This window comes from Hahella sp. HN01, from assembly GCF_018986435.1.
Lineage (GTDB): Bacteria > Pseudomonadota > Gammaproteobacteria > Pseudomonadales > Oleiphilaceae > Hahella.
The window spans coordinates 1-56717 of record NZ_JAHMIN010000015.1 but is presented as its reverse complement, the minus strand read 5'-3'; the positions used below and the strand labels follow the sequence as shown (position 1 = coordinate 56717).

The window sequence follows — 56717 nt, the reverse complement described above, 5'->3', positions numbered from 1 at the left end:
GCAGCATGGCTTCGTCATAAGAGGGGAGCGCGTAACCTTCTATGTCTGCGGCTTTCTGTATAGGAAGCAGGGCGTCAATCGCCTGTCGATACAACTGGTCTACCTGCAACGCCGGCGCGTCTGCGATGGCGTTTCCGAACAGGTGGTCGCCAAAATCCTCCAGCAATAGAAAGCCGTCTTTGAGGTTTTCCGCGTAAATCTCAGGAACCCGAATGCCTTTGGCGCGCCAGCTGCGGGAGATGGCGATGAATGGACGGCAGTCTTCCTGCGCCGGAGGGGCGTCCATTAAAACAAACACGCGTTGTTCGCGGGTAACGCGAAAGTAACGTCTGAAACTGGCGTCGCCGGATAAAAAGCTGACGTCGAACTGGTCGTCGCCGAAGTAGGTGGCGAGCCAGTGGCGGATTAGGTCAGGACGCTGGGTCATGGAATCTCTTGAAGTTCTAAAGGTGTACAACTGCTACCGGGCATGCAGGCCAAAGGCCCCAGATTATGCCGCTTTTCCGAGCGGCTGCAACTGGCGGCGCTTACTGACTGAAAAAATTTTCAATCTGCCGGGCATGGGCCTGGGCGTCCTGATAGCCGAGTTTAATCAGGTCCCGCATAAACGGGCCTTCAAACAGCAGGTAGCTGGCGAGGCTGGCGCCGCCCTCCTGATTAGGTTTGCCCTGACCCAGAAACTGACGCACTGCTTTTGGCAGCTCTCCCGCATGCCGGGCGGCTATTTCATCAATAGGCTGGCTGGGGGAAATCACCAGCATCTCCAGAGGACGCATGCTGATGCCGGCTTCGCGCAAGCTTTCCTCAGGAGCCAGTTTCAACAGCTGATTAATAATGAGGGCGCGGTCGATGTCATTCTCCATGGTGTCGATGAACGCGCCGTTCAGCATGTGCTCCATGATCTGCGCCAGGGACGGATATTTGCCGCTTGTGCGGCGCACGGGCGCGCAGACCCGGTTGGCGCTGACGCCGATGACCAGTATGCGGTCACACCCCAGATGCACTGCCGGGCTAAGCGGCGCCATATTGCGGACCACCCCGTCGCCGAAGTACTCCCGGTTGATTTTCACTGGAGGAAAAATAGTCGGGATCGCCGCAGACGCCAGCAGGTGGTCGACTCCCAGCTCACAGCGCACGCCAACCCGCTGCCCCAAGTGCCAGCCCTCGACATCTGGCGGCGCCTCAAAAAAACTGACGCTTTGGCCGCTGCGATAGCCGCAGGCGGTGAGACAGACGGCGCGAATACCTTCTGGACTGGAGAGGGCTTCCCGTAGACGGTTGAAGTCCGTGTGTGTGGTGAGGAAGTCGCGGAGAGGAGCGTTATCCAGCATGGAGGCGGGAATCTCTTTGTCATCGCCGCTTAGAAACGACTTTACAAAGTGCCCCATGCGTTTGGCCATGCCCCAGAAGTCGGAGCGATACACCTGTTCCGTGCGTAACTCGCCCCACAAATTCTCCAGGCGTTCTACGCTGTGCCGAAAAATATCGCCGCTGCTGGCGAGGCCTACCGCGTTGATGCCGCCGGCGGAGGTGCCGCAAATGACCGGAAACGGATAATGAAGATCCGGTAACTGATCGGAAATGGCTTTCAATACCCCTACCTGATAAGCTGCTCGCGCTCCACCGCCGGTTAACACCAAGCCTGCGGTTTGTGAGGTTTGAGACACAGCGCCCCCTAAACATATGGTTGTTTGTTTTTGTCCGTTGCTTAGAAATTAGCATAACACAATGCATCTGGATGCTATCTTTAAGGTTTTGTTGGACGCCGCGACACTCGCCGGCTTACCGAATATTGCGGCTGTACTGACGTTGCCTGCGCCGCTATCATGTCCGGTTCCAAATTACAGCTGCCGTCATCGGGGGATATCGTTGGACGGCGGGCATTTCCAAAAATGAATCAAGGGGTTTTATGAAGGAAGGGCGGAAGCGTCTGCGCGCCGGCTATTGTTACATGCTCGCCGGAGTGGTCGGTGTGGCTTCGACAGGGTCCTCGCGTGCGGATTCCGCACCGCAGTCCGCAGCCACGTTGGACTGGCGAATGCGTGAGTTCCTGACCCCACAGCAAATGACGACATTGGAGCCTCAATGCAGAGGAACCTATGTTGAGCCGGAATACGGCTTCGTCAATGCTCCTTCTACTGCCTCTACTTCTGATAACGAGGCGCTCAGGGCCCGCTCTGACTCTCTGGTCTCGCCCAGCGAATCCGCCATGCGTCTGCAAGGCAATGTCAAAGCGCAGCAAGGCGCTTGGTGGCTTGAAGCGGATCAGGTCGAGCTGGATCGCCAGACCAATGTGGTGGATTTACAGGGCCTGAAGGCCGCTCGGGCTCCCGGGCTGCTGCTGCACGGGGATACGGCCCGCTACAACCTGGACAGCAAAGATTTTACCCTGTCCGACGCCAGTTACCTGATACACCAGCGCCACGCCCGTGGCGACGCAGAGCGGATAAGCAGCGCCGACGCACAACTGGTGCGTATCGAAGACGGCAGCTATACCACCTGTGATCCAATGCATAACGACTGGTCTATCGCCGCCAGCGAGATCATTCTGGATCGTGAGCAAGGCGAAGGGACCGCAAAGCATATGACATTGCGGGTCAAAGATGTCCCGGTGATGTATTTCCCTTATCTTCGCTTTCCTATCGATGACCGCCGCAAGAGCGGCTTCCTGTATCCCACCATCGGTACGTCGAACACCGGGCGAGGCATGTCTTTCGGCATTCCTTACTATTTCAACTTGGCGCCTGACTATGACGCGACCTATTCGCCTTTATATATGCATGGTCGCGGTTTGCTGTCTGAGTTGGAAGGGCGTTGGCTGACAGAAGACACATACAGTGAACTGCGTCTTGGCTATATCGCCCATGATAGCGAGTTCAGCAAAGAGAACCCGGATGAAAGCGGCCGTCGTTGGGCGTTGGACTTCACCAACCGTTATGACGTGAGCGAGAACTGGCGCTCCACGATCGATTACAACGTGGTGAGTGACAAAGACTATCTCAACGACCTGAACCGCACCTTGGAGATTCAGCAGGAAACTCATATCAAGCGTTCCTGGGATGTCACTTATTTAGGCGGCGGATACAGTTTCAAGAGCCACTTACAGGGTTATCAGACAGTTGACGACGATATCGTGGATAACGACCGCCCTTATATGTTGCTGCCGCAGCTGTCTTTTGGCTGGGAGCGCGACTTCGATCCGGTGGCGTTTGGTCTGGAGTCAGAGTTCACCTATTTTTGGCGTGACGACGAAAATCTCGATCCGGCTAAGGATCAGCAAGTGGTGGGCGCCCGCTGGCGTACGCAACCCAGTCTCAAGCTGCCTCTGTCTACAACCTGGGGCTACCTGACGCCAAAACTGCGTCTTGATCACACTGACTATCAGCTGGAGCAGCGCGCTACCGGGCTGGATGAGTCCATCAGCCGTACCGTGCCTTTCTACAGCCTGGATGCGGGCATGTATTTCGATCGCACGCTGACGTTGTTCGGCGACGAGTACAATCAGAGCCTTGAACCGCGTTTGTTTTATGTCTACTCCCCGGAGCAGGACCAGGACGATATTCCTGACTTCGACACCTCCGTGGCGACATTCAGTTATTCCCAGCTTTACAAAGAAGACCGCTTCGTGGGCGGCGACCGTGTTGGCGACAACAATCGTCTAACTCTGGGCGTCACCTCCCGTTTCAACGACCGCGCCACCGGCGCCGAGCGTCTGCGCGCCAGCGTTGGTCAGATCTTCTACTATGAGGATCAACAGGTAGGGCTGGGGACGGAAGGTCTCAGTGATGAGAGCGAGTCGCCCTGGGCGGGAGAACTGGTCTGGCGTCCGAACGACAGATTTGACTTCAAAGTAGAAGGGCTGTGGGACTGGCAGGAGCGTCAAACTGAGAAAGGCGCCACCACGTTGGCGTTCCATGATCCGGAGTATCGCAAGCTGCTCAACCTGAGTCATAGATATACTCATAACGATCTGGAACAGTCGGACGTGTCCGTGCTTTTCCCAGTGACGGATTCCGTCAGCGTGCTGGGTCGCTGGTTTTTTGATCTGGTCAACCACCGTACCATCGGTACTATGGCCGGTGTAGAATACAACGATTGCTGCTGGCGCTTTCAGGTTATCGCCAGAAGCTTCCTGAAAGATGCGGACGATACCGAAAACAGTGAGATGGATCATGGCGTCTTTCTGCGCTTCCAATTGCGCGGCCTGGGCAACATAGGCAGCCGCTTCGAAGATGTGATGGCTAAGGAAATGCGCAATTTCAACGAGCGCGAAACTTACCGCACGGAGCGTTATCAATGGTAGGGCCGCATAGCGGTCCCATCTCCCGCCGTAGTGACGGACGGCGATGAACAAAGTTGATCAAAGTACAGTTTTATTCAGATATACAGGGTTTCATGAAAACGCTAAGACTTAATTTCAGATCCGCCGTACTCAACGCGCTGGGTGCGCTGTTACTGCTTCAGGGATGTTTGGTCCACGCTCAGGTGCAGGAGCTTGATCGCGTCGTGGCGGTGGTTAATGACGACATCGTGCTGTACTCCGAGTTGCAAGACCGCGCCAGTCGTATCAAAGACAAATTGCGTCAACAAAAGACCTCCTTACCGCCGGAGTCGGTATTGCAGGAGAAAGTGCTGGATCAGCTGGTGCTGGAAAGCATCCAGATGCAGATGGCGGACCGCGGAGGCATCCGGGTCAGCGACTCGCAACTGAACCAGACCATGCAGAATATCGCCAAGCAGAACGGCATGACCCTGGATCAGTTCCAGCAGGCGTTAAGTGAAGAAGGCGTGACCTATCAAAACGCCCGTGAGCAGATCCGCCGCGAAATGATCATCTCCCGCGTTCAACAACGCAGTGTGGACAGCCGTGTAAGGGTGACAGAGAAAGAGGTGAACGATTTTCTTAAGTCCGCTTCCGCCAAACAGCAGCGCGCGGAAGAATATCACCTGGCCCATATCCTGATCGCCTTGTCGGAAAACGCGTCTGAAGCTCAGCGTAAAGAGGCGGAGAGCAAGGTCGAGAAGATCCGCAGCCAGCTTGACCAAGGCGTGGATTTTAAACAACTGGCGGTTACTTATTCCGACGCGTCGACCGCCACAGAAGGGGGAGACCTGGGATGGCGCAAGCCGGATCAGGTGCCGTCCCTGTTTGCCGACGTCGCCCCCAAACTGGCTCCAGGCCAGACTTCTGAACCCATTCGCAACAGCAGCGGCGTGCACTTCGTCGCTATGCTGGAAAAGCGCGGCGGCGTCAGCAAAGTGGTTGAGCAGTCCAAGGTCAGGCATATCCTGGTGCAGCAAAATGAGTTGCGCGACGAGATCGCTGCGAAAAAACTGATTGAAGAAATCTATGACAAAGTGCAGGCAGGCGAAGATTTCGAAGAACTGGCCAAAGCCTATTCCGATGACGCTGTCAGCGCAGCCGCCGGCGGCAGCTTGGACTGGGTGAGCCCGGGCGATATGGTGCCTGAGTTTGATCAGATGATGCGTGAGACCCCAGTCGGCGCTGTCAGTAAACCGTTCCAGAGCACTTTCGGTTGGCACATCCTGCAGGTGCAGGATCGCCGTGAGGCGGATATCGGCGACCGGCTGATGGCCAGCCAGGCCAGACAGGTCCTGCATCGTCGTAAGTATGAAGAAGAGTTGCAGAACTGGTTGAACGAAATTCGCGACGAAGCATTCATTCAGCTCAAGCTTTAATACATGACCCTGCGCTTCCTCTCCCAGGGAGGCGCTACTGACGGCGACGGACAGGAGCCAGACGTTGAAAATAGCGATCACCCCGGGAGAACCGGCGGGCATCGGACCGGATATCTGCGTCGCTCTGGCGCAAAAGAGCTGGCCGGCCGATTTGGTGTTTGTGTGCGACCCGGAAGTGCTGCTCAAGCGGGCTGAAAGCCTGGGGCTGCCGCTGCAAGTGGCCATCTATTCGCCTGGGGATGATAGTCCGCCTCATGCTCGTCAGCCGGGATCTGCGCTGGTGGCGCCCGTCTCTTGCGGCGCGCCAGTGACTCAAGGCGAACTGAATCCCGCCAACTCCCAATATGTATTGAATACCTTGCGTCGGGCCATTACTGGCTGTCTGCAGCGGGAATTCGACGCCATGGTCACGGCGCCGGTGCACAAGGGTGTAATCAATGAAGCGGGCGTCGCCTTTTCTGGACACACCGAGTACTTGCAGCAGCTCAGCAATGTGTCGCAAGTAGTGATGATGCTGGCCTCGGATGCGATGAAAGTGGCGCTGGTCACAACCCATCTGCCATTGTCGCAGGTCGCCCGCAGCATTACGGACGAACGCCTGGAGCGGGTGATCACTGTCCTGCACAAAGATCTGCGATACAAGTTCGGCATTGCTGATCCGCGCATCATCGTGGCGGGCCTTAATCCCCATGCGGGCGAGGGCGGCCATATGGGGCGCGAGGAAATTGACATTATCCAGCCAGCGCTGGAGCGGTTACGCAGCCAGGGGATGAACCTCATTGGCCCGTTGCCGGCGGATACCCTGTTTACGCCGAAAGTCCTGGAGACGGGCGACGCCGTGCTGGCCATGTATCACGATCAGGGTTTACCGGTGTTGAAGTACCAGGGCTTCGGGCGCGCCGCGAACATTACACTGGGCCTGCCCTTTATCCGTACTTCCGTTGATCACGGCACTGCGCTGGATCTCGCCGGGACGGGTAAGGCGGACGGCGGCAGTCTGGAAACCGCTTTGGAATACGCAATTAATATGGTTGAACGCAGTCGGGGAAACATTCATGGGAAGGCATAACGAGAACATCGGGCATCAGGCGCGTAAGCGTTTTGGGCAGAACTTCCTGCATGATCGGGGTGTCATTGATCGCATCGTGCGGTCCATCAATCCCAAGCCGGATCAAAATCTGGTGGAAATCGGGCCGGGGCTGGGCGCCTTGACGGAAGAGCTGCTGAAAAGCGGCGGTTCCGTGACGGCGGTGGAGCTGGACCGGGACCTGACGCCCATTCTGCGTACAAAGTTTTTTAATTATCCGCAGTTCAATGTTATTGAGGCCGATGCGCTGAAATTCGACTTCACGCAACTTGCCACGCCGGAACGACCAATGCGCTTGGTCGGCAATCTGCCGTACAACATTTCCACGCCGCTGATTTTCCATCTGCTGACTTTTCGTGGGTTAGTGCAGGACATGTACTTCATGCTGCAGAAGGAAGTGGTGGATCGTCTGGCTGCGAAGCCTGGCGAGGACGCATACGGACGTCTGGGCGTCATGGCGCAGTATTACTGCAAAGTGGAGTCTTTATTTAACGTTGGTCCAGGCGCCTTTCAGCCTGCGCCCAAAGTCTGGTCGGCTATCGTCAGGTTGACGCCTTACACGGAGCCGCCCTTGGTCTGCAAGGATGTTGGGACGCTGACCTCGGTGGTGCGTCAGGCGTTCGCTATGCGCCGTAAGACCCTGCGCAATACGCTCAAGCAGTTGATTACCGTAGACGCGCTGCAATCGCTGGACATTGACCCACAACTCCGGCCGGAACGACTGGGTTTGCCTGAGTTTGTGAGAATCGCGGACTATGTATATGATCACCCGCTGGAAAACGAATCATAAGAATATCAGCGCCAGCGTGTATTCCGCTGAGCATAAGGGACCAGGCAGATGAGTGAGACGTCTTTGTACGATATTCGGGTAACTGTGCGCACGCAGTTTATCGCGTCACAATCCGACCCGGACAATAACCGCTTTGTGTTCGCCTACCACATCACTATCCTTAATGAAGGCGCGCGTGCGGCGCAGCTGTTGCGGCGGCGTTGGCTGATCATTGATGGCGACAATAAGGAGCAGGAAGTCACCGGTGACGGCGTGGTGGGACAGCAGCCGGTGATTCAACCGGGCGCGAGCTATGAATATTCCAGCGGCTGTGTACTGGATACGGAAGTTGGTGCGATGGAAGGGCATTACGAGATGCTGGCTGACGATGGTCATCTGTTCAACGCGGAGATTCCCCGCTTTATACTCGCCGCGCCCCGCGTTCTGCATTAGGCGCTCTTGCGCCGTTCAAAGGGCTTCCTTAAACAACGACACAGATGTGACTCCTGGTTATGGCGACTTATGCAATCGGAGACATACAGGGCTGTTTTGAGCCCTTACAACGCTTACTGGATAAATTGAGCTTTGATCCCGCAGTGGATTCGCTCTGGTTTGCCGGGGATCTGATCAACCGGGGGCCGCAGTCTCTGGAATGTCTGCGTTACATTAAAAGCCTGGGCGACAGCGCGCTTAGCGTGCTTGGCAATCACGACCTGCATGCTCTGGCGGTGTATTACGGCGGTGAAAAGGTAAAACGCAAAGATACCTTCCAAAGTATTCTGCAAGCGCCGGACTGCGAGGAGCTGATGCAATGGTTGTTACGTCATCCGCTCGCCTACTATGACTCCGACCGTAATATCTTCATGAGTCATGCCGGCTTGCCGCCGCAATGGGACGTCTCCCTGGCGTTAACCTTGGCGGAGGAATTGCAACAGGCGTTACGCGGACCTGACGCTAAATCCTACTTTCAAAATATGTACGGCAATGAACCGGCCTGCTGGCGGGATGACCTGACTGGGCTGGAGCGTTTGCGCTGTATTACCAACTATTTCACGCGCATGCGCTTTCTGGATGCAGACGGCGGTCTTGAGTTCAAGCACAAAGAGAAGATTGAAACCGCCCCGCCGGGGTATGCGCCCTGGTTCAGCTATCCAAGGCAAGACGACACGACGATCCTGTTTGGTCATTGGGCGGCGCTGCAAGGACATACCGGACGGGCCCGGTTTGTGGCTTTGGACACGGGGTGCGTATGGGGAGGAACCCTGCGCGCCGTCAATCTGGACACAATGGAAATGACCGAGGTGGCGCATGCGTGAGGAAGATAAACATGGCGGCTCGGGTATTCTGGCGGCCGGCCTGATTCTGATGGGGCTGTCAGTGGCCATGGGCGCAGTCGGCGCGCATTTGGTCGCGCATTTTCATCCAGAGGCGACAGGCAGTTTTGAAACGGCTGTGCGCTACCACTCGCTCCATGCGATGGGACTGATCATTCTGGCGCTGTCACGGGGATTTTGGTCGCGTAAGGCTTATGGTATTGTGGCGGCCTTTTTCGCCGCAGGGCTGGTTTTGTTCTGTGGCGGACTGTACGCCAAGACTTTATTGCAGTTCAGTTTCCCCAATGGATTCATACCCACCGGAGGCATGGCCTTTATTCTGGGATGGCTGATTTGGGGAGCTGAAGCGATACGCCTGAAATGGGGCAGGCGTGAGCGGGCGTTATAAGGGAACCAACGCACCGCGCTATCTAGATCCGTAGTTTGGTTGTGTTGTATTTGACCAAGGAGAACCTGGGAAAAATGAGTAAAGATCGGAACAATCGTAAAGAACAAATTCTGCAATGCCTCGCGCAAATGCTGCAGGACGAGCCGGGGGAGCGCATTACCACGGCCAAGCTGGCGAAGACCGTCGGCGTTTCGGAAGCCGCTTTGTATCGGCACTTCCCCAGTAAAGGGAGGATGTTCGAGGGATTGTTTGAGTTTATTGAAGAGAGCATTTTTTCCCGCATCAAGCTGATCCGTTCTGAGGAAATCAGCACCGCCCAGAAAATCAATAAATCCGTCTTGTTGTGCCTGACCTTCGCACAACGCAATCCCGGCATGTGCCGTCTGCTGCTCGGCGATGCGTTGCAAGGAGAGAAAGATAAATTGCGCGCTCGCGCAGCCTCTTTCTTCGAACGTTTGGAAACCGAGTTTCGCAGTATGCTGCGGGATGGGGACGTGCTGCATGGACAACGCACCCAGTTGACTCAACTAGACAGCGCACAACTCTTTCTGAGTCTGATCGAAGGGAACATGCACCGCTTTATCCGTTCCGGCTTCCGCATCGATCCACTGCAAGGCTGGGATGAGCACTGGGGTTTTATCTCCCAACACCTGTTCGTTTGAAAGCAGCTATTCTTTTAACTATGTTAAAGTGAGCCCGAAGCGCTCCTATTGTTCGTTTGTAGTACAAACGGGTTATGGATTACTTTGGGCTGGACTGAGACTATTGTACAAGAATGTAATGGGCTGCGTGGTACACTCTCCCGCCATAAGTACAACCAAATACAGGTTTTTGGAAATCGCCAGTGACGGGTTTTTATCGATTGCACGCTGCGCTATGCAGCGTGTTTGCTTTGTGGTTGGGATTCGCCGGACCGGCTATGGGTGCGGAAGCGCCTGCTGAAAAAGGTAAAACGGTTCGCATCGCCACCGGTGAATGGCTGCCTTACGTCAGTGAGACTCAGCCATACTGGGGCGCTTTGGGTCACATCATCACGACCGCTTTTAACCGCGCGGGTTATCAGGTGAAGTTTCAGAATTTTCCCTGGGCGAGGGGATACCAGCTGGTTAAGGATGGTGTTTGGGATGCGACCATGCCTTACTACTGCTCACCAGATCGCGAGCAGGAATTCTATTGCAGCAATCCTTTGGTTAGTGGCGAGCAGGTGTTCTTTCACCTGAAAGAGGTGCCTGTTCAGTGGGAGAGGCTCTCTGATCTGAAAGGATATTCAATCGGCGCCACACTCGGCTATTACTATGGAGAGGCTTTTGAAAAGGCGGAGAGTAGCGGCGAGCTGATGGTGAAACGTATCGCCAGTGACGAAAAAAACATGCAGTTGTTGCTGATGGGACGCATCAAGCTGTTTCCTCAAGATAAAGAAGTCGGTTACAGCACGGTTCGTCACATGTACCCGCATCAGAAAGAGTTACTGACCCACCACCCCAGACCAATTCATACTAAAACCCTGCACCTTATTTTTCCGCGGGATAACCCCACCAGTCCTGAGCTATTGAAAGTCTTCAACAAACAGTTGGGCGAGTTAAAGCGCGAGGGTATTTGGGATCAGTACATGCGCGCCATGCGTGACGGGGATTACGAGAAACCCGCTGGCGCGGTCGAGCCGCCAGCGGGCAAAGAACATTAAAGCGGACGGTTTACAGGGTTTTTAGCAGAATGTCCGCTAAAGGCTGATACAACGCCGGGCTGGCGATGAGCAAATCCTTGCTGTTTAACTCTTCTGGCATGCCCTCCGGCGCTACTGTCAAATTGCCGCAACTTGCGCCCGCTTCCTGGGCGATCAGGCGCGCTGCTGCGCAGTCCCAAGGGCTGACGGTTTCGTAGTAAGCGTCCAGACGTCCCATGGCCACCCAACAGATATCCAGCGCCGCCGAGCCGATACGGCGAATATCCTGGCACTCCATCATCACCGCCTGTAGTCGTTGAATCAGCTCCGGCAATCGACTTTTATCGTAAGGAAAGCCGGTTGCCACCAGCGCTTGCCGTAAATTGGTGGCGCCGCTGACCTGGATCGGCTTGTGATTGCGCAGCGAATACTGGCCGCGCATAGCGTGAAAGGTTTCTTTCTGAAGCGGACAGTGCACCACGCCGATTTGCGCTTCGCCTCTTTCAAAATAGGCGATGGATACCGCCACCTGATAATGGCCGTGGGCGAAATTGACGGTGCCGTCGATGGGGTCGATGACCCACAATGGGCCGTTGAGGTCGCCGACTTTGCTTATGTCGGACATATTCTCTTCCGACAAAATGGCGTGATCTGGATAGTTGGCGCGGATGCGTTTGTGTATCAGCTCATCGACTTTCAGGTCAACGGAAGTCACCAGCTCCTGGTGATTTTTGAAGCTGGTTTCATATTCTGCGTTGCGCTGCTCTTTTTCCATTAACTCGCCGGCCTGCAACGCCAGATCCACTGCAAACGTTGAAATGTCGTGTAGGGAATGTGTCATGAGTTCAGTCACCTTGATCAGAGTTACGGAAGGCCCGTCGCGCTGACTAGCGCCGGGCCGGGAGCGTTAGTCGTGAAAGCTGCGGCTGGCGCGCATGGGGTGAGCCCGGTATGTGCCCAGCATGCGAATATCTTCGGCAAAGAAAGTCAGCTCTTCCAAGGCCAGCTTCATGTTCGGCGAGTCGATGTGTCCCTCAATGTCCACATGGAACTGACTGGCGTTCAAGGTGCCGCCAGGCATGTAGCTCTCCAGTTTCACCAGATTGACGCCGTTGGTGGCGAACCCGCCCAGGGCCTTGTATAACGCCGCGGGAATATTGCGCACCCGGAAGAGCAGGGAGGTGATGTACTTCACTCCTGGCTCAAGGGGAGGGAGTCTGTTTTCGTGGGACAGGATAATAAAGCGAGTGGTATTGCCGGTTTTATCCTGAAAATTCTCTTTCAGAATCTCCAGCCCGTACAGCTCAGCCGCCAGGCTGGACGCGATGGCGGCTTTAGTTTTATCGCCGCTCTGGCTGACTTCCAGTGCTGCGCCAGCGGTATCCAACGTGGCGACTGGGTTCAGTCCCAGCTCGCGAACGTGATCGGCGCATTGCGCCAGCGCCTGGGGATGTGAGCCGACAACGCACAGATCTTCCAGACGAGCCCCAGGAAGCGCCATGAGGCAGTGGTTTACGGCTTCGAAGTGCTCTTCCTGAATATGCAGGCTCATTTGTGGAATCAAGCGGTAAATCTCCTCCACGCGTCCTGCGGTGGAGTTTTCCAGAGGGATCATCGCCAGTTCCGCTTTGCCTTGCTCCACTTCTTCCATGGCTGCGCGAAATGAGCCGCAGGCCCGCGCTTCGCGATCGGGAAATACTTGCTTACACGCCAGATGGGAGTAAGCGCCCTCATGACCTTGATAGACAATCACCTTGAACCTCGTAATTATGTGCCGGACGAAAAGCGCGACGCTGCGTGCTCAGACTGACTCTGACTGCACAGGCCTGGGGCGCCGCCGGGTGCGTTGGCGCTTGGAAATAGAAAAGCATGTACTCTAAGGACTTCCCGTCCAGTTTTCTAATAGTTTGTGGGTGAAGCGTCCGGGATAACATTAATTTTGCCGTTGGCGTCGCCGCTTAAGCGCTTAACCTGCAATACTTTTTAGTATATTTAACAGAGAATCGGTTTGCGGAGGCAATGAGATGAATAAAACGCCAGCGAGACCGAATGCGCCGCCAGCCAGCAAACAGGCGATCCAGCACTTTCTGCAAAAGGTCAAAACGACGCCCTTGGCGCACGCTCATGGGAGCGGCCGTCTTATATTCGCAGTCGACGCCACGATGAGTCGTCAACGGCTTTGGGATCAGGCGAGTCAACTGCAGGCGGAAATGTTTCTGAGCGCCGGAAACGCGACGGGTCTGCAGGTACAGTTTGTTTATTACCGAGGGCTTCGGGAGCTTAATTGCTCTGATTGGGTGACAGACGCAAATGCCTTGGTGCGGGCGATGACCTCTGTATATTGTATGGCGGGCCAAACACAGATTGGCCGAGTGCTGGCGCATGGAAAGTCCGAGTCTTTAAAACGCAAAGTTCAGGCATTGGTGTTTGTCGGCGATGCGTTAGAAGAAGATGCTTCCGGATTATTGAGACAAGCGGGGGAGCTTGGCATTATCGGCGCGCCGGTCTTTATGTTTCAGGAAGGATATGATGCGAGCGTGGAGGCAGTGTACAAAGATACCTCCAGACTCTCCGGCGGCGCTTGGTGTCGATTTGACGAAGGTAGCGCAGAGCAGCTAAAGGAGCTGCTCGGCGCTGTTGCCGAGTATGCGCGTGGCGGCCTGCCTGCATTGGAGGCCTACAGTCGTCGAGGCGGCCCTCGTTTGCTGGAATTGAGGCGACAACTCCCCGGGCCGAAAATAGATACCAAAACGCCCTGACATGGCGGCGATAATAAGGAAAGAGAAGTGCAACTGATATTGGGGTTCTTGCTGGCTTTAATTTTTTTCTGGCTGCTGCAGCATGTATTTCAGGCTCCGCCGGAAAAAAGAAAGAAAAATCTGACCTATCTCGCACTGGGTATTGGCGGAGTCGTTATTCTATTGCTGGTGGTGACCGGCCGGTTGAATTTTATCGCGGCTTTGTTTGCGGCGCTCCTGTTGCTGTTCAAACGTCTTCCATCCGTCTTGCAGTGGTTGCCCCTGCTGCGCAAACTTTTCAACGCCGGACGTGACTCTGTGGCGGGAGGCGATGGGCAATCCAGCATCGAAACCAGCCTGCTGCGCATGACGCTGGATCACCGCAGCGGCAAGATGGATGGAGACGTCCTGGCGGGCCGTTACTCCGGGCAGAACCTGCAAGCGATGGACGTAAGCAGCTTGGCGACTCTCTACCGCTCAGCAGTGAGAGATTATCAAGACTCCATTGAGATTCTGGAGACCTATTTTGAACGAGTCTATGGCGTGCATTGGCGGACCCAGTTCTCCGTGGACGATGTGGATAACGTACCAACTCATGATGAGGCCATGACGCTGGCTGACGCCAAAGACGTGCTTGGCCTGACGGATCATGATTTGAGTGAAGATGAGGTCGTGGAGGCGCATCGCCGATTGATGCAGAAGTTTCACCCTGATCGCGGCGGCAGTAATTATCTGGCGGCGAAAATCAATGAAGCCAAACGCATACTACTGGCCCATCTACGTAGCCAGGGATACCAATAATTTGAAATCAGTGGTCGATAACGGGTAAGGAGAGGGGAAATGAAAAAAGATCTGACATTGTATGAATCCCGTGTGGTCGGGGTGTTGCTGGAAAAAGAAATCACCACGCCGGACCAATATCCGTTGTCGTTGAATGCACTGGTGAACGCCTGTAATCAGAAAAGCAACCGCCATCCGGTGCTGGAACTGGACGAAGCGACTGTCCGCCAGAATCTGGAAGCGTTGCAGCGTAAGGACTTGGTGAAAGGCAGCAGCTACGGAAGTCGGGTGGAAAAGTACCATCATCGTTTCTGTAACACAGAGTTTGGCGAACTTAAGCTGGATGCGCAGCAAGTCGCGGTGGTATGTGAACTCCTGCTCCGGGGCGCGCAAACGCCGGGAGAGCTGCGTTCGCGCGCCAGCAGAATGGCGGAGTTCACCGATGTCCTGGCTGTAGAGGCGACGCTGAAACGGCTACTGGAACACAAGCAGGGACCACTGGTCGCGATGTTGCCCCGTGAGCCGGGCAAGAGAGAGTCGCGTTACATGCACATGTTCAGCAGCGACATAGAGCCGGTAGAAACGGCGACTCCTTCTGACTCTGGCAACATCTCCGCCTACAAGGCGAGGATTACGGATTTGGAGGCGCGTCTGGAGGCGCTGCAGGAGGAAAACGAGGCATTGAAGAAGAAGTTAAGGCAGTTGGGGCAGGTGGTGTAAGGCGTCGAAAGGGAGACGTTATTGACGCCTTCGAACTTTTTTCCCGTTTGCAGTTGCTTTTTGTTAAAACCGCAGGTTAGTATTTAGTCCATGAATACGCACAACACTCTCAACAATTTCAAATCTTTCTCCGGCAACGCAGCGGTTGCTGGCGTTCGTGCGTATTTTAGCGGTTGGCATTTTTGGTTTTATTTTTATAACCATCGTTAACGAGCCCCCGCATACTTAGGTTACAGGAAGGCGCGTTTAACGAAGCTGCCTTCCGGAAGAACTCTCAAAGAAGCTCCGAAGGCAAACGTCTCCGGGGCTTTTTTTATACCCTCGCGAGACTGGAAGCTGCGAATCAACAAGGTGTCGTTGGCAGTTGGATTGAAGCAAACAGGTAATCAACAGGGTAAGGTCATGACGGGTAATCAGTCGTATACTAAAGAGGACAGGGAACCGGCGCCGGCGCTTCAACATAGTGATGTGTGCGGTCGCTTTCTGCCTAGATGGTGGTGTCAGTCTCGATTTAGTTATTGATTTTAAAACTGAATCTTTAACTTACGAATCGAACGCAGACACAGAGTAATATCGGGAGAGAACCAATGAACCAGGCAGCGACAGTCAAAGAATCCGGCGTAAAGTCGATGGGAATCAAGGCAAGAGCAGTTATCGACGAGACATTGAAACATATGGAGCCACCAATACAGCCGATGGGCGATATCCTGCCCTCCGCCAATCAACTTCGGCACCGCTATCCCGTTAACGCGTACCTGGCCACACAGCTGGAGAATGCGCGGACAGCCATCAATAATATTGTGCACGGCGATGACCCGCGTCTGTTGGTCGTTGTCGGACCTTGCTCCGTACACGACACCGATGGCGTGCTGGAGTACGGTCGCCGCTTGGCTGAACTGAAGCCGCAATTGGACGACCGCATGCAGATCGTTATGCGCGCCTACGTAGAAAAGCCTCGCACTACCGTCGGCTGGAAGGGGCTGGTGTATGACCCTCTGCTGGACGGTTCTCACCATATGGCTTACGGCTTGGACAAAGCCAGAAGGCTGATGGTTGAACTGGCGCATCTCGGTCTGCCTTTGGCGACTGAGGCGTTGAGTCCGATTGTGTCGGACTACTTGCAGGATTTGGTGTCCTGGACAGCGATTGGCGCTCGCACCACAGAGAGTCAATTGCACAGAGAGATGGCCAGCGGCCTGACCTCCGCAGTCGGATTCAAGAACGGAACGGACGGCGGAGTGGAAGTGGCGATACAAGCCATGCAATCCAGCCGCTCTCCCCACTGTTACCCCACCTTGTCCACCTGCGGACGCCCCCAAATGCGCAAAACCCTCGGCAACCCCCACGTTCACTTAGTGCTGCGCGGCGGCAGAGGAAAACCTAACTACGATGAAGATAGCGTAAGAGAGTACAGCGAAGCGCTGGAAAAACATGGTCTTCCCGTGCGTTTGATGGTGGACTGCAGCCACGACAACAGCCGGAAAGATTTCCGTAACCAGTCCAAAGTGCTGAATGAAGTCGTGCGTCAGTTGAAAACAGGTAGCTCCACGGTTATGGGCGTCATGCTGGAAAGTTATCTGCAAGAAGGAACTCAGAAAGTACATCCTGACAGACCGCTGCAGTATGGCGTCTCAATCACGGATGGTTGCATTGGTTGGGATGAAACGGAGCGTTTGCTGACTGATCTGTATGGACAGTTGCCAGCCAAGTAAGAATCAGGAATTAAAAACTCTGTGTACGCCTTGGCGCTTAATAGTAGCGTCGAGGCCAGAGAGGCGAGATTTCCCGCTCGCCTCTCTGTGCTTCTTTTAGCGGAGTTTACGCAGTATTAATGCGCTCTTAGTCGCGAGACGCGGCGAACAGTCTGGCCGCGAGACCAAATAACACGACTCCCATCACTCGCTCAATCCAGTGTGAACAGCGCTGGAATACTCTGCGTACGCGCTCTCCAGAAAGGAAGAAACTGAAACCGCAGAACCACAGCGTAGTGGCCACGAACATCCAGCCGCCATAAATACCCTGAATCCACTTGGGCGTATCCGGGCTGATCACGACGGAAAACAAGGCGACAAAGAACAAAGTGGCTTTAGGGTTAAGTACGTTGGTTAAAAAGCCCAGCCGAAACGCCTGCCAGGCGGACTCACTAGGCAGTGTTTGTTGCAGCGGTTCGTCAGATGGCGCTTGAGGTTTGGCGCGCAAACACTGGAAGCCCACCCAGATTAAATAAGCGGCGCCAATCCACTTCAATACGTTGAATGCGACCACGGACTGAGAAATCAGCAGCCCAATACCCAATAATGAATAAGTGATATGTAGAAGTATGCCTGAGCCAATTCCCGTACTGGTCCACAACGCAGGTTTCAGTCCTCGACACAGGCTTTGGCGCATCACCACAGCGAAGTCCGGTCCGGGGCTGGCGACAGCCAATAGATGGGCGAGGGCGACGGTAAGAAACTCAGTCCAGTACTCATGCATGGGCATACTCCTTGGATATTGAATGCGCTGGCGATCAGAAAAGCATAATCGTACGCTGGAGCGGCGGATTCAAGCCTTTCTGAAGCCTGAGCATATTGAGCCTACTCCGGTTTGGGCGTTTCCTGTTCGTCTTCAGAAAAAAGAAACGCCGGCAAGCTGATATTGAAGTACACGCCGGCGAGTCGTGACGCCAGAGTGACCGCCATTCCTGACAACGCGGCGACATCCGAGTCTATGCTGAAGTAGCTCAAAGTCAGGTATAGAAATGAACCGGCGATGGCTGGCGTAGCGTAGATTTCGCGATGGAAAATCAGCGGGATTTCGTTACAGATAATATCGCGTAAAACACCGCCTGCAACGCCAGTCATGATGCCCATCAACAGGCAAATTTCGAAGCTGTGGCCCAGCGCTTGCGCTTTTTGCGTGCCGGCGATCGTGAAAAAAGCCAGTCCAATGGCGTCGCAGACTTCCAGCATATGAAGAGGGATGCGTTTGAGCCTGACCAGTACGAACGTGGCGAGGGCGGAAATAATGCCCACGCCAAGATAGGTTGTGTTGGCGATCCAGACGACAGGGTGAGCGTTCAACACGAGGTCGCGCAGAGTGCCGCCGCCGAGACAGGTTACCAGGGCGACCACAAGCACGCCGAAAACGTCCAGTTTCTTGTGTCCGGCGACAAGCGCGCCGGAAATGGCGAATACAGCGATACCAAAGAAATCCAGAAACACGTACATGGAAGCTCCGCAAAGGGCTGGTTTGACGAAAAGAGCGCGAATTATACAGATTATGGCCAAAAAGTGAGTAATGACTGTCCGCAACTGGAGACATGCGACACAAGTACAATCACAACTGGGCCGGCGATAAATTTGTGTTATGATCGCGCTCAGTTTACGAGGTTAAGTTTTAAGCAGCGATGACCCACAAAAACAAGCATATAGTCGTTGTGGACGACGATTTGGAAATTCGGCAATTGCTGAGCCAGTATCTTTCCAAAAACGGTTTTGACGTATCTCCGGCTGAGGATGGCGAGACGCTGTTCAAGCTGCTGGAGGGTGAGACGCCGGATCTGATTATTCTGGACATCATGCTGCCTGGCGACGATGGCTTTATTATCTGTCAGCGTCTGCGTAAGTCGTCCACCGTTCCCATCATCATGTTGACCGCTAATGCGGATGACACGGATCGTATCGTCGGTCTCGAAATGGGGGCAGACGACTATATTGCCAAACCTTTCAATCCTCGAGAGTTGCTGGCGCGGATGAAAGCGATCCTGCGTCGGGTGCAACCCAAACAGAGCGCGCCTTCCGGGCAACCCAAAATCTATCGTTTTGGCAATCTGGTGCTGGACACCACATCCCGCATGCTGGTGCAACCTAACGGCGACAAGAGCGCCATCAGCGGCGCCGACTACACTTTATTGTGTCTGTTTCTGGAAAAGGGCAATGAAGTGTTAAGCCGGGATGAAATTTCCGACGTATTGCACGGGCGCGAGTGTTCGCCATTGGATCGTAGCATCGACGTGCATATGAGCCGGTTACGGCAGCGACTGGGCGATGACGCCAAAAATCCCACCCTTATCAAGACCGTGCGCGGCTCCGGTTATGTTTTAGCGGTTCCGGTTGAGCGCGAATATGGGGATTAAAAGAGGCGCTCGCCGAGGATTGGCGGGCTTGGCTCCGCGTTCTTTATTGTCGCGAATGGTGATTGTTCTGGTCATCGCCGTACTGGCTGCGCAGGCGCTGTCCAGCTTGATTTGGGTGGCGCAGATTAAGACCCGTAATCAGGAAAATGTGCTGAGTATGTCCAATCACTTGGCGTTCAGCATCGCTTCTACTGTGCGCTTCTTCAAATCCCTACCAGTGGAATACCGCCATATCGTCCTCGATCAGTTGCGGCGCATGGGCGGTTCGCGCTTTTTCGTCACCTTCAACAGTGAGTTGATCAATATCAGCCCGACGCAGGACACGGACCTGAAGCGCTGGGTGTTAGAGGAAGTGGATTCTGTCCTGCAACGAGAGCTGGGCCGTCAGGTGGAGATTATATCCGAGTTCTCTTTCGCCGAGTCCCTGCATGTTTTTAACAATGATATTCGTCTGCTGGATCTGCCGCCGGGATGGGGGCATCACAGCCTGTTGTTGCATCCGCAAAAGACCCCGATTCTGGTGGTGCAGATAGGTTTGGAGAAAGACGAGTGGTTGTATCTGGCTACGCTGTTGCCCACGCCAGACGGCCTGATTGAAGGCGATTATCTGCCCGCTGAGCGCCTCTGGTTCATGGGGATCACGGTGATACTGGTGGTGCTGTCGCTGTTTGTCGTAGTGCGCTGGCTGACGCGACCATTGAAGTTGCTATCGCGGGCGGCGGACGAATTAGGCAAGGACATCGAACGGCCTCCGTTGCCGGAGGAGGGCAGCACGGAAGTTGTAGCGGCGGCGCGCACCTTTAACGCCATGCAAGAACGCATTCAGCGTTATATTCAGGATCGGGAGACGCTGTTCTCCGCCATCTCTCATGACCTTAAAACGCCGATCACCCGTCTGCGACTACGGGCGGAAATGCTGGACGACGATCAGCTGCGCGGCAAGTTCATTCAGGATCTGGAAGATCTGGATCACATGGTGCATGGCGCCTTGCAGTGCGTTAAAGACACCACTGTCCATGAAAATCCGGTGAATATCGATCTACACTATTTATTGCAGCAAATTTGCGAAGGCGCGGATCTGCAGCGCAAGAAAGTAGTGCTGACCGGTGTGCTGGAGCAGCCGTTCTGGGGCAAGCCGCTGGCGCTCAAGCGAGCATTCAGCAACATTATTGATAATGCGCTGTTCTACGGGCATCAGGCGGAAGTATTTCTGGAAGATGTGAATGAAGGCGTGCACGTAGCGGTGCGGGATTTTGGTCCGGGAGTTCCGGAAATGGAGCAGGATCGCATTTTCGAACCTTACGTAAGGTTAGAAAAGTCCCGCAATCGTAACACGGGCGGATCTGGTCTGGGATTGAGTATCGCCCGCAATATTATCCATGCTCACGGCGGCAGGCTGAAGGTCAGAAACCATGAGCAGGGCGGCTTTGTCGTGGAAGTCTGGCTGCCAAGGCAGTATCAGGAAGTCTGAATCTGGCCCATTGCCAGCCAATGGCCGCTTAATTGTGGCTGTTGGGAATCTGCAAGGTTTTTAAGGTTTTGTTACATTAGGTTGCTCTATCTTACCCCGTCCCCGTATTTCCACCCCTATACTGAGTAAACCTTTGAGCGTAATCAGAGGATTTCAGCCTTCCTAAAATATCCCATCAGGGATTGTTCAATCGGGAATGGCGAACCTTTTATTTAAACAACAATAAACAGTAGGTTTGGTCATGAAACGAATCAAAAAAGCTCTTGCTCCTATCGTTCTTTCTGGCATCGCAGCAGCAACTTCAGCACAGGCGGGCGAAGTTGAGGTGCTCCACTGGTGGACCTCCGGCGGTGAAGCGGCGTCTGTCGCCGTATTGAAAGGCTTGTTGGAGAAAGAAGGGCACACCTGGAAAGACTTTGCGGTTGCCGGGGGTGGCGGGGAAAGCGCCATGACCGTTCTGAAATCACGAGCCGTATCAGGAAACCCACCTGCAGCAGCCCAGATCAAAGGGCTGGATATCCAGGAGTGGGCGAACCTCGGTCTGTTGGCGAACCTGGACTCCGTCGCCAAAGCCGGGAACTGGGACAAACTGCTCCCAGATGTCGTTTCCAACGTCATGAAATACGAAAACCACTACGTTGCTGTTCCGGTTAACGTGCACCGGGTGAACTGGCTGTGGGCCAACCCAGACGTGTTCCGTAAAGCGGGCGTAGGCATCCCAACCACTTGGGAAGAATTCCCTGCAGCGGCTGACGCCATTCAGAAAGCGGGCTTCATTCCGCTGGCGCACGGTGGTCAGGCATGGCAGGACGCTACTCTGTTCGAAGCCATCGCTTTGGGCATGGGCGGCAGCGAGTTCTACAACAAAGCCTTTGTTAAGCACGACGCTGATACGCTGAAGAGCGAGAAGATGGTTAAGATCTTCGAAACCTTCAAGAGCATGCGTAAATACATCGACAAAGATGCAGCCGGTCGTGACTGGAATATCGCCACTTCCATGGTCATCAACGGTAAAGCCGCGATGCAGGTAATGGGCGACTGGGCCAAAGGCGAATTCACCGCAGCGGGTAAAAAGCCAGGCGTTGACTACATGTGTCTGCCTGCTCCCGGCACTTCCGGTCAGTTCACGTTTAACATCGACAGCTTCGCCATGTTCAAACTGAACAATGACGACAACGTGAAAGCACAGAACGCTATGGCGCGCTTGATCATGGAGCCGACTTTCCAGGAAACCTTTAACCTGAACAAAGGCTCTATCCCAGTACGTAGCGGCATGGCTCGCGACAAGTTCGACAGCTGCGCGGAAGCATCTATGGACGCTTTCAACGCCGCTGCTTCCACTGGCGATCTGGTGCCCAGTATGGCGCATGGCATGTCCACCACGTCCTATATCCAGGGCGCTATCTATGACGTTGTCACCAACTTCTTCAATGACGACAGTCAGTCCGCTAAAGAAGCGGTCAACAAGCTGGCGCAGGCTGTAAAAGCAGCAATGTAATCGGCTTAGCGCGCGCGAACAGATCAGTTCGCGCGCGCAACCCCCATCTCTATCCTAAACTTGCCTTTAACGAGGGGAACCATGAGGGCGATATCCATGGGCGCACACGATCGTCCCGAAGCAACTGCAAAAGCGAAAGGCGGTCTGGCCTGGTTGGAGCGCTGGCTGCCAAAAATGGTGCTGGCTCCGACGTTCGTCATGATGCTGGTCTTTATCTATGGCTACATCATCTGGACGGCGGTCCTGTCGATGACCAATTCGCGTTTTCTGCCGTCATATGACTTTGTCGGCCTGCTTCAATTCGAAAAGCTGTTTGAAAACGACCGTTGGCTGGTGGCTTGCACCAACCTGGGTATTTTTGGTGGACTGTTCATTCTGGTCTGCCTGGTTCTGGGGGTGACCCTGGCGATACTGCTGGACCAGAAGATTCGTCAGGAAGGCGCGATCCGTACGGTCTATCTGTATCCTATGGCGTTGTCCTTCATCGTTACTGGTACGGCCTGGAAGTGGATGCTGAATCCTGGACTGGGTCTGGAAAAAGTAGTGCGGGATCTAGGGTTTGAAAGCTTTAGCTTCGACTGGATTGTCGACCCGAATATGGCCATTTACACGCTGGTGATCGCCGCCGTATGGCAGTCATCCGGATTTGTGATGGCGATGTTCCTGGCGGGCCTGCGCGGTATCGATAATTCCATTATTCAAGCGGCGCAAATCGACGGCGCCACGCTGCCGAAAATCTATCGTCGCATTATTCTGCCGAGTCTGCGTCCGGTGTTTTTCAGCGCCTTTATCATTCTGTCTCACATTGCTATCAAGAGTTTCGACTTGGTGGCGGCGATGACAGGCGGCGGCCCTGGCTATTCTACTGACTTGCCGGCGACCTTTATGTACGCGCACTCATTCACCCGTAGCCAGATTGGCTTGGGCGCGGCGAGCGCGATGCTGATGTTAGGCGGCGTATTGGCCATCCTGATTCCCTATCTGTACTCAGAATTGAGAGGGTCGCGTAATGGTTAATCAGACTGCGCAATCATCCATGAACTGGAGTCGTATTAATCGCGGGCTTATCTACGCCGTGTTGCTGACCGCAGCGCTGTTTTACCTGCTGCCCTTGGTCGTTATGGTGTTGACCTCGTTCAAAACAATGGACGACATCCGTAGCGGCAACCTGATTTCCTGGCCGACCGAGTTTGTCTTTGACGCTTGGTCCAAAGCCTGGAGCACTGCTTGCACAGGCGTACGCTGTGAAGGGGTGGAAGGATACTTCTGGAACTCCGTGCAAATCGTTGTGCCGGCGGTTCTGATCTCCACATTCCTGGGCGCCCTGAACGGTTATGTGTTCACGAAGTGGAAATTCCGTGGAAGCGAGCTGTTGTTCGGCCTGCTGTTGTTCGGGTGCTTTATTCCGTTCCAGGTAGTGTTGCTGCCTATGGCGCAGACCCTGGGGCTGTTGGGCCTGGCCAATACTACTGCTGGCTTGGTGTTTGTGCACATTGTTTACGGTATGGCGTTTACGACCCTGTTTTTCCGTAACTTCTACATCAATATTCCGGGTGAGCTGGTTAAAGCGGCGCAGCTGGACGGGGCAGGTTTCTTCACTATTTTCTGGCGTATCCTGCTGCCGATTTCCGGCCCGATCATTGTGGTGACCATTATCTGGCAGACCACGCAGATCTGGAACGACTTCTTGTTCGGCGTGGTCTACGGCAGCGGCGATACTCAGCCGATTACCGTTGCACTGAACAACCTGGTGAACACCTCCACTGGCGTGAAGGAATATAACGTGCACATGGCGGCGGCGATTATCGCGGGTCTGCCCACACTATTGGTTTACGTACTGGCCGGCAAATACTTCGTCAGAGGACTGACCGCCGGGTCTGTGAAAGGCTAGGCGCGCCGCCGCCTTTCACACAAGAACAAAGACAGTTTCGAGGTTAATTTAAATGGCTGCATTAGAAATTCAAAACGTTCGTAAGACCTACGGCGGTAAAACGGAAGTCCTCAAAGGCATTAACATCAGCATCGAGAAGGGCGAGTTTTTGATCCTTGTCGGTCCGTCCGGCTGTGGCAAGTCCACGCTGATGAACAGCATCGCAGGACTGGAGGAGATCACCGACGGCGCTATTTTGATCGGTGGCGAAGACGTTTCCGGTCGTAGCCCGAAAGATCGCGACATCGCTATGGTGTTCCAAAGCTATGCGCTGTATCCAAGCATGAACGTACGCGACAACATCTCGTTCGGTCTGGAAATGCGCAAGGTGCCAAAAGACGAGCGCACGGCTGAAGTAGAGCGTGTGGCGAAAATGCTGCAAATTGAGCATTTGCTGGACCGCAAGCCTTCCCAGCTTTCCGGTGGTCAGCGTCAGCGTGTGGCCATGGGGCGGGCGTTGGCGCGTAAACCCAAGATTTATCTGTTCGACGAGCCGCTGAGTAACCTGGACGCCAAGTTGCGGGTGGAAATGCGGACGGAAATCAAAAAGCTGCACCAGAATCTGGGCACCACCATCGTCTACGTGACGCACGACCAGATCGAGGCGATGACCCTGGCGGACCGCATCGCGGTCATGAAAGACGGTATCGTGCAGCAATTCGGCACCCCGCAAGAGATCTATGATGAACCCGCCAACATCTTCGTTGCCGGTTTCATGGGCTCACCCGCGATGAACTTCATTCCGGTGCAGATCCAAAACGAAGGCGGCGGCCTGGTGGCGAAAGTCACTACCCGTGACGGTCGCACTTACAGTCTGCCTCTGGGCGAGCGCGGAGCCTGCCTGACTAACTACGTTGGCAAGCAGGTGACTCTGGGTCTGCGTCCTGAAAGGGTGACTCAGGTGAATCCGCATGAAGTGGAGAGAGCCGATGTTATGGTGCTGGAGGCTGAGATCGATATGGTTGAGCCTACCGGACCGGATACCGTTATGCACATTCATCTGAACGGCACGGAAGTGAGCTGTCGTGTAGCGCCTGACAGCGCGGGCAAGCTGGGTGAAAAGATGAACCTGATGCTCGATCTGTCCAAAGCCGTTTTCTTCGATATCGAGAGCCAGGCCCGTATCGGCTAGGTCTTTTAGCCCGGAGCCTCTGCTGCGAATCAGACCCGGGCGTTTTTGCGTTCACTAAAAAAATATTAAGCTCATGGCGCTCGCTGAGGCTTTGCCTCGGCGACTGCGCCCCGGGCATGCCTTTACCTGAATAAAAATAATTAGGGGGTGAAGCGATGATTGGTCAATCCTATGGCCGAGAAAGCCATCCGTACGGATTTGAGCTGGAAGGCGAACGCCACCAGCCGGAAGCTATGGCGGCTGCGCATCAGCACTGCCATCTGGAGATTCTTATTCTGACCCGCGGCAGTGTTGAGATGCTGTATGGTCAACAGACGATGAAACTGTTCGCCGGAGACCTTTTATGTTATTCCGCGTTGCACTTTCATCAGTTTGGCGCTGTGAGCGATGACGCCGTGGCGTACAGCTTTAGGCTCCCTCTTTTCGCCTTGTTCAATCTGCAACTTTCCTGTGGCGTGAAACAGCAACTGTTTCATGGCGTTCCCTGTCGCGCGCGGTGCGCTGGATTGGTGGACGATACTATGTTGGCGCGATGGGTGGCGGAACTGCGGTTACGTGACCCCGCCCTGGATGACCTCATTCTGGATGAAATAACGCTGTTGTTGCGGCGACTGTTCAAGGACGCCTGTTACACCCCGCCTGATCAACAGATCCCAGGCGTCTCGGGGCTCAAAGTCAGCCAGCATATTCCCGTGATGCTGCAGTTCATCAATGACAATTATCATGCGTCTATTAGCGTTTGCGATGTAGCGGACCATGTGGGGCTGCACAAGAACTTCGCCATGACGCTGTTCAAGAAAACCCTGGGAATGTCGATTCTAGAGTATCTGACCGCGCTGCGGGTGCATCATGCCCGCCGTATGTTGCAATACACTGGGGAGCAGGTGACTCAGATCGCCTACGCCAGCGGTTTTTCCTCCGTGACGCGGTTCTACGAAGTGTTTGCGAAATACTTTGGCGAGTCGCCGCAAAAGTATCGGAAAAGTTGCGCTTTGGTAGGAGACGACTGAGAGGAAGAGGTGTATAACCAGGGCATTTTCGGCGATAAATCTGTCGCCGACTTCGACTTATAATGTTTAGCCCCGGAATGAGTTAGCGGATTGGTAACTATGAGCACAGTCGTTTGTTTTGGTGAAGCCCTCATTGATTTTCTGAATATCGGACAGGATGAGGAAGCCCCTCTACGCCTGCGCAAATTCAAACAGTTTCCTGGCGGCGCACCGGCCAATGTGGCGGTAGCCATCGCCAAGCTGGGAGGCGACGCCAGGTTTGCGGGGCAGGTGGGAGAAGATGAATTCGGCCGTTTTCTGGCTCATGCGCTGCAAGCCTATGGCGTGGACACCAGCCAGCTGCTGTTTCATCCGACGGCGAAAACCGCCCTGGCGTTCGTGATGCTGGACGACTCGGGCGAGCGTACGTTTTCTTTTTATCGAGATGGCTCCGCGGATATGGTTTTGCAGGCGGAGCAGGTCGCTCCGGCTTGGTTTGCGGGCGCTTCCGTCTTTCATTATTGCTCTAACACCCTCACGACGCCCTCGATCGCCGCCGTCACTGAGAGCGCGCTGCAAAGAGCCAAAGACGCTGGCTGCGTCATCAGCTTTGACGTGAATCTGCGCCATAATCTGTGGGCGTCGGGACATGCGGATAAAGAAGTGATCATTCGTTTGGCGGCCTCTTCCCACTTATTAAAGCTGTCTCTGGATGAGCTGGAGTATCTCGCTGCAGGCGCTGATTCCGAGGCGCTTTGTCAGAGCTGGCTGCAACAGGGGGTGAAGTTGATCCTGGTGACGGACGGCGGTAAGCCTATTCGTTATGTCTCCCTCGCGTTTTCTGGAGAGGAGGCGACACCGCCAGTGAAGGCGGTGGACACCACGGCGGCGGGGGATTCGTTCATGGGCGCCATATTGTTTGGATTGTCGAAATGCGGCGACCAGGCGGCGCTGCTCAATTCACAATCACAGGTCGCCGCGCTGGTGCGTTTCGCTTCCCAGTGCGGCGCATTAACAGTAAGTCGGCAAGGGGCTTTTCCTGCGTTGCCTGACTGGTCTGAAGTCAGTCGTTTTTGGGAGCTGGGTGAATGAATTTCAGAAGCAGGGATTTTTTAACTGCGCATAGCCGCGAGATATTGGATTTTTATCTGCGCGCGGGCCGTGACGAGCGGGGCGGCTATTTTCAAAACTATTATGATGATGGCCGCGTGTTTGCGCATGGCGACAAGCATCTGGTCAGCAGTTGCCGGATGACGTTCAACTTTTATCAGGCGCACCAGTTTTTGGATGCGCGCAACGAGGAAGAGCGGGCGCAATGGCTGGCCTGGGCCGAACACGGACTGGCCTATCTGCGTGAGGCGCACAAGCGTGCGGATGCGCCCGGTTATGTGTGGACCTTCAAGGACTACCAACCCGCAGACCAGCGGCAGTACTGCTATGGCTACGCCTTTCTGATTCTGGCGTTCGCCTCGGCGGTCAGCGCCGGAGAAGAGTCGGCGCGCGAGGATTTATATGCAGCCTGGGAGCTGATGGAAAAACACTTCTGGCAGCCGCAACAAGGGCTCTATGCGGATGAAATCAGCGCTGATTGGAGTCAGGTGTCGGACTATCGCGGTCAGAACGCCAATATGCACGCCTGTGAAGCGATGATCGCCGCCTATGAAGCCACCTCGGACTCGCGTTTTCTGGCCCGCGCCATTGAGCTGGCGGAGAAGGTGGTGTTGGAACTTGGAGGCAAGTCTGACGGGTTAGTGTGGGAACACTTTACCCTGGGCCTGGATATCGATTGGGACTACAACAAAGACGATCCCAAGAACCTTTATAAGCCTTGGGGATTTCAGCCGGGCCATCAGACTGAATGGACCAAACTGCTATTGATGCTCGCCCGTCACAGCGATTTACCCTGGTTGACCGCTAAAGCGCGTGAGCTGTTTGATCGTGCTATGGAAGCCGCTTGGGATGATCGTCACGGCGGACTGTTTTACGGCTTTGCTCCAGACCAGAGTATTTGCGATGACGATAAATATTTCTGGGTGCAAGCGGAAAGCTTCGCGGCGGCGGCGTTGCTGGGCGAGGCGACAGGAAACGAAGGCTATTGGCGGTGGTATGAGCGTCTTTGGGAATATTCCTGGACGCATTTTGTCGACCATGATCATGGCGCCTGGTATCGAATTCTTAATGCGGATAACTCCAAAGTTACAGATAAGAAGAGTGAGGCTGGCGCGAAGTGTGACTATCACTCCTTGAATGCCTGTCTGGAGACATTGCGCGTGCTGCGCGCTTCGTCAATCTGACGGAATAGTCAGAAATATAGGTAATATTTATTTCTTTTTTTGAAATGTGAATGTCAAAAAGGCCGCTTTACCTGAGAAAGGGAAAAGCGGCTTTTTTATGCTTTTCATAAAGTATCAAACCAGTTGTTAGCTAAATACAGGATGCTTTGTTGTTTTTTTGTCCAAGCTGGCGTTAGAATGAAGCGCTGTAAAAATGAAGTAAAAAAACAACAAAAGCAAAAATGCCCCCAGCCGGAACGCAGTAAGCAAGAGATATTCAGGCAGATAGAATATTCGAGTCAGATTTCCTTGTGTGGAAAATTTATTCCAATTATTGGTTTTATGGAATATATTTGCTGTTCGTCTGACACTGCTGAGTAGTCTCGCTTATTCCTGAATAAAAATAACACGGGGAAAGCAATGAAAAGTCCTTCTATTCACGATAGGCATGACGCCAATACGCATACTGACGCCTCTGGACTGGTCAGTTTTCACTTTGGTGAGCCCGAGATCATGGGAGGCTCACATCAACACTGCCACCTTGAAATCAATATCCTTCTATCCGGCTCCATGAGGCTGAGTTACCTCGATCAGTTGTATGAGCTGGAAAGCGGCGACGTCATCTGTTTTTCCGCATTACACCGGCATCAGCTGGTTTCGGCGGACAAGAACGCCTTGCTGCTGCAGCTACGCCTGCCTTTGTTTCTACTCACGGATATGTGCGCGAATGAAATGTTCAAACATTTGCTGATTCGCGGGACGCCTTATCGCGCTAATGCAACGGGCTTGCTATCCCTTGATGCGGTAGGGCGTTGGGTGCAGGAGCTGCGGTGTCTGGATGGACCGCTGCAGGATTTGGTGCTGGACGAGATCACCCTGTTTCTACGCCGCATGATCATGCGTAATCCATGTAAATCCGGGCAAGGCGGCTGTGGTGAATATCGCAGCCGGCACTTGCACCATGCGCATTGCATGGTGGAGTTTATTAATGGCAACTATCGAACGCCCATCACGATCGCTGATGTGGCGGACGGAGTCGGACTGCACAAGAATTTCGCCATGAGCGTGTTCAAGAAAGCAGTGGGAATGTCCGTACTGGAGTATCTGACTGACTTACGAGTGAATCATGCCCGCCGATTGTTGCTGTACTCTCAGGACCAGGTGATTGAGATCGCTTTCGCCAGCGGCTTTTCCTCCGTCACTCGGTTCTATGAGGTCTTCGCCAAATACTTTAACGAATCGCCGCTCAAGTATCGCAAGCAACACGCAGACCCAGGCTGAAACTATCGTCCGACTTGGGTTACTCATGATATTGGGCGCCGGGATGGCTCGCGTCATCCATCTCGCGCTCCTCATGAGAATACTTTGCGGGAGGGCGCGTAGTTTTAGATTGGAATCAAATGGCGGATAGAATGACTTCAGGCTAGCACCTTCCTGAGCTGGAAGACTGTCGAGTCAAAGAAGAAATTAAAAGGAACGGCATACTGATTAATTGATTGGGACGCCTCAGACCAAGAATGGATAATGCGCCACCACAAGGTATGAAAGAGGTTTTACACCGTTGTGTGGGGCGACCATTTTAATAAGTCTTAGTATGTTTTTACCGCCTTTACCGTTTCATCCAAGTCCGCGGCGGATATAAAACCGATGTAGTTGAGATTCTTCGCCACCAGCTCTTTGATGTCCTGATTGCTGGCGGCGGTGATCATGGGAGCGGCTTTACCGGTGAAGATCAGCCGGGACCAGTAGGAGAGGAACTGGCGCGAGCCTTTGTTGACGACTTTGGCGCAAAACTCTTCGAACAGTGCAGAGGAGCTGTCGATGGAGACGATGGTGGCTTTTTCTCCGTTGGGCAAGAAAGCCTGCTTCGCCATGAACAGCTTCTGGATATCTTCATTGCTCAGATCAAGATTCGCTTTCGGATTAACGATGATAGCGACCTCGGCTTCCACGGCTTGCGCCTGCAGCAGCGGGTAGATGAGAGCAAACACGATAGTAATGAGTCTTAACATGTCGGCGCTCCTTAAAAAACGAAACTAATCGCAGTGCTGAATAACTGGGTGTCGATGCGGTTAGCTCCGTCCTTGTCGTAGTTTATTTTGCTGAAGTCGAACTTTAGTGAAGCGCTGTGATGGAAGTCATAACGTACGCCGATCGTGATGACTTTGTTGTCCTGATCCGTGCCTTCAATGATGCCTTCCAATGTCGAGTAAACAGGATCGGATTCAGACACCCCGTCGAGAATACTTCTTCTCGGGCTGGTGTCGAAAACCTCATAAGTGAGGTGGGGAGTGAACTTGCCCATGGTGTAGCCGACGGAGGCGTAATACCCCAGCGGATCAGGGAAGATACTGTCTTCAATTTCCGATCTGGTGACTTCCGCCACGGCGAAAAAGTTATCGTATTCCACTTTCAAAGAGATGCTGCCGAAGGCGCCGCGATCGTCATTGGCGCGAATGGCGTCGGCGACTTCCTCTGACACTGTCGGGCCGGAAGGTGCTGGAGCGCCTGGGTCTTCCGGAGGCAGGATACTATCCAGGCCAGGCGCGATGGCGGGTATGGAAAGCTTCGAGCGGAAGTAGGAGAAGCGCATGCTGATCCAGTCAACGCCGATGCGCCAGGAGCCGCCATAGACGAACTTCAGGTCCACCTGACCGATAGGGATGTCCTCTTGCACCGAGCCATAGAAGAAGTTCAGGGTAGAGTCGAACTGACGCATTTGCGAGGCGTAGGTAATGTTCAAACCGTCCAGGTTTTTAAACAGGGGCACGTAAACAAATTTGGGTGGCCTGACCCAGTGGTAAGCGTAGCCGACATCAATGGTGTCGCTGTATTCGAAAAAAGGCGTTCGGAAACGACCCGCCTTAACGGTCCAGTTATTGTCGATGGCGTAGGTGACATAGGCCCACTCGAACTCGGCGTCGTGATCTTCCGAGCCGCGAGCGATGATCTGCGCCGTGGCGGAGAGGTTTTCTCCCATGTCGCCACGCACCTGCAGGCCGAACAGGGACTCGTTCTTGAAGTTAAAGTCGTCGTCGTAGGAAAAATAAGGTTTTTCATCGTCAAAGGTAGTGGCGGCGACGATAGTGCCGAATCCGTTGAAGTGAATTCTGTCGTTGTCGGCGTGGGCCGGGCTCACGATACACAGCGTTGAGAGACCAAGACTTATACAAGACTCTTTTATTCTCATTGTTGGAACCCTGCTTTCCTTGAGGCGTCAGTTTTTCTTATGAACTTTGCCGTATAAAGACAGTCCGGAGTCCAGCTGTGCCCCCAGTTATTACTATCACCACTTCCGCCTGGTTGTTTGCATGGGCGCTCGCAATGTTATCGTTGATAGCGAAGCGCTCTCGGTTGCGCGCGGACCGGCTTCTGGCGGCCTTGACCGCCTTTTCCTAAGGGTAGTTGCGGCGTAAAAAATATCCAGCGTGCAGCAAGGGGCAAATTAGTCTGGAGAGCCGACTCGCCGTTGGACAAGCCCGGGGCGGCTTACTAATCTTCTTTATAAACACGGTCAATCGAATGCGGGCTGGCAGGGACGAGTCCGGCGTCATGTCATTGCAACGCGGTATACACATGTCCTTGATGAAGCTGGCGAGCTTGGCGCTGCTGATCCTGGCGGGGGTGTCTCTGCAGGACAGTCGCGCCGAAAATCTACGTCTGGCCTTAGCCGTCGCGGAGGAAGTCGAGCCCTATGTCTATCACTTGGAGGACGGTAAAGCGACAGGGATCGATTATGAGATTGTCGATGAGGCGTTAACTAGGGCGGGGGTGGATTTCGAGCTGAAAAGCTATCCTCGACCTCGCATAACGCTGATGCTGGGCCAGGGGCACTTGGATGGTCTGCTTACTACAACTGGTTATAACGACAAGGACGCCCTCAACGCCATGTGGCTTTCCGCTCCGTTATATACGTCAACGGTATCCGCATTTGTGCTCAAAAAGAAAGCGGAGGAGGAAGGCGCTGATCATAGCGGGGCCTTGAAAAACTGTCATCAGGCGGGCGTATTGCGAGGCTTCAACTATCGCTTTCCCAATCTGGATATGACCCGTTTCAATAGCGTGGTGGAGGTGAACAGCGCCGAGCAGTTGGTCAAACTGACCCTGTACGGCCGTGTAGACTGCGCGATAACGGAAGACATTACCTTTATGTATCAGGCGCGCAGGCTGGGCTACTTCAACGATGTTGAGATTGTCGATGAAGTCGTCAATCGCCCCGTGGTGATCGCTCTGTCCAGAAAAGTGATCGAAGACAACAAAGGGCTGGATGAACGCATCAATCTAGCAATCGATGATCTGAAATCCCATGACGTCATCGACAATATCATTATCAAATATCTGAGCCTGGGCGCGTTCTGAGAGGCCTCTCCTGGCGGGAAGCGTCAAGGATTGTGAAACCTGTCGCCGGTCGCTGGTTATGCTTTTACTTCTCCCTTTAACATGGCGCATTTGTCGTCGGTAATAAGGTATTGAGTTTTATGGCGCGTAGGGTAATGGCTGACAACGAATCTGGTCTGCGCTGGAAACGAACAGCGCGGATGGGGGCGCTATGTTTTGCAGTTTTGTATTCAGGTCTGGGATACGGGCAGATATACAAATGTGTGAACGCCAAAGGGAAAGTCGCTTTTCAGGAAACGCCTTGTCCCGGCGCTTCTGCGCAGACAGAGGTGGAAATCAGAGCCGCGCCGACGCCGGCGGCAGTGGAGGAGGCTCACCAGATCAATCGTCGCATGGAGCCCGACATTGAGTATGTTAATCCTGAGCAGTCTTCACCTATGGAAGAACAGGCGGTACAAGAATACAAAGCGGAGATGCAAAAGAAATGCGATAACCTCAAAGAGAAAATGCTTGAGGAAGAAAAGAAAATTGTCGCTGAGTGTAATAAACGTCGAGATGTCTACTGTGACTTACCACCTGAAAAAATTATTGAGACCTATGAAGATAAGCAGTTGAGCAAGCTGAATAATCAGCAGCAGTATTTGTATTTGCAAAATAAAAAGCCGCACCCTCTTTTCGCAATGAAAAAGTTTGCAACGCTGTGGGCCTGCGATCGATAGATATTCATCGAGACGAGGGATAAAAAAACCGCCTGGAGATCACTCCGAGGCGGTGAGGCAGATTCCTGCTGAGGGAGCCTCAGTTCGCGCTGGTTAGCGGGGTTGGTTGGTCAGAGTAAGTCGTTTCCCCGTGTTGGGTTAATTCAGTCAGGCTTTTCTTGGCGGTGCGCACGTAGCTCTCTATCAATCGATAGGACGCCTGTTGCTCTTCAAACTCATTGAGCAGGCGGCCGATGACGCCCATGATCTGTCGTTCTTTATCTCCATTTAATCCCATACTGAGAATGGCGTTCTGGATAGTCCACTTCAGGTCGGCGACGATCTGGACGGTGTAATCACTGCGCGTGTTTTCAATGGCCATGATGTCGTCCAGCAGATCGAGCGTGCGCTCGACATTCTGCTGGCTTCGGTTTTCTTCTTGCAGGTTGGCCAGTGTTTCTGTGCTGAGCTTCTCCATCAACATGCTGACCACGCTGGCCAGTCTCGATAGATTATCGATGTACTGGTCCCGCTGTTCTTCCGTCAGCGTGACGCACAGCGTGAAGTGCGGATAGATCACGGCCCAGTAGTGCTCGTGATGGATCATGCGAATGGTTTGCTGCGATAAATGGGAAATAATTTTTTCCTGAGCGAACGAGACGAAAGAGTCGCTGCTGAAAACATAGCTGTGGTGAGGTAGCGCAATTTTAAAGACATAGGAAATGTTACTGTGGGCCAGTGCGCGTTGCACCGAAGCAGCTATCTGTAACGGATCCTGAGTGTCCTGGTAATCCTCCAGCAAGTCGATGATTCGCCCCAGTTGGCTGTTTGAGCGCAGCAGGAACATACCCATATGATGGAGACTGCTTAAGGAGTTCTCCAGCTCGTTAATCTTGTATTTGTCGTAAATGGTATCGTTGAGTTTGACCACTTTTGAGAAGACCATGGCGCGACCCTAAAACGCTGTATGGTGAAAAGTATATCTTTCAGATTGGGTTTGACGGGATGCGCAGGGCTACTGAAATAAAACCATGAGTCTCCGTACTACTACGTAGACGACGATGATGGGCGCAGTAAAGGCGGTGGATTTGAAGGGCTTAAACGCTGGCGCAAAAAAGCGTGAAGCGGAGCCGCCTCCAACTTCACTCTAAAGATGCGTAAACGCAAAAAAGCGCCGCACGTGGAAGCGGCGCAATCAACACAGAAAGGAAGGAACGAGAGTGGCCTTTCTTCTTAGAAAGTGTAGTTAATACGAGTCCTTATTTTGTGGAGGTCGTCGTCGGTGTCGCCCGCCAGATGGTCTGCGCTGGAAGTAGAGCCGGCGAAGGTGATGGAGGCGTTGTCAATGTTGAATAAAGGCAGCGTATACGCGACATACAGCGTCGATACGGTTGGGTCGTCTTTAGCGCCAGTGTCGCTGATTGAGTGCACCGCGCCCAAACCAAATGCGCCGTAAGTAACGTTGGCGCCGAAGGAGGTGACGGTGATGTCTGATCCTGCGTCCTCGATATCTTCACGAGCGGCGTTCAAGTTGATGCTTGCACCGCTGAATCTGATGTTTCCGGTCAGACCAAAGCCGCTCTTATCGATTTCAGTTTTGGTAGTGACTCCGCCAGAAGTCGTCTCCTGATCGTATTTCAGTACTTCATATCCAGCAGTCAGACTGAACATCTCACCGGTGAACGTCACGCTGGGACGCAGACCGGAAAAGACTTCTTCGTTATTGCCGTTTTCATCGGAGTCGCCCCAGATTGAAGCTAACTCGAAGCTCAGAGCAGAGCTGGGACGGACATGCAGCGCAAACTGACCGCCGTTATCGCCTGCGCGACCGCGCACCAGATTGGCCTCATACACTCTTGCGCCTTTGCCGTCGCCAGCATGCGCGACAACCGTATCTTTACCCAGAGGGAACAGGTTGACGGCTTCGAAGCGGCCCGCCTGAACGTCCCAGGTTTCGTTACCGAATTTCACCCACATATCGTCGGTGGCGGTATCGCCATTTTTCTTCAACAGGCCTGATCCCTTGCCTTCCACAAAATAACCATTGAGTTCGGTTTTGCCGGTCACATTCACTTCGATACGGCCGCCTTGCTCGAATTTGGTGTCGCTGTCTTTAGCGTCAATGATGTCTGTATCGAGCTCGATGTTGGCGCCGATGCCAAATTCGGCGTGTGCTTGTGAGATACCCAGCGCAAGGGAGACTGCCAGAGGCAAAGTCTTCATGAAATACTTATTATTCATAAATGCCAGTTTCCTGTTGTTGTTTTCTCTTTTGAGATAAGCGCCTGCGGCGCGGCTTTCCGGATTAATTCGCTCTATCGGTAAATCTAACCGGCATTGCGGCCGAAAAACTTAAGGTAGCCTCATCCTAAAACGAGAAATTTCCCGCCGCTTACGCGAAAAATAAGAAATATTACGAAATAGTAAGATCCTGGTAGGCCATATGGCCGGTATTTGATGACGATAAATCGTAAATGTGCGTTGGTTTAGCAAAGCGAGTGGCGTAAGAGGCCCATGGGGGCGGCTTTGGCGATCATCTTTGATACGCGAACCGCTTATTTCGAAAGATTCTGACTTTTCTTCCTTTTTCGGCTGACGCCCAGGTCTGGGCGTATTGGCGTTGCAATGTAAGGATTCGTGGCGATAGGCGTCAATATGCGTCCGGTTGTAACTCCATGTATTAAAAATGCTTTTTTCTTTCCTGCGAAGCTATTGAAACGCGGTAGCCTGTGGTTTGCGCTTTTAACAAAAAGTTTCCATGACTCACTTCTCACTTTGGAAAAGTTGTGACTATATTTTAAGCAAGTTGAATGCTTCTGGAGGAAGTAGGAAAGGATAGGATGCTTTTTCGGCTTGTGAAGTTCTGGGAGATGCTTCAGGAGGACGCTTTGCGTCTGGGCTGCGGCGCCTCTCTGTTTCAGGCTGGTAGTCAAGGGTGTTGGATTATGAATGAAGTCGGCCGTCAAATTGTCCCTGATGTTTACTGCGCGCGTCTTCCTGCGAGCTTTGACGTAAGAGGTTTATTGCGCGACCTTGAAATGCTGTTGTTCGCTTTATGGGAAGGCAATTTCAGCGCCTGTAACTTCAACGACGGGTGGGATGCGCTGCCTGTAGACGGGTTAATGTCAGGGGGAAGCATAGCCTCTACGTGGCCGGGCGCAGAAGTGGCTGCTTCATTGCGTAAAGGAGAGATGCGGGACGTATTTGAGTACCTGCAATGTCCGCTGGTGTCCGCCAGAATCATGCGCCTGAATCCCGGAGTCACTATTGCTAATTACCTGTCCCTGAACCCGCTGGGAAGGGAAGATCTGGTGCGTTTGCAGGTTCCTATCTCCTTAAGCGAAGGACTGACCTTCCGTGTAAACGAAACGCCGGCGCAAATGGCGGAGGGCGAGGTCTGGTATTTCAATCCGGGGCTGTCGCAATGGGTGGAAAATGAAGGGGGCGAGGCCTCGGTTTATTTGGAAATAGACTGTGTTCTCAACGACTGGCTGTACACGGAAATTAATCGCGCTCGCATGCCCAAGCTGGAGCAGGTGGACGCGGACATGGGGGCTTACTACGGCTATCCGGCGTAATTTGACGCCGGCGGCTAAACAGTCTCTGCAAGGCGACAGTTAACTGCGTTTTCATTGAGGCGCGGTTAAGTGAGTACATGGCATTGTTTGCGCCAGGGCAAAGGATATTGGCGCGAATAATCAAAACATAAAGGACCTCAGGGAATGACTGATCCGCTTTCATTCGCCAGACTTGATATCAGCGTTGACCTTCCCGCCTTGAAGGCCGATCTGCAACGCATTCGCGAATTACCCTGGTTGAACCACGTCAATCAACGCGACTACAGCGGTGAATGGGATGTCATGCCGCTGCGTTGTCCCGCTCACTACCGCGAAGCCCATCCGATTCTGCAAGGCTTCGCCATAGAATGCTGCGACGACTGGGTGGATCTGCCGGTCCTGGAGCAGAGCCCAGGTCTGCAACGGCTGCTGGCGTCACTTCGCTGTCCACTTAAATCCGTGCGCTTGATGCGTTTGCGCCCCGGCGCGGAAATTAAGCCTCATCGTGATCATGGGGTTTCCCTTGAGCACGGCGAAGTCCGCCTGCATGTTCCCATTGAAAGTCATGAGCTGCTGGAATTCTGGGTGAATGATCATCTCGTTCCCATGCAGGAAGGAGAGTTGTGGTATTTGAATGTGGATCAAACGCATACCGTCATCAACCAGGGGGACTGTGACCGCATCAATCTGGTCATCGACTGCGTGGCGGACGAGTGGTTGCGGGAGAAAATTGAGACCAGTCAGTTAACCTGTCAAGGAAGGTATTTTAATGAGCTATGCCCATAGTGCAGGTTCTGGAACGCCGCCATCTGACTCGCCCTCTCATTCACAAACATACGAATCGCTGCCTCCTGCGGAAGAAGTGGGAGAACTGGGCGTGCACCGTCTCAAGCGGCTTTGGCATAAGACGCGTCTGAACAAATGCGGCAAGCTGGAAGAACGGCTTCGACAGGAGGAGTGGCGAACGGACGTGGCGCTGATGAATCTGTTGGGGCTGGGGCTTGATCAATGTCTGGGGTTTCTTTACGGCGGCCAGCCGAGCTTCAGCGAGTTTGAACACTGGGTCTTGCGACAGAACCCCAGTGGTTTCAGCAAAGCGCGTATCCGTGATATCAATCGAGTTCTGGGCGACTATCAGGCCGGGTCGTGCTCACAACCGCTGGACGCCAGGGAAATCCTGGAGGGACCGCTGTGTGGCGATGCGCCTAAGTTTCTGAGTGAGAGTCAGGTTGCGTTCTGGCGTGAGAACGGATACCTGGTGGTTGAAGACGTGCTGGATAAGGCGCAATGTCAGGCCTCAGTGGACGTGATCTATCGCTTTTTGCAGAAAAGCCCTGATCGACCGGAGACGTGGTGCCAAGCGCATCAGGGGCAGCAGAACATCATGGTGCAATTGTTTCGTGATCCTGTGCTGGACGCCAATCGTTCTTCCGAAAAAATGCGCCAGGCATTTGCAGATATTTGGGGAACGGAAAGCTTACAGTGTTCGATTGACCGGGCGGGGTTTAATCCGCCGGAAACGCCCCATTATCAGTTTTTTGGAACCCGGCTGCATTGGGACGTGGACTTCAGTCGTGCGCCGGAGTTGCGTACACAAGGCCTTATCTACCTCACTGACGTCGCCGAGAACCAGGGCGCTTTTCATTGCGCGCCCGGTTTTCATCGTCAAATGATTGACTGGATGGAGCAGTTGCCTCCGGGGGCAGACCCGAATCAACAAGATCTCTCCCACTTGAAGCTCAAGTATGTCGCCGCGCCTGCTGGATCACTGATCATCTGGCACCACTATCTTCCCCACGGCGCGAGCCCTAACAGGGCGGCGACGCCGCGTGTCGTGCAGTATCTGAACATGACGCCGCTGCCCTGTGCGGAGGCGACGCTGCGTAAATAGTTCATCACCAATAACGTATAAAAAGGAATGCGATGATGACTGATGCTGGAACCTCTAATCTCGTAAGCGCTGAAACCATTATTGATACAACGCAAAAGTTGCTAGGAGCGACCTCCGCTGGCGACGCCAGACCCCATTTGGATGCTTTAGTCAGCGCCCTCGCGACGGTGACGGGCATTGATCTCTATCCTTCCTGTTATAACGAAGACTTGTCTACCCAGACCGGGTTCGGCAAGGCGATTTCGCCTCTGGAGGCCGGCAGATGCGCCTGGGATATTGAGCGCACGCGAATATTCATGGCCGGCGTCTATCAGGCGATACAGGATGTGTTGCAGCGGCGGGAAAGGGTGGAGCTGCTGTATGCGGGAACCGGGCCATTCGGACTTCTACTGGCGCCGTTGGCTCCGTTGTTTCCCGCGGACAGGCTGAGGGTGACGCTGCTGGATATCCATGAGGCTTCCCTGGAGGCGCTGCAGAAGGTGATTTCTCTGCTGAAAGTCTCGGACCGGGTCGCTCATATCGTCTGCGCAGACGCTACTGTCTGGACGCCTCCTGCGGGCGAATCCTATGACATTCTGTTATCGGAGACGATGAAGCATATGTTGCAACAGGAGCCGCAAGTGAAGATCTTTTCTCACTTGCAGCAGTTTCTAAATCCGGATGGTATGTTGATTCCGGCCTCTGTGCAGCTGGATGCCTGGCTGCATTCTTCCGAAAGCGGCAAGAATATCCACCTGGGAGAGCTGCTTACGCTGGATCGTTCATTGGCGTCGGCGCTTCATGTTGGCGATGATTCCTGTCTCTCGGGCTCTCTGTTAATCCCTGAGTGCGAAGAGAATATGACGGATCTCAAGGTCACAACGTTCATACGAATTTATGGCGATCATTGTCTGCAGGAGAATCAGTCGCAGCTGACTTTGCCCAGATACAAGAAAAATATACGACCGGTTCCTGGCAGTACGCTTAATTTTCACTACCACTTGAATGATTACCCGGACTTTGAGTTCTTCTATCGCAGTCGTCCTGCGACAGCGGACCTTCCTTTGCCTGACAGTCTGGAAGTGGGAGAGCTGGGCGTTTATCACCTCAAACGGATATGGTCGAAAGCCGCGCACGCCAAGGTAGGTAAGCTGGATGAAGCGGTTCGGAGTCGAGAGTGGCTGCTGGATCAGTTAGTGTTTGAACTGCTGGGCGCGCCGATGGAAAAGGCTCTGGCGACGATATATCAGAGTCGACGCTTTCAGGATGTCGAGCAGTGGTTTAAAGAGGCTTCAGAGGACGATATCAGCGCTCACCGGGTGTCCGCCATCAACGCCAGAGTGGTGGATGAGCTGGAGGCTTTGCGTGGATAGTCGCGAGGTTTACTCGCGACTACTGGAATCAGAAGAGGCGTTAGCCCAGTGTGTGGCCTGCCGTCATTTTGATGATTTACTTGCCACACTAAAACGTTATTCCGACGTCGAAGAGCAAGGAGAATCCGACCCTTTATCGGCGCTTATCGCCTGTAACAATGAGGAGGTCGAGCCTGAACTGCCTTTGTTGTTGCGCCAGTGGACGCCAGTGCGCTACGTAGCGGCGCGCAAGCGGGTGATATGGGGCGTGGCGCCGACCGCGCGAGACTGGGCGCCTTTTTGGGATGAGCGCATCGCTACGCAAAGGGCGCGCTCGATTTTTGGAAGTATCATTAAACCCGCTACAGGTATCGAGTATCTGATCCGGCATTCCCATTTGTTCAATGAAGTACGCCCCGCTGGCTTTATTTTTCATCTGTCCCGTTGCGGCTCGACGCTGGCGTCAAACCTGTTGGCCGTCTCTCCCGCGCACTGCGTGATCTCAGAATCCAGCGTATTGACGGAACTATTGCTGGATAAGGAGCTGACGGAAAGTCAAAAAGCGGAAGCCCTGCGTTTTCTGCTGGCGGCCCAGGGGCTGGCGGGAGGCGGCGACGACCAGGAACTGATTGTGAAGTGGAACGCCTGGGATATTGGCTTCTGGCCGCTTCTGCGCCGGCTCTATCCCGACACGCCATCCGTGTTCGTAATCCGGCGGCCAGAAGAAATACTGGCGTCTCATCAAAGGCTTGCCGGAAGGCACATGGCGGCAACAGACTTGTCTGTGTTGTCTCATCTTGTGGCGAAAGTGGATGACGCCGCTTCGGACGTATTGCTGTCCTACCAGATGGAGGTATTGGGCGCGCTTATGAACAGCATGGCGCAGTCGCTGGATAGCTCTGTACTGGTTGTGGACTATACGGAGCTTCCAGATGCAGCGGAGAACCGCATCGCAGATCACTTTGGCGTGTCTTTCTCTGCGGATGACCTGCAGCGTCTGAAGACCAGAGCGGGACAATACTCAAAAGACCCAAGCCGCTCTTTTCAGGGGGACAGCGAGGACAAGCGCCGCGTATTCTCAGCACAAGACGCGAGCATGATTTCCCAAAAGCTGGACGGCCTCTACACTCGCTTACTTGAATCTAGGCATACCAGATAGTCTGGCTGTAACGCACCTTTCCCTTCGCGGATTTGGCGAAGGGCGCAACACTGTGGAGCAGGTTGGGCTTGAAGATAATGCAACGGTTAAAGAGGGCGGACAGGGTCAACGTTTCCCCTCGTAGCGTCTGAATATTGAGTCCGCCTTCATCCTCCTCCAGCCAGTCCGGCGACAGGTAAAACACGATGCACACATGCCTTGTTACGCCCGTTCCCTTGTCGGTATGAGGGCGCAGGTATTGTTGCTCCCGCAGCGCGGTCAACAGCATATCCTGGCACAGCATTTCCCTGGGCGGGTTGGGCGTCAGACTGGCGGCGTAGCGGGCGAACAGGCATTGCACCGGGCGCTGTTGAAATCTCATATACGTCAAGCTGGCGGGCGTCATCATGAACTCCGGTTTGGGGCCCTGATAGCGCGACATGTGAAAAAAACGTCGCTGATCGTCGAGCTCCGCCCATTCTTGCGCGGACACTTTTATATCATTTTGATACGCGCCGTACACTGGCGAATATGAGGCTTCATGGGCGACAAAGTGGGCCAGCTTGTCAGCGATTTCCCGCCGCAGGAAACCATCCAGATAAACCAGACCATCCTCGGCGAAGCGCTCAGCGTATTCATTAACTCGGGAAGCCGTTAAGTGTTCTTCTGCGACCCAATAGGCGAGTTCCAGTTGTTGCATGTCGCTCCGTTATGCCGTTTCCGCTTCCTGTTAATCCGGGCGCCTCTGCTGGCTCGACAGCTGGAAATTATCGTCCAGGAAGACTGTTTTCTAGCATAGGACGCTTTGTCGTGGAATCCAATGACGCAGCGAGCCTTGCATCACTCAGGCCCGAGCTATACTTGTTGCATGGATGAGAGCGCATCCCGGTTCATTTCGTGGGCCGGACCTAATAAAAAAGGGGTAAAGGAATTATGAAAGTGAAGGATGTGAAATTAGGGCAGGGCCTGGTTGTCCGCCCCTCTACCGCTTCCGATAAGGCGTTTCTGGAGCAGCTTCATAACAGTACACGAGAAGATTTGCGCCTGATCGACGGCGAGCGCGATTTTGTCGAGTCCATCATCGATATGCAATTCATGGCGCAGCAGCAAGGATACGGCGCGCAGTTTCCCAACGCTATGTACTTCATTATTGAAAAGCAGCACGAACGTATTGGTAAAGTCACTATCGATTTCGGCCATAACGAAGTGCATGTCATCGATATCGCCTTTATTCCGCAAGCGCGCGGCAAAGGCTTCGGAGAGGAAGTCATTCGCAGCCTGCAAGCCGCCGCCGCCCAAGTGTGCGCGCCGCTGACGCTCAGCGTGCTGATGCAGAACGTCCAAGCGAAAAAACTCTACTTGAAGCTGGGATTTGTCACCGAATCCATCTCTCCGCCTTATGAACGCATGATGTGGCGTCCCGAGATCGCGCAACGTGTGATGGTATGACCGCAGCTGCGTTAGAGCAGGTAAATATTAATGCGTCTTATCATTTATTGCGTACGTGTCTGGCTCACGACGAAGTTCCGTTGTCGACCCTTAAAGAGACCTGTTCACAACTTAAACACTGGGATTGGGAGTATTTTTTACAACAGTTAAGGTGGCACCGGGTAACGCCATTAGTGTGGCGAAAGTTAAACGCGGCTGGCGAGTTGGTTCCAGATGGAGTCCGTAAAAAAATCCGCCTGATGGTGCGGGAAGCGAGGCTGCGTAACCTCAAGCATTACGCTGAACTTGAAAGAATTGGCGGGCTCTTGCAAACCAACGGATTGCCTTTTATTTGCTTAAAAGGACCGGCTTTGTCAGAGAGACTATATCGGGACGCTTCGCTTAGAGAATGCCGTGATCTGGATATATTGGCGCCGCGTGAGCATGTTGCGTTGATAGGGCGTCTATTGACGGAGAGGGGGTATCGCCGGGTCACTCCAGCTGAGAGTGCTTCACCCCTTGTGGTGGAAGCTTACCTTAAGAGCAATAAAGATTTCATTTTTCACAATGACTCAAAAGGTATTTTCCTTGAGCTGCATATGCGTTTGGACGATAACGAATATGTACTTTCTGAACTGGGGGAGGGATTATTTGAGCTAGATTATCCTTGTCAAAAAAACGATCCCGGACATGTTTGCCTGGACGCTGAAGATGAGTTTATTTATTTGGCGATGCATGGGGCCAGATCATGTTGGGCCAGATTAAGCTGGCTGTCTGATATCGACGCCTACTTATCCCGGGGAGAGGTCGACCTCGACTTAGTCATGGATAAAGCTTGTCGATGGGGAGTTGAACAACCCGTTCTTGCTGCAATGATAATGGCTCAAAAGTTATTGTTTTCTGCGTTGCCTGCGGCGCAGGAAACACTCGCAAAGAATAGTCCGTTCGTGCGCTTGCTGTGCTCCAGGTGGGAGCGCGCGAATCGGCGTCAAGTTTATCTAAGCCCTGTCGAGCAGTATGTGCTGCTATGTTTCTTTTCATTCAGGCAAAAGTATTTGATGCGCCATCTGACTCAGTTTTTCCGCATCTCGGCTAATGATATCGCGCTTCTTGAGCTTCCCAGATGGATGTTTCCTTGCTACTACCTGCTGCGGCCATTTTTGTGGAGTTGGAGATACTTTTTTTCCAGGAAAAGAGTCTGGGTGGACTAGCATTCAAAGGGCTGAGGTTTGAAACAGGACATTAAAGAAACTCTTTTCTCATACGTTTTGATGTCGTGGCGTTACGACAAGCGCGGAATCGCTTTGCTCACGACGCTGCTTTTTGCTCTGGCTTTGGTTAAGGGGATTGGCCTGTTGGCGCTGATTCCGCTATTGACCCTGGCGGGAGTAGACGCCGGGTATGAGTTGGGGTCTCAATGGAGTTGGTTAGGTTCTAAGTTGGAACTGAACGAAGCATTGATTATCTTCATTGTGATTATTGCTATTCACTCTACGCTTAAATACTTCCAGCAGACTCTTGCTGCAAGACTGCAGACTGAGCTTACTGTCAGCCTCAGAGAGCGGCTGACAGCGAAAATATTGGCTTTTTCATGGCTGCGCTTCATTCAGTATCGAGCCTCTCATTTAGCTCAGCTATTAAATCATGAGGTGGATAGAGCTTCGCAAATATCTCTTTTGCTCATTCAGCTTGCTTCTTTGAGCTGCGTGCTAGGTGTGTACAGCATGGTGTCTTATCTTACGTCTCCCAGCCTGACCCTGGTGGCTTTAGCAAGTGGCGCCGGGATCTACGGGGGGGCACGCTGTTTGAATCGCTTGAGTCTTCGCAATGGAGATGAAGGGAAGGCGCTGCGCCAAGCTTATTTCTCTGCGGTAAGCGAATATATGCAAGGAATGAAAGTTGTAAAGGCGTTTAAGCAGGAAAGGCGCACTGGTGGCGACCTGGAAGAGAAAAGCCGGCGCTTGGGCGAAACATTATTGAGGTTCAAGAAAATCAGCGCATTAGTCGCCCTGTACTATGAAGTACTCATCGCCGTTTGTGTGGTTGGACTCTGTTACTTTTTTATTAGGTGGGTGAAGCTTCCAGCGGCTGAATTTATCGTGCTGCTTTTTCTTTTTTCCCGATTCGCGCCAATCTTGAAGGATATCTCTTATCGATATCAGCAGATTCTCAATATCTTGCCTTCGTATATTGAAGTGGTGGGTATATTAAACAGTGATGCAGACGAGTCCGTTTCGGATAAGAACTTAGCAGTGGAACCTATAGTGGCGATGCGAAGCGTTCGTCTTGAACGTGTGAGCTTTTCTTACCCGTCGACGCCAGGGAAATACGCGTTCTGTGACTTTTCAATTACTTTACCTGTTAACAGCATTACGGCCATGCTTGGGCCTTCCGGCTCTGGAAAAACCACCGCTGCGGATATTCTGTCAGGACTGGCTGCGCCGTCCAATGGACAGGTGCTCATTGATGGGAAAGAACTAACCGAGCAAGAGATTGCGCAATGGAGCCACTCGGTTAGCTATGTGACGCAGGAGAGTTTCTTGTTTAACAAGAGCGTGCGTGAGAATTTGCTTTGGGCTGCGCCCGAAACTGAGGAAGATGAACTTTGGGCGGCATTGCGAAGTGTGTCGGCGGAGCAGTTTGTCAGAGCGTTGCCTCAAGGCATAGATACTCTTATTGGTGAACGTGGCGACTTGTTATCTGGAGGTGAAAAGCAGCGTCTTGCAATGGCCAGAGCACTATTGAGGAAACCATCTTTACTTATTCTGGATGAAGTTAGCAGCGCTTTGGATGAGGAGAATGAAACTGTAATTATTGAGGCTATTTGCGAACTGAAAAAAATGACTACAGTGCTCATCATCACCCATCGAAAAGCGTTGCTGTCCTGTGCGGATTTTGTCGTACATATGGAAAGCGGCGAAGTTCAGAGTCGCAGAGTTTCATCTCATGAGCTGCAAAGCATCCAATAAGAGAACGCTTCGTACACTACAGTCGTTGAAACCAGCGTAGGAACACCAGGCACTGCACCCCGAAATCCACCACTTTTCGCGCCAAGTCGACGCCGTTGTAGGGGGCCCATGATGGGCGTTGATTGAGCTCTTTTATCGTGCGCTTGATTCTTTCAACATCAATATAGTCTCTCACCGGATCTGATGGAGAGACGTCCTGAACAATGCTCTCGTAGACAAGGGCGTCAGTCTGCATCAGCCTGTGATAATTTGGGGAGAAAGGTCTTTTATCTCTACGCCATTGAATTTCTGAAGGAAGCGTTTTTTCCATCGCGGCGCGAATAAAATAACGGCGCCAGCCTTTCTGTATGAACCATTCGTCCGACAGTCCCAGGCAAAACTTTAATACCCGTTCATCCAAATAAGGGAAGGTGTTGCGAACATGAAAGTGTGGCGAATACCATTCTTTAGGCGTGCGCCCTCCAAGTATGATATTTAGCCGTTTGCCCAGAGACGATTTGCTGAATGGGCGTGCCCCGGGTGGTGGAGCCGAATGCTGTTCATGGAGTCGGTTAGTCAGGGGAAGCCTGTTTTCCTCTACTGAGCACCCTCTCATTTGATGTCGTATATGGCGGAGGAGTCTGGGCTCTAATGGAGCTAGAACTTCGTTCCGGAATACCCTGTGAGGAGGTTGGGAATAGTTTTGAGACAAACTGAAGACAGCTTCTTTCAGTTTTTCCCAATGCAGTTGTTGAAGCAAATACGGCAAATAACCTTCCCCTGTCCAGCTGGGCCCCCACTCGCCGCCAACGCCATCCATCACAATGCGCGCGCCTTCACTCTGCGCTTTGGCGTAGAGCGTTGTATAGACATGTGGATTGAGGTTAACGGGAAGGCCAGTCATGTCGTGCACCTGATGCAGTAACGCGGCGGGACCGGACGTGGGCGATACGTAGTGAACTGGCAACTGCTTTTGCTGCGCAACGATATTAATAAATTTTCTTTCATCCTGCTCAGGATCTTGATCGGTCAGACAGGACGACAGCGCAAAAAGGGGATGGGATAAGTTATCTCGCAGGTCAGCGGCCATGCAACTGATAGCGGAAGAATCCAGGCCGCCGCTTAGTAGAGTTGCTACTGGAAAGGCGCTGCGCATTCGGCAGGTTAGCGCCAGTTTGAATTTCTCTCTAAACGCCTCAAACGTCTCCTCTGGACTCCTGAACTTCAATATTTCTGGCTCAAGGTTGTAGTAACTGCGCTTCTCAACCTTCCAATTTACCTGTGCAGGAGATGGAGGATAAACAGATAGGTACTCGCCGCCGGTAAGCCGGGTTAGGCCTTTAAAACAGGTACGCTCCGGCGCCTCCCGTTTACGACCTGATGCAAGCAGGGTGAATCCGAACTCATCCAGTTTTTTGTCTACTCCCGACACAGATAACAACGCTTTAGCTTCTGTTGCGAAAGCAAAAAGGGCGGAGGAATGAAAATAGAGCAGTGACCGGGTTCCCATCGGGTCCATCGCGATAAACAGACGACGTCTGCCTTTATCCCAAATAGCGAAGCAGAAGTCGCCCAGCAAATGCTCCAAACAGGCTAAGTCCCAATGACGGTAGGCTACTAGAATCAGTTGGCTATCACACAGCAGTGGCAGCTCATTTCGACTTATTCCCAATGCGGCGGCGAGCTCCTCCCGGTTGTCCAGGCGAGCGTCTGCGGTAATCACAATCTGCCGGTCGCTTGACTCCGCTGGTAAGGCTTCAAACAATGACTCTGGCGTCGTGTGCAACATATTGTGGCAGAAGCCAATGTGCGCCTGTCGCCAAATATTTTTCCCGTCGGGTCCCCTGTGGGACATCGCTTCTGACATGGCTTGTATGTCGGCGTCAGTAACCATTCTTTTGTCATGATATAAGCCCGCGATACCACTCACGAAGCGACTCCTTGCGTTGCCCCTGTGGTAATCTCCTGGGGACTGAGCGCTTCGCAAATATGGCCATTGATGGCGAATCTGCCATTCATAATGTCTCCGGATGGTTCAGAGACTTTAAGGACTTCGTGAAAAAAACCGCTTGGAAAAAGCACCAGGGTATTGAACCGGGGGGAGATGTCGTCCATACGGTTGCGTGAGAAGATATTGTGCCGTCTATCTGTGGCGTAAAGTCGTAACTCTCCTCCCGTAAAGCTTTGTGGATGGCGATGAAAATAGTAGGCGAAACTGATTCTGCGTCCGCAGGGAATGCGTTTGTCAGGATCATCACTATAAGCGGCCTGATCGTCGCGGTGAGTGTGAAAGTAAGCGCCATTGGGATAACAGCAAAACTTAAGCTCTATTTCACTGATCTCGAACAAGGCGACGGCCAGCTGCGAACAATACCTGGATAGCTCTCTGTGAAGGCGTGGAGAAAAATAGGCCTCCATTTTTTTATCTAGTTCAAGGTCCTTCAGCCGTAAGCTGTTTCTTACCTCTGGCGCTATCTCTGAGTAGCCGGAAACTCTACCTTTTTCGAATTTACAGAGGTGTATATGTGCAGCGCCCAAAAACTCATTAATAAGATCTGCAGGTAAGAAGTCAGGAATGATTACATGAGGACAAGAAATGACGCCGATGTCCTGCTCTCTACCCCTGGAAATAGATAATAGTAGATCATGTGCGTGTTGGCAGTTGGGGGTGGTGCGGAGATGCTGAGTGAGCGTGGATTTAGCTTTTTCCAATTCGTCATATGAAATATAGGTTCTGGCGAGTTGAATCAGATCCAGCATTTCCATAGGACTCACTCCCTGTTTGATTATTTATCCGCTGAACCAACCGGCGACCGAAGCCAGCTTGTGGTCTGGCGTATCTGCGGCTATACATTTTTATTATTGATGGCTCAACTACCTGTAGTAGCCATTGTTTTAAATTATAAGCGTAGTCTAAACCTCACCTTAATAAAGTGAGAATCAAGGGAATAAACTGCATGTACTACTACCAGGTATATGGGTTGCAAATGCAGACGGAGTTTGAGTTTCCATGGCTTGTACAAGGTGGAGATGGATCTGATTTAACGGTCGTTTTTGGAGAGGCCCCAACGCGACTGGATAAGGTGGCGAAGCAAGGAAAACGCTATCAGGCTAATGAAAGCGAAGTACTTATCTTTGACGATGAAGACGGTGGGCGTTTCTGGGTGCGCCCCTGGCGCATAGTCATTACACCTGGGGAGTCTTCTCAATCCTGGAGTATTTATGCTCATGTGCTTGGGTCGTGCTTAGGAGCGATATTGCAATGGCGTAAGTGTTTGGTGTTGCATGCTTCCGCTGTACGCTTGCCAAGTGGGCGCGCCTTGGTGTTTTGCGGTAACAAGACCGCCGGAAAATCCAGCATGGCGGGGCTTTTCTATCATCGGGGCCACGAGCTCTTGAGTGATGATATATGTCCATTAACGTTAGAGGGGTATAACGTTAGCTTATGCCCTGGCTTTCCGAGACTTAAACTGTCGCCCGAAATATTGCTGGCAATGGGGGAAACGCCTGAGAATCATCCCCGTTTACCCTTTAAAACCAGAGTTAAACATTGCTACCCGGCGCGTTGCAACTTCTCTTTAAAAAAAGCGTTCGTGCAAAGTGTCTACATCTTGACGGAAGGGAAGGAGCTATCACTGCAACGGCTCACGCCACAAGAGGCGATAGCCGGATTATTTGAACATTGCTTCAGAAAGGTGTTTCTGGTCTCGCTTGAGCAGCGGCGAACAATATTGAATGCATGCGCGGCTCTTGCTGGCGTCACGTCTGTTTATTCTTTGCAGCGCCCCAAATTGATGTCGGAAGCTATAAATATTGTGGACATGCTTGCAGCGCAGGAACTAGAGGCGTCTACAGCTTGAGTGACGCCTGGCCGGGGTTAGGAGCGTGAGTCTCCGCCAAACCCTCCATCAAGTCCGTCACCAGGTAGGTTCTCGGCCTGATTAGCGTCCATGACAGTGAAGTCAGGTGTTTCCCATTCTTCAGTAGCTTTAGTTTCTTCGTTTTCCTGATCCATAGTGTAAATACCCTTTATAAAAATTAAATCTGGCCATACCGCAGGCGAGACGTGAAGGTTGTTCTTTTAGAGTTTCATTTTTGCGCTTTGATGACGCCTTTTTCCCGCAGACGATTGAGCAGGTTTAGCACATCCTTTTCACAGCGCTCGAAGTCGACGTTATATCTTTCGCAAAGGCGATCACACAATGTCGACACTTTTGTAGGGGGGTCCAGTAGCCTCCAGACATCGGACGCGGAATGGTTCAAATCGTAGAACTCGCCAGCATTGACGTTCATAACGACAATGCCTTGATCGACAGAGCAGGAAACCTGTTTGTCGCTTTGCATGACCACATCGTCCCTTGTGATGGCTTCCATGTGTTTCCTCCATATTAGGTTAGCAGGAGATCCACTTACAGCATGTGGGCCGCTCGGAGAAGGTACAGCAGCTTCTTCAGCATAGACCTGAACCTTTTGATTTATCAAGTTAACAGGTTAGCAAGCAAGGAAGGCTCGCGGCGATGTATTAGTGGTGGAGATGTTGTCCCTAACGTGGATATTCATACCCGCCTCTATCAGTCGCTCGGCTGTTGTCTATACTCTATAGGAGCATGCAGGGTTAGATGCGTGTGTTTGGTGTAAAAAGCTTATGAACTCAGCAGGGAGATGCCGATGTTTACCCATGACCAGTTTCAGTCCAATCAAGATAAAACTTTCTACGCGACTTATGATTCCAGCCAACCGCCTTTGGAGTTAACCCTGGTGGAAGTGTCGGATAAAAAAGAACTGGGAGGCGGCTTTGAAAGCTTCTCGGTGATTTTTAAAGCGGGAAAAGATAAAGGCTTGATGCAGCAACAAACCTGCGCAGTTAAGAATGATAACTGCGGTGCGCACGATATCTTTATTGTACCCGTCGCGGAAAAAGACGACTGCTATCTGTATGAGTCAGTGTTCAGTTACAAAGTAGGTGGTTGAGCATACTTTGTCTTAACAATAGGGCGCGTAGAGCGCCCTTCTCAGATTAGAACAGCTAGTTTCTAGTTGGGAACACACCATCTAAAGCAATACAAAAGGGGAGCGCCAGAAAGGGCTGCATGTTAGGGTGGGGTTGGTTGTCTCCTGAATTATCAAGCATTTGATCGGACATCTCCGCCAGGCTGCCGAATGGCTCCTGCTTGTAGTCAGGTTGGAAGTCGCCCTGTTGGTAGGCGAAGAATCTATCTTGTGGTTCAGTATTGTCTCCGGGCGTTGTTGCGGCAAAGAGGGAATGAGTGTGAGAAGGGATTTGGCTTATCTCAAGCTCCACTTCAGGCGCGCCATACCTTTCGGCCAAAGGATAGAACCGCTGTCCGGGACCGGCGCTCGCTCCGCTATGCAGCGGCGTTCTTCCAAGCATGCCGGGAATGCCGACGGTTACACGGCCATCGCCGCCATAGAGGGTCCCTGTTACAGCAAATAACGCAGAATTTTGAGAAATAGGAAGGATCTGGCCTGCACAGTAGGCCCAGTTCCTTGGGGCATAGGTATAGGGAAGTAAGCGAATTTCAGCAATAAATGGTTCCGACATAGCCGCTCTCCCTTTGATCAGTTACGGGATGGGTAATAGCCTTTCAATGAAAGAATAAAGTTCAAAGCTAAATAGGGCATCATGTTGTAGTGAGCCGCTGTTTGGCCGTTGTCAAGGCCACCGGTATTTCCGATAGCGTCCGGCGCCAGGTTGGTCATGTTGCTGACCCCTGCGTAGAATGGGACTGCTGTGACGCCGGTAGCCTGACCTGTCGGATTGACATTGGCGGTGACGGCCTCATTTGAGGCTTGTAGAAGATGGGTATGTGGCGGCAGATTCGCTTCGGTTAACACGACCTCTGAACTTCCAAATGAACTGCCGAAAGCTCTGTCTGTGAGCCCGGGACCTTGTCCAAAGTTCAAAGGAATGCGGCCGCGCATATCGGGTAGTCCGAAGCTGGTGCGAGCGTCGCCCCCAAAAGTTACTCCAATTACGCTGAACAACGCTTCATTTTGTGCAATCGTTAATAGCTGGCCGTTACAAAATGTCCAATTGAACGGAGCGTAGTTTCCCGCGAATATCCTGATTTCTCCAATAAATGATTCAGACATGGCTGCTCTCCTTTATGCTCTAACTCGGAGGTTGTCTCCAATATATGTTGATGTATCTCTATGTATTTCCACTCTAATTACGTGTTGGGAAGACGCCATCCAAAGCTATGCAAAATCTCAGGGCTAAAAAAGGCTGTCTGTTTTCATGGGGAAGCCCTTTCCCTGCGCCAGTCAGCATGGAAGGCGCCATAGCGGTGAGGGGGAGGTAGGGGTCTTGCTTGTAATCTGGTTGAAAGTCTCCTGCTTGATAGGCGAAAAGCAGGTTGGCGGGTTCGGGACTTGTCCCGGCGGCGCCTGCGGCTACTAGTTGATGATTGTGTGACGGCATTTGGGTTGTGCTCAGAGATACGTACTCTTGGCCACCAGGATGCGAAAACGGGTAGTACTGTCCTGAGACTTGTCCCGCATGCAGTGGAGTCCTGCTGCGCAGATCAGGCAGGCCCATCGTAGTCCTCCCGTCGCCGCCGAAAGCTGTCGTGATCACTGCGAAAAGAGCTTGGTTTTGTGCAATGCTGGCGAGTTGTCCTTGACAGAACGCCCATCCAGCGGGGGTGAAAGAATACCCAAACATTCTGATTTCACCGAAAAAAGGATACGACATAGTGAACCCTCCTGGTTATTAGATTACTCAATTTAATGTGGTTGGAGCGCTTAGTTTCTCTGGGGATATTCTCCCTTGAGAGCGACACAAAAATTGATCGTCAGTGAGGGTTGCATATTCTGATGGGCTTGGCCGCCGCCTGTAGCGGAGATTGCGTTTGGCGACATTGATACCGGTAAGGTGAGGGGGCGATAGATATCTGGAGTCGCCGCCAGAATTCTATTATCTCTAGGACTTCCTTTATCGGCATCCAAGCTGGAGGCGTAAACCTGATGGCTGTGAATCGGCATTTGATCTTGAATCAGGGTGACTGTTTCAAACCCTCCTTGAGCGCCCATATTAATTCCATTTTGTGGGTCTATTTGTATGGGAGCTCGACCACGCAAATCAGGTAAAGCGAATGTGGTGTTTCCGTTACCGCCGAAAGCTGTTCCAAATAGAGAGTATAAAGCTGGGTTTTGCGAAATGGTTTGTAAGGCTCCATTGCAAAAAGCCCAGTCTTTAGGAGGGAAGTTAAAAGCCATCATGCTGATCTGACCGAGATAGGGTTCCATAAGCGGCTCCTTGTTTGATCCTTGTACGCGCATACCTGAAGCCTGGGAGCGCCGGTTAGGAAGGTATGCAGCTTGAATACTCAACAGCAAAACAGGTCCGCTTGTGGAGGCGGGCCGTATACAGAAGCCTAGTAGACCTTTTTTTGTACAGCAAGGCGGGCCCATCTTTAACAGTCGGACTGTCCCAAACTGTCACAAACCTGCTACACAGGCAGGTATTCTCCCGTCGCATTTTTTTCTACACTGAGCGAATTTCCCCTGATCCTGTTGGTTAAGGCGACGCTCTCCCATCATGACACCCGTATTTTCGAACTGCGCTCACAATCATCGCTTGCTGCTGGTGGAGGATGACCAGGAGCTGGCTTCCTTGATTCAGGATTACCTGACTAAGAATGGCTTCCAGGTGGCGATTGTCGCCAACGGGCTGGATGCGGTACGGGAAATTCAGACGCAGCGTCCGGCGCTGGTGATTCTGGACGTGATGCTGCCCGGGCTGTCGGGCATGGATGTGTGTCGGCAGGCGCGGCTGGACTATAACGGCTTTATTCTCATGCTGACGGCGCTGGATGAGGATATGGACCAAATGCTGGGATTGGAGCTTGGCGCGGACGACTATATCGTCAAGCCGGTGCAGCCGCGGTTACTGCTTAGCCGCATTCGCGCGCTGTTGCGACGGCTGGAGCACACGGGAAGCAACGAGGGCGTTGCAACGGCGACCCAGGATAAAAGCGTGATCAGCGCCGGCGCGTTGACCATCGATCTGCGCAACCGCGTTGTCAGGCTGGGCGATCGTTCGGTGGAGCTCACCACGGCGGAATTCGAACTGTTATTGTTGCTGGCGAGGTCGCTGGGCGAAGTGGTGGACCGCGACTTTATCATTCAGGAATTACGCGGCTTCGATTACGACGGTTTGGACCGCTCCATAGACCGACGCATCTCCCGTTTACGGAAGAAGCTGCAAGACGGCGGAGCAGGGCAGGACATCATCAAGACGATTCGGGGCAAAGGCTATCAGCTATGCACTGATCCAGACCTGGCTGGAGGCCGTTGAGGATGATGTTAAGAACCCTGTTGCGACTGGTGATCGTCATTGTCTTGCCGGTCGGGCTGCTGCTGACGGTGGAATCCTATAATCCTGTTCATTACATCAAAAACCGCATTCTCCTTAATTACTTCGTTAACACCTATAACGGCACATTTTTCCTGATTGACCGTGATTTGGCGGAGCGGCCGCAGAGCGCCTGGCAGGACAGAGTGGCGTCGCTGGATAACCATTTCGGCTATCGATTGCGGTTGACGCCCTTGGCGGAACTACTCACGCAAACGCAGTACGGCGATACCTTGCGAGAAGGCGGTTATGTCTATGCAGAGGCGGATACCGACGTGCTCTGGCGCAGGGTCGGCGACAGCGACTGGGTGGTTGAAATGGTGCTGGATGAGACGGATGACGAAGAGACGCTGCGCAGCGCCAAAGGTACTCTGTTTTTGTTGGGCGACATGTTTGCGAAAGCGCCGGAAGCGCAGTGGCCGCAATTACTGACGCAGTTGCAGGCGGAGTTTCGTTTTCCGCTGGAGATGCTGGCGCTGGCTGAGCTGGACATATCGGCGGAGAAACAAGAGGCGCTGATGCAAAAAGGCTACGCCTGGATCACCACCGACGACGATGAAACCCTGTTTTACTACCGTATTGGCGATAGCGACAAAGTCCTGTCGGCGGGGCCAACGCCTTCGCCCGGCGGGGTGGTTCTTTCTTATTTGGTGACGGTGTTCGCCGCGATATTGTTAGCCACTGCGTTGGGCTTATTATCCTGGCTGACGCCCTTGTGGCGGGACCTAAAACGGCTCGACCGCACGGCGTCGGAGTTTGGGCAGGGCCGGCTGGAGCATCGCGTGTCGCTGCGTAAAGGCTCTGTCGCCGCACGTCTGGGGCGATCATTCAACGCCATGGCGGACAGTATTCAGAAGCTGGTGCGCTCGCATCAACAGCTGACCAACGCCGTCGCTCATGATCTTCGCACCCCGTTGGCGCGGCTGCGCTTCGCGGTGGAAATTCTGGAGTCGGAGGATTGCACGGCGGAAGAGCAGGAGCGATATCGCAAAAGCATCCACGCCAGCATCGACTCATTGGATTACCTGATCAATCAACTACTCACCCACTCACGCTACAGTCGCGCCATCGACATCAATCACTTCAGCGAGATTGACCTGGCGGCCCTGGTGGAGGAAGAAGTGGATTTGCATCAGCCTGAACGCAGTGACCTGGCCTGCGAGTTTGTCTGTGACGAGACCCTGCGTGGCGCCCGCATATGGGCGGACTCACGCGCCATCGGTCGGGTGTTGCATAACCTGCTGGATAACGCCTCCCGCTATGCGCAGTCCCGCGTGCGGGTCAGCCTGCGTCGCGACGGCGCACTCTGTCGTTTAAAGGTGGAGGATGACGGTCTAGGCATTCCCCTGGCTGAACGGGAGACCATCCTGCAGCCCTTCGCGCAATTGGGCAACGCCGAACGCGCGTCATCCGGCGGACACGGCCTCGGACTGGCTATCGTCAGTCAGATCGCGCAATGGCACCAGGGCGACGTCACCGTCGGCGACTCCCCGCTGGGCGGCGCCGCAATTGAGGTTTCCTGGCCGGCACAACGTGTTTGCGGTAAATAAGTAGAAACGGGAGATATTGGTGATTTTAGGGTTGTAAATCTATTTACGATAATTTAATAAGTATTATCTTTCTTTATCAGGAATTACGCCGCTATATATTTCATTGATAGAGTAATCATTTAAATGTCTTTTGATTTCTAAAGCGTCACAAAGATTATAAAACTCTTTTATCCCTTCTGGTCCAAATTGACGGCGAGATCCTGCTTTGCTTTGGCATGATTCAAATGCAGATCCTATATTTCTCCACTCAACCATGGTTCCTTCTCTGTTTAAGGGTCTTCCAGAAATAAGATTTCTTAATTTGTCGATTAGTAAAGGCGATATGTCCAAGGTAAATGATTGATAGAGTATCTCCTCTCCAGTCATGAATACTAATGGTTTTATACTGTGCTCTTTCTCGCGAATTTGGTCCAGATGTTTAGGTAGGTCTACACGTCTAGGGGGGTAATCTATGTATTCCTTCCAGCTTGCACGATATATGCTATCGTCGATGTCTTTGAGAAGAAAGGAAGGCTCTCCGTGGAAGCTAATAACTAGCTGAGATTTGGCGCGAGTCAGAGAAACATAAATATGTGATAATTCTCTATAGTGCTCTTTTTCAGGAAGTCTTCTGTTTGGTATCACTCCATTGCATGTGTTTATGACAATAACAATGTCAAACTCAAACCCTTTTGTTTGTCCTAGATCCGAAAGAAAAATGCTGTTTTCCGATAAGCTTCTATCTCAGGCAAATCGCACTATGTGGCTACATAGTAGCCAGACCCGATAGCACTTTTTTTAAGTAACCATGGTCCCAGCCCGCTCGTAGCCTCTTAGTTTTTATACCTCCTTTGTCCGTCTTCTCATTCTTCAATAAATTCAACGCCATATGT

The 56717-nt window shown here is 52.9% G+C and carries 57 protein-coding genes and 2 pseudogenes (1 of these 59 running past the window's edge); 37 read left to right on the top strand and 22 right to left on the bottom strand.

Annotated features, from left to right (window positions below; translation table 11 throughout):
• Positions 1–427: the beginning of an aminoglycoside phosphotransferase family protein gene (locus KP814_RS15730; protein WP_216737656.1), read on the bottom strand. Its footprint begins 608 nt before the window's first position; 427 of the gene's 1035 nt are visible here — the first part of the coding sequence; its start codon is at positions 425–427; its stop codon lies off the left edge, out of view.
• 100 nt (positions 428–527) lie between these two features.
• Positions 528–1667, bottom strand: a complete 1140-nt coding sequence (locus tag KP814_RS15725; RefSeq protein WP_216737655.1) for a patatin-like phospholipase family protein — start codon at positions 1665–1667, stop codon at positions 528–530.
• Positions 1668–1909: 242 nt separating this feature from the next.
• On the opposite strand from KP814_RS15725, the gene KP814_RS15720 reads away from it, so the two are divergent.
• The 9 genes from KP814_RS15720 (at position 1910) to KP814_RS15680 (ending at position 10962) form a co-directional block, all read left to right on the top strand.
• The gene (locus KP814_RS15720) at positions 1910–4303 is read left to right on the top strand and encodes an LPS-assembly protein LptD (protein ID WP_216737654.1); all 2394 of its coding nucleotides are present in this window, start codon (positions 1910–1912) and stop codon (positions 4301–4303) included.
• A 92-nt stretch (positions 4304–4395) separates the two neighbouring features.
• Complete coding sequence (locus tag KP814_RS15715; protein ID WP_216737653.1) at positions 4396–5700, top strand: peptidylprolyl isomerase; 1305 nt, start codon at positions 4396–4398, stop codon at positions 5698–5700.
• A 64-nt stretch (positions 5701–5764) separates the two neighbouring features.
• Positions 5765–6769, top strand: coding sequence for a 4-hydroxythreonine-4-phosphate dehydrogenase PdxA (gene pdxA / locus KP814_RS15710; protein ID WP_216737652.1), 1005 nt, complete (start codon positions 5765–5767; stop codon positions 6767–6769).
• Positions 6756–7577 (top strand): 16S rRNA (adenine(1518)-N(6)/adenine(1519)-N(6))-dimethyltransferase RsmA, encoded by an 822-nt coding sequence (gene rsmA / locus KP814_RS15705; RefSeq protein WP_216737651.1) that lies wholly within the window; start codon positions 6756–6758, stop codon positions 7575–7577. The genes pdxA and rsmA overlap by 14 nt, the downstream gene beginning before the upstream one ends.
• Before the next feature lie 48 nt (positions 7578–7625).
• A complete protein-coding gene (apaG, locus tag KP814_RS15700) occupies positions 7626–8009 on the top strand; it encodes a Co2+/Mg2+ efflux protein ApaG (RefSeq protein ID WP_216737650.1) in 384 nt (127 codons plus the stop codon).
• Positions 8010–8068: 59 nt separating this feature from the next.
• Positions 8069–8872 (top strand): symmetrical bis(5'-nucleosyl)-tetraphosphatase, encoded by an 804-nt coding sequence (locus tag KP814_RS15695; RefSeq protein ID WP_216737649.1) that lies wholly within the window; start codon positions 8069–8071, stop codon positions 8870–8872.
• Positions 8865–9278: a DUF423 domain-containing protein gene (locus KP814_RS15690; protein ID WP_216737648.1), complete on the top strand. Its 414-nt coding sequence runs from the start codon at positions 8865–8867 to the stop codon at positions 9276–9278. The genes KP814_RS15695 and KP814_RS15690 overlap by 8 nt, the downstream gene beginning before the upstream one ends.
• A 74-nt stretch (positions 9279–9352) precedes the next feature.
• On the top strand, positions 9353–9940 hold the full coding sequence (gene slmA, locus KP814_RS15685) for a nucleoid occlusion factor SlmA (RefSeq protein ID WP_011399804.1): 588 nt from the start codon (positions 9353–9355) through the stop codon (positions 9938–9940).
• A 182-nt stretch (positions 9941–10122) separates the two neighbouring features.
• Positions 10123–10962, top strand: coding sequence for a substrate-binding periplasmic protein (locus KP814_RS15680; RefSeq protein ID WP_371824063.1), 840 nt, complete (start codon positions 10123–10125; stop codon positions 10960–10962).
• Between the two features lie 10 nt (positions 10963–10972).
• Here the strand turns inward: KP814_RS15680 and KP814_RS15675 are convergent, their stop codons facing one another.
• Positions 10973–11782 carry an inositol monophosphatase family protein gene (locus KP814_RS15675; protein ID WP_216737647.1) on the bottom strand — a complete coding sequence of 270 codons (810 nt, stop codon included), beginning with the start codon at positions 11780–11782 and terminating at the stop codon, positions 10973–10975.
• A 66-nt stretch (positions 11783–11848) separates the two neighbouring features.
• Positions 11849–12694 (bottom strand): prephenate dehydratase, encoded by an 846-nt coding sequence (locus KP814_RS15670; protein ID WP_216737646.1) that lies wholly within the window; start codon positions 12692–12694, stop codon positions 11849–11851.
• A gap of 271 nt (positions 12695–12965) precedes the next feature.
• Between KP814_RS15670 and KP814_RS15665 the strand changes: the two genes are divergently transcribed.
• The 4 genes from KP814_RS15665 (at position 12966) to KP814_RS15650 (ending at position 16891) form a co-directional block, all read left to right on the top strand.
• Positions 12966–13700 (top strand): VWA domain-containing protein, encoded by a 735-nt coding sequence (locus tag KP814_RS15665; protein ID WP_216737645.1) that lies wholly within the window; start codon positions 12966–12968, stop codon positions 13698–13700.
• 27 nt (positions 13701–13727) lie between these two features.
• Positions 13728–14480, top strand: coding sequence for a molecular chaperone DnaJ (locus tag KP814_RS15660; protein WP_216737644.1), 753 nt, complete (start codon positions 13728–13730; stop codon positions 14478–14480).
• A 39-nt stretch (positions 14481–14519) separates the two neighbouring features.
• On the top strand, positions 14520–15179 hold the full coding sequence (locus tag KP814_RS15655) for a YceH family protein (RefSeq protein WP_216737643.1): 660 nt from the start codon (positions 14520–14522) through the stop codon (positions 15177–15179).
• 587 nt (positions 15180–15766) lie between these two features.
• Complete coding sequence (locus KP814_RS15650) at positions 15767–16891, top strand: 3-deoxy-7-phosphoheptulonate synthase (protein ID WP_253938413.1); 1125 nt, start codon at positions 15767–15769, stop codon at positions 16889–16891.
• Between the two features lie 127 nt (positions 16892–17018).
• Here KP814_RS15650 and KP814_RS15645 read toward each other — a convergent pair whose 3' ends face one another.
• Both KP814_RS15645 and KP814_RS15640 read right to left on the bottom strand, forming a co-directional pair.
• The gene (locus tag KP814_RS15645) at positions 17019–17654 is read right to left on the bottom strand and encodes a LysE family translocator (RefSeq protein ID WP_216737642.1); all 636 of its coding nucleotides are present in this window, start codon (positions 17652–17654) and stop codon (positions 17019–17021) included.
• Positions 17655–17755: 101 nt separating this feature from the next.
• On the bottom strand, positions 17756–18388 hold the full coding sequence (locus KP814_RS15640; RefSeq protein WP_216737641.1) for a trimeric intracellular cation channel family protein: 633 nt from the start codon (positions 18386–18388) through the stop codon (positions 17756–17758).
• Between the two features lie 179 nt (positions 18389–18567).
• Here KP814_RS15640 and KP814_RS15635 point away from each other — a divergent pair, with 179 nt between their 5' ends.
• The 10 genes from KP814_RS15635 (at position 18568) to KP814_RS15590 (ending at position 29870) form a co-directional block, all read left to right on the top strand.
• The gene (locus tag KP814_RS15635) at positions 18568–19296 is read left to right on the top strand and encodes a response regulator (protein WP_216737640.1); all 729 of its coding nucleotides are present in this window, start codon (positions 18568–18570) and stop codon (positions 19294–19296) included.
• Entirely contained in the window at positions 19286–20767 is a 1482-nt protein-coding gene (locus tag KP814_RS15630; protein ID WP_216737639.1) for an ATP-binding protein, read from the top strand. Before KP814_RS15635 ends, KP814_RS15630 begins: the two co-directional genes overlap by 11 nt.
• 241 nt (positions 20768–21008) lie before the next feature.
• On the top strand, positions 21009–22265 hold the full coding sequence (locus KP814_RS15625) for an ABC transporter substrate-binding protein (protein WP_216737638.1): 1257 nt from the start codon (positions 21009–21011) through the stop codon (positions 22263–22265).
• Positions 22266–22361: 96 nt separating this feature from the next.
• On the top strand, positions 22362–23282 hold the full coding sequence (locus KP814_RS15620) for a carbohydrate ABC transporter permease (protein ID WP_253938412.1): 921 nt from the start codon (positions 22362–22364) through the stop codon (positions 23280–23282).
• Positions 23275–24156, top strand: a complete 882-nt coding sequence (locus KP814_RS15615) for a carbohydrate ABC transporter permease (RefSeq protein ID WP_216737636.1) — start codon at positions 23275–23277, stop codon at positions 24154–24156. The genes KP814_RS15620 and KP814_RS15615 overlap by 8 nt, the downstream gene beginning before the upstream one ends.
• Before the next feature lie 52 nt (positions 24157–24208).
• Positions 24209–25327, top strand: coding sequence for an ABC transporter ATP-binding protein (locus tag KP814_RS15610; protein ID WP_216737635.1), 1119 nt, complete (start codon positions 24209–24211; stop codon positions 25325–25327).
• A 155-nt stretch (positions 25328–25482) separates the two neighbouring features.
• On the top strand, positions 25483–26337 hold the full coding sequence (locus KP814_RS15605) for a helix-turn-helix domain-containing protein (protein ID WP_216737634.1): 855 nt from the start codon (positions 25483–25485) through the stop codon (positions 26335–26337).
• Positions 26338–26436: 99 nt separating this feature from the next.
• Positions 26437–27408, top strand: coding sequence for a carbohydrate kinase (locus KP814_RS15600; protein ID WP_216737633.1), 972 nt, complete (start codon positions 26437–26439; stop codon positions 27406–27408).
• The gene (locus tag KP814_RS15595; protein ID WP_216737632.1) at positions 27405–28610 is read left to right on the top strand and encodes an AGE family epimerase/isomerase; all 1206 of its coding nucleotides are present in this window, start codon (positions 27405–27407) and stop codon (positions 28608–28610) included. Before KP814_RS15600 ends, KP814_RS15595 begins: the two co-directional genes overlap by 4 nt.
• Positions 28611–29009: 399 nt before the next feature.
• Entirely contained in the window at positions 29010–29870 is an 861-nt protein-coding gene (locus tag KP814_RS15590) for a helix-turn-helix domain-containing protein (RefSeq protein WP_216737631.1), read from the top strand.
• Between the two features lie 308 nt (positions 29871–30178).
• Here the strand turns inward: KP814_RS15590 and KP814_RS15585 are convergent, their stop codons facing one another.
• The gene (locus KP814_RS15585; RefSeq protein WP_216737630.1) at positions 30179–30601 is read right to left on the bottom strand and encodes a hypothetical protein; all 423 of its coding nucleotides are present in this window, start codon (positions 30599–30601) and stop codon (positions 30179–30181) included.
• Positions 30602–30612: 11 nt separating this feature from the next.
• Positions 30613–31728, bottom strand: a complete 1116-nt coding sequence (locus KP814_RS15580; RefSeq protein WP_371824062.1) for a hypothetical protein — start codon at positions 31726–31728, stop codon at positions 30613–30615.
• Between the two features lie 437 nt (positions 31729–32165).
• On the opposite strand from KP814_RS15580, the gene KP814_RS15575 reads away from it, so the two are divergent.
• Positions 32166–32948, top strand: coding sequence for an ABC transporter substrate-binding protein (locus KP814_RS15575; RefSeq protein ID WP_253938411.1), 783 nt, complete (start codon positions 32166–32168; stop codon positions 32946–32948).
• 119 nt (positions 32949–33067) lie between these two features.
• Positions 33068–33646, top strand: coding sequence for a DUF4124 domain-containing protein (locus KP814_RS15570; protein ID WP_253938420.1), 579 nt, complete (start codon positions 33068–33070; stop codon positions 33644–33646).
• Positions 33647–33725: 79 nt separating this feature from the next.
• Here KP814_RS15570 and KP814_RS15565 read toward each other — a convergent pair whose 3' ends face one another.
• Together KP814_RS15565 and KP814_RS15560 are read right to left on the bottom strand one after the other, a co-directional pair.
• A complete protein-coding gene (locus KP814_RS15565) occupies positions 33726–34571 on the bottom strand; it encodes a hypothetical protein (RefSeq protein ID WP_216737626.1) in 846 nt (281 codons plus the stop codon).
• Positions 34572–34858: 287 nt separating this feature from the next.
• Positions 34859–35866, bottom strand: a complete 1008-nt coding sequence (locus KP814_RS15560; protein WP_216737625.1) for a carbohydrate porin — start codon at positions 35864–35866, stop codon at positions 34859–34861.
• A gap of 599 nt (positions 35867–36465) precedes the next feature.
• On the opposite strand from KP814_RS15560, the gene KP814_RS15555 reads away from it, so the two are divergent.
• The 5 genes from KP814_RS15555 (at position 36466) to KP814_RS15535 (ending at position 41563) form a co-directional block, all read left to right on the top strand.
• Entirely contained in the window at positions 36466–37203 is a 738-nt protein-coding gene (locus KP814_RS15555; RefSeq protein ID WP_216737624.1) for an aspartyl/asparaginyl beta-hydroxylase domain-containing protein, read from the top strand.
• A 144-nt stretch (positions 37204–37347) separates the two neighbouring features.
• Entirely contained in the window at positions 37348–37968 is a 621-nt protein-coding gene (locus tag KP814_RS15550) for an aspartyl/asparaginyl beta-hydroxylase domain-containing protein (protein WP_216737623.1), read from the top strand.
• Positions 37952–39073: a phytanoyl-CoA dioxygenase family protein gene (locus KP814_RS15545; protein ID WP_216737622.1), complete on the top strand. Its 1122-nt coding sequence runs from the start codon at positions 37952–37954 to the stop codon at positions 39071–39073. Before KP814_RS15550 ends, KP814_RS15545 begins: the two co-directional genes overlap by 17 nt.
• 35 nt (positions 39074–39108) lie before the next feature.
• Positions 39109–40425 (top strand): class I SAM-dependent methyltransferase, encoded by a 1317-nt coding sequence (locus tag KP814_RS15540; RefSeq protein WP_216737621.1) that lies wholly within the window; start codon positions 39109–39111, stop codon positions 40423–40425.
• Complete coding sequence (locus KP814_RS15535) at positions 40418–41563, top strand: hypothetical protein (protein ID WP_216737620.1); 1146 nt, start codon at positions 40418–40420, stop codon at positions 41561–41563. Before KP814_RS15540 ends, KP814_RS15535 begins: the two co-directional genes overlap by 8 nt.
• Here the strand turns inward: KP814_RS15535 and KP814_RS15530 are convergent.
• Positions 41547–42242, bottom strand: coding sequence for a 2OG-Fe(II) oxygenase (locus tag KP814_RS15530; protein WP_216737619.1), 696 nt, complete (start codon positions 42240–42242; stop codon positions 41547–41549). The two genes, KP814_RS15535 and KP814_RS15530, sit on opposite strands and share 17 nt — an antisense overlap.
• A gap of 233 nt (positions 42243–42475) precedes the next feature.
• On the opposite strand from KP814_RS15530, the gene KP814_RS15525 reads away from it, so the two are divergent.
• The 3 genes from KP814_RS15525 to KP814_RS15515 are packed head-to-tail and all read left to right on the top strand — an operon-like array spanning position 42476 to position 45939.
• Complete coding sequence (locus KP814_RS15525) at positions 42476–42991, top strand: GNAT family N-acetyltransferase (RefSeq protein ID WP_216737618.1); 516 nt, start codon at positions 42476–42478, stop codon at positions 42989–42991.
• The gene (locus KP814_RS15520) at positions 42988–44181 is read left to right on the top strand and encodes a nucleotidyltransferase family protein (protein WP_216737617.1); all 1194 of its coding nucleotides are present in this window, start codon (positions 42988–42990) and stop codon (positions 44179–44181) included. Before KP814_RS15525 ends, KP814_RS15520 begins: the two co-directional genes overlap by 4 nt.
• A gap of 18 nt (positions 44182–44199) precedes the next feature.
• A complete protein-coding gene (locus KP814_RS15515) occupies positions 44200–45939 on the top strand; it encodes an ABC transporter ATP-binding protein (RefSeq protein WP_216737616.1) in 1740 nt (579 codons plus the stop codon).
• 16 nt (positions 45940–45955) lie between these two features.
• On the opposite strand, the gene KP814_RS15510 is transcribed toward KP814_RS15515, so the two are convergent.
• Both KP814_RS15510 and KP814_RS15505 read right to left on the bottom strand, forming a co-directional pair.
• Positions 45956–47848, bottom strand: coding sequence for an asparagine synthase-related protein (locus KP814_RS15510; RefSeq protein ID WP_216737615.1), 1893 nt, complete (start codon positions 47846–47848; stop codon positions 45956–45958).
• Complete coding sequence (locus KP814_RS15505; protein ID WP_216737614.1) at positions 47845–48684, bottom strand: 2OG-Fe(II) oxygenase; 840 nt, start codon at positions 48682–48684, stop codon at positions 47845–47847. Before KP814_RS15505 ends, KP814_RS15510 begins: the two co-directional genes overlap by 4 nt.
• A gap of 191 nt (positions 48685–48875) precedes the next feature.
• On the opposite strand from KP814_RS15505, the gene KP814_RS15500 reads away from it, so the two are divergent.
• Positions 48876–49778, top strand: a complete 903-nt coding sequence (locus KP814_RS15500; RefSeq protein WP_216737613.1) for a hypothetical protein — start codon at positions 48876–48878, stop codon at positions 49776–49778.
• Between the two features lie 17 nt (positions 49779–49795).
• On the opposite strand, the gene KP814_RS15495 is transcribed toward KP814_RS15500, so the two are convergent.
• Complete coding sequence (locus tag KP814_RS15495; protein ID WP_216737612.1) at positions 49796–49933, bottom strand: hypothetical protein; 138 nt, start codon at positions 49931–49933, stop codon at positions 49796–49798.
• Positions 49934–50007: 74 nt separating this feature from the next.
• Positions 50008–50292, bottom strand: a complete 285-nt coding sequence (locus KP814_RS15490) for a PqqD family protein (RefSeq protein ID WP_216737611.1) — start codon at positions 50290–50292, stop codon at positions 50008–50010.
• Between the two features lie 294 nt (positions 50293–50586).
• Between KP814_RS15490 and KP814_RS15485 the strand changes: the two genes are divergently transcribed.
• Positions 50587–50889, top strand: a complete 303-nt coding sequence (locus tag KP814_RS15485) for a hypothetical protein (protein ID WP_216737610.1) — start codon at positions 50587–50589, stop codon at positions 50887–50889.
• A gap of 55 nt (positions 50890–50944) precedes the next feature.
• Here KP814_RS15485 and KP814_RS15480 read toward each other — a convergent pair whose 3' ends face one another.
• The 4 genes from KP814_RS15480 to KP814_RS15465 form a co-directional block, all read right to left on the bottom strand.
• Positions 50945–51481 carry a phage tail protein gene (locus KP814_RS15480; protein ID WP_216737609.1) on the bottom strand — a complete coding sequence of 179 codons (537 nt, stop codon included), beginning with the start codon at positions 51479–51481 and terminating at the stop codon, positions 50945–50947.
• A 17-nt stretch (positions 51482–51498) separates the two neighbouring features.
• Positions 51499–52032 carry a phage tail protein gene (locus KP814_RS15475; RefSeq protein ID WP_216737608.1) on the bottom strand — a complete coding sequence of 178 codons (534 nt, stop codon included), beginning with the start codon at positions 52030–52032 and terminating at the stop codon, positions 51499–51501.
• Positions 52033–52105: 73 nt separating this feature from the next.
• Positions 52106–52633: a phage tail protein gene (locus KP814_RS15470; RefSeq protein ID WP_216737607.1), complete on the bottom strand. Its 528-nt coding sequence runs from the start codon at positions 52631–52633 to the stop codon at positions 52106–52108.
• Positions 52634–52683: 50 nt separating this feature from the next.
• On the bottom strand, positions 52684–53187 hold the full coding sequence (locus KP814_RS15465; RefSeq protein ID WP_216737606.1) for a phage tail protein: 504 nt from the start codon (positions 53185–53187) through the stop codon (positions 52684–52686).
• 292 nt (positions 53188–53479) lie between these two features.
• Here KP814_RS15465 and KP814_RS15460 point away from each other — a divergent pair, with 292 nt between their 5' ends.
• Positions 53480–54238: a response regulator gene (locus KP814_RS15460; protein ID WP_216737605.1), complete on the top strand. Its 759-nt coding sequence runs from the start codon at positions 53480–53482 to the stop codon at positions 54236–54238.
• 2 nt (positions 54239–54240) lie between these two features.
• Positions 54241–55845, top strand: a complete 1605-nt coding sequence (locus KP814_RS15455) for an ATP-binding protein (RefSeq protein ID WP_216737604.1) — start codon at positions 54241–54243, stop codon at positions 55843–55845.
• A gap of 63 nt (positions 55846–55908) precedes the next feature.
• Here KP814_RS15455 and KP814_RS32820 read toward each other — a convergent pair whose 3' ends face one another.
• The 3 genes and pseudogenes from KP814_RS32820 to KP814_RS15445 form a co-directional block, all read right to left on the bottom strand.
• The gene (locus tag KP814_RS32820; RefSeq protein WP_253938410.1) at positions 55909–56100 is read right to left on the bottom strand and encodes a hypothetical protein; all 192 of its coding nucleotides are present in this window, start codon (positions 56098–56100) and stop codon (positions 55909–55911) included.
• Positions 56101–56376: 276 nt separating this feature from the next.
• Positions 56377–56547 (bottom strand): annotated as a pseudogene (locus KP814_RS33420) (3'-5' exonuclease); the annotation flags it as partial.
• Between the two features lie 43 nt (positions 56548–56590).
• A pseudogene (locus KP814_RS15445) lies at positions 56591–56717 on the bottom strand (ISAs1 family transposase); the annotation flags it as partial.

Coding starts and splice junctions, on each gene's coding strand:
- KP814_RS15490 (WP_216737611.1), bottom strand. CDS start 50,292: ATGGAAGCCATCACAAGGGACGATGTGGTCATGCAAAGCGACAAACAG.
- KP814_RS15565 (WP_216737626.1), bottom strand. CDS start 34,571: ATGGTCTTCTCAAAAGTGGTCAAACTCAACGATACCATTTACGACAAA.
- KP814_RS15455 (WP_216737604.1), top strand. CDS start 54,241: ATGATGTTAAGAACCCTGTTGCGACTGGTGATCGTCATTGTCTTGCCG.
- KP814_RS15610 (WP_216737635.1), top strand. CDS start 24,209: ATGGCTGCATTAGAAATTCAAAACGTTCGTAAGACCTACGGCGGTAAA.
- KP814_RS32820 (WP_253938410.1), bottom strand. CDS start 56,100: ATGGTTGAGTGGAGAAATATAGGATCTGCATTTGAATCATGCCAAAGC.
- apaG (WP_216737650.1), top strand. CDS start 7,626: ATGAGTGAGACGTCTTTGTACGATATTCGGGTAACTGTGCGCACGCAG.
- KP814_RS15675 (WP_216737647.1), bottom strand. CDS start 11,782: ATGACACATTCCCTACACGACATTTCAACGTTTGCAGTGGATCTGGCG.
- KP814_RS15560 (WP_216737625.1), bottom strand. CDS start 35,866: ATGAATAATAAGTATTTCATGAAGACTTTGCCTCTGGCAGTCTCCCTT.
- KP814_RS15635 (WP_216737640.1), top strand. CDS start 18,568: ATGACCCACAAAAACAAGCATATAGTCGTTGTGGACGACGATTTGGAA.
- KP814_RS15540 (WP_216737621.1), top strand. CDS start 39,109: ATGACTGATGCTGGAACCTCTAATCTCGTAAGCGCTGAAACCATTATT.
- KP814_RS15520 (WP_216737617.1), top strand. CDS start 42,988: ATGACCGCAGCTGCGTTAGAGCAGGTAAATATTAATGCGTCTTATCAT.
- KP814_RS15690 (WP_216737648.1), top strand. CDS start 8,865: ATGCGTGAGGAAGATAAACATGGCGGCTCGGGTATTCTGGCGGCCGGC.
- KP814_RS15720 (WP_216737654.1), top strand. CDS start 1,910: ATGAAGGAAGGGCGGAAGCGTCTGCGCGCCGGCTATTGTTACATGCTC.
- KP814_RS15630 (WP_216737639.1), top strand. CDS start 19,286: ATGGGGATTAAAAGAGGCGCTCGCCGAGGATTGGCGGGCTTGGCTCCG.
- KP814_RS15620 (WP_253938412.1), top strand. CDS start 22,362: ATGGGCGCACACGATCGTCCCGAAGCAACTGCAAAAGCGAAAGGCGGT.
- KP814_RS15545 (WP_216737622.1), top strand. CDS start 37,952: ATGAGCTATGCCCATAGTGCAGGTTCTGGAACGCCGCCATCTGACTCG.
- KP814_RS15485 (WP_216737610.1), top strand. CDS start 50,587: ATGTTTACCCATGACCAGTTTCAGTCCAATCAAGATAAAACTTTCTAC.
- KP814_RS15665 (WP_216737645.1), top strand. CDS start 12,966: ATGAATAAAACGCCAGCGAGACCGAATGCGCCGCCAGCCAGCAAACAG.
- KP814_RS15570 (WP_253938420.1), top strand. CDS start 33,068: ATGGCGCGTAGGGTAATGGCTGACAACGAATCTGGTCTGCGCTGGAAA.
- KP814_RS15525 (WP_216737618.1), top strand. CDS start 42,476: ATGAAAGTGAAGGATGTGAAATTAGGGCAGGGCCTGGTTGTCCGCCCC.
- KP814_RS15555 (WP_216737624.1), top strand. CDS start 36,466: ATGCTTTTTCGGCTTGTGAAGTTCTGGGAGATGCTTCAGGAGGACGCT.
- KP814_RS15530 (WP_216737619.1), bottom strand. CDS start 42,242: ATGCAACAACTGGAACTCGCCTATTGGGTCGCAGAAGAACACTTAACG.
- KP814_RS15645 (WP_216737642.1), bottom strand. CDS start 17,654: ATGCATGAGTACTGGACTGAGTTTCTTACCGTCGCCCTCGCCCATCTA.
- rsmA (WP_216737651.1), top strand. CDS start 6,756: ATGGGAAGGCATAACGAGAACATCGGGCATCAGGCGCGTAAGCGTTTT.
- KP814_RS15550 (WP_216737623.1), top strand. CDS start 37,348: ATGACTGATCCGCTTTCATTCGCCAGACTTGATATCAGCGTTGACCTT.
- KP814_RS15640 (WP_216737641.1), bottom strand. CDS start 18,388: ATGTACGTGTTTCTGGATTTCTTTGGTATCGCTGTATTCGCCATTTCC.
- KP814_RS15575 (WP_253938411.1), top strand. CDS start 32,166: ATGTCCTTGATGAAGCTGGCGAGCTTGGCGCTGCTGATCCTGGCGGGG.
- KP814_RS15715 (WP_216737653.1), top strand. CDS start 4,396: ATGAAAACGCTAAGACTTAATTTCAGATCCGCCGTACTCAACGCGCTG.
- KP814_RS15650 (WP_253938413.1), top strand. CDS start 15,767: ATGAACCAGGCAGCGACAGTCAAAGAATCCGGCGTAAAGTCGATGGGA.
- KP814_RS15625 (WP_216737638.1), top strand. CDS start 21,009: ATGAAACGAATCAAAAAAGCTCTTGCTCCTATCGTTCTTTCTGGCATC.
- KP814_RS15475 (WP_216737608.1), bottom strand. CDS start 52,032: ATGTCTGAATCATTTATTGGAGAAATCAGGATATTCGCGGGAAACTAC.
- KP814_RS15505 (WP_216737614.1), bottom strand. CDS start 48,684: ATGGAAATGCTGGATCTGATTCAACTCGCCAGAACCTATATTTCATAT.
- KP814_RS15615 (WP_216737636.1), top strand. CDS start 23,275: ATGGTTAATCAGACTGCGCAATCATCCATGAACTGGAGTCGTATTAAT.
- KP814_RS15585 (WP_216737630.1), bottom strand. CDS start 30,601: ATGTTAAGACTCATTACTATCGTGTTTGCTCTCATCTACCCGCTGCTG.
- KP814_RS15600 (WP_216737633.1), top strand. CDS start 26,437: ATGAGCACAGTCGTTTGTTTTGGTGAAGCCCTCATTGATTTTCTGAAT.
- KP814_RS15605 (WP_216737634.1), top strand. CDS start 25,483: ATGATTGGTCAATCCTATGGCCGAGAAAGCCATCCGTACGGATTTGAG.
- KP814_RS15470 (WP_216737607.1), bottom strand. CDS start 52,633: ATGTCGTATCCTTTTTTCGGTGAAATCAGAATGTTTGGGTATTCTTTC.
- KP814_RS15655 (WP_216737643.1), top strand. CDS start 14,520: ATGAAAAAAGATCTGACATTGTATGAATCCCGTGTGGTCGGGGTGTTG.
- slmA (WP_011399804.1), top strand. CDS start 9,353: ATGAGTAAAGATCGGAACAATCGTAAAGAACAAATTCTGCAATGCCTC.
- KP814_RS15500 (WP_216737613.1), top strand. CDS start 48,876: ATGTACTACTACCAGGTATATGGGTTGCAAATGCAGACGGAGTTTGAG.
- KP814_RS15590 (WP_216737631.1), top strand. CDS start 29,010: ATGAAAAGTCCTTCTATTCACGATAGGCATGACGCCAATACGCATACT.
- KP814_RS15495 (WP_216737612.1), bottom strand. CDS start 49,933: ATGGATCAGGAAAACGAAGAAACTAAAGCTACTGAAGAATGGGAAACA.
- KP814_RS15465 (WP_216737606.1), bottom strand. CDS start 53,187: ATGGAACCCTATCTCGGTCAGATCAGCATGATGGCTTTTAACTTCCCT.
- KP814_RS15480 (WP_216737609.1), bottom strand. CDS start 51,481: ATGTCGGAACCATTTATTGCTGAAATTCGCTTACTTCCCTATACCTAT.
- KP814_RS15595 (WP_216737632.1), top strand. CDS start 27,405: ATGAATTTCAGAAGCAGGGATTTTTTAACTGCGCATAGCCGCGAGATA.
- KP814_RS15695 (WP_216737649.1), top strand. CDS start 8,069: ATGGCGACTTATGCAATCGGAGACATACAGGGCTGTTTTGAGCCCTTA.
- KP814_RS15460 (WP_216737605.1), top strand. CDS start 53,480: ATGACACCCGTATTTTCGAACTGCGCTCACAATCATCGCTTGCTGCTG.